The organism is Janibacter hoylei PVAS-1, assembly GCF_004025845.1.
Classification (GTDB): Bacteria; Actinomycetota; Actinomycetes; order Actinomycetales; family Dermatophilaceae; genus Janibacter; species Janibacter hoylei.
This window is the reverse complement of record NZ_PIPF01000004.1, coordinates 1-57,671: the sequence shown is the minus strand read 5'-3', so window position 1 is coordinate 57,671 and position 57,671 is coordinate 1. Positions and strand designations below refer to the sequence as shown.

At 67.7% G+C, this 57,671-nt stretch carries 49 protein-coding genes and 1 tRNA gene (1 of these 50 running past the window's edge); 28 read left to right on the top strand and 22 right to left on the bottom strand.

Features of this window, described 5'->3' with window-relative positions:
- The 6 genes from rho to argS all read right to left on the bottom strand — a co-directional run.
- Nucleotides 1-446: the beginning of a transcription termination factor Rho gene (gene rho, locus CWN80_RS04995; protein ID WP_007927785.1), read on the bottom strand. It extends 1,531 nt beyond the left edge of the window; the window shows 446 of its 1,977 coding nt (coding positions 1-446); the start codon lies at nt 444-446; its stop codon lies beyond the left edge, outside the window.
- 425 nt (nt 447-871) lie between these two features.
- On the bottom strand, nt 872-1,801 hold the full coding sequence (thrB, locus tag CWN80_RS04985; RefSeq protein ID WP_007927787.1) for a homoserine kinase: 930 nt from the start codon (nt 1,799-1,801) through the stop codon (nt 872-874).
- Between the two features lie 2 nt (nt 1,802-1,803).
- Nucleotides 1,804-2,904 carry a threonine synthase gene (gene thrC / locus CWN80_RS04980; protein WP_007927789.1) on the bottom strand — a complete coding sequence of 367 codons (1,101 nt, stop codon included), beginning with the start codon at nt 2,902-2,904 and terminating at the stop codon, nt 1,804-1,806.
- Between the two features lies 1 nt (nt 2,905).
- Nucleotides 2,906-4,231: a homoserine dehydrogenase gene (locus tag CWN80_RS04975; protein ID WP_128276976.1), complete on the bottom strand. Its 1,326-nt coding sequence runs from the start codon at nt 4,229-4,231 to the stop codon at nt 2,906-2,908.
- Nucleotides 4,228-5,691, bottom strand: coding sequence for a diaminopimelate decarboxylase (gene lysA, locus CWN80_RS04970; protein ID WP_128276975.1), 1,464 nt, complete (start codon nt 5,689-5,691; stop codon nt 4,228-4,230). Before lysA ends, CWN80_RS04975 begins: the two co-directional genes overlap by 4 nt.
- 19 nt (nt 5,692-5,710) lie before the next feature.
- Nucleotides 5,711-7,354: an arginine--tRNA ligase gene (argS, locus tag CWN80_RS04965; RefSeq protein WP_007927794.1), complete on the bottom strand. Its 1,644-nt coding sequence runs from the start codon at nt 7,352-7,354 to the stop codon at nt 5,711-5,713.
- A 95-nt stretch (nt 7,355-7,449) separates the two neighbouring features.
- Between argS and CWN80_RS04960 the strand changes: the two genes are divergently transcribed.
- Nucleotides 7,450-7,522, top strand: a tRNA-Arg gene (locus tag CWN80_RS04960).
- Nucleotides 7,523-7,664: 142 nt separating this feature from the next.
- Here the strand turns inward: CWN80_RS04960 and CWN80_RS04955 are convergent.
- From CWN80_RS04955 to CWN80_RS04945, 3 genes are all read right to left on the bottom strand, one after another.
- Nucleotides 7,665-7,808: a methionine/alanine import family NSS transporter small subunit gene (locus CWN80_RS04955; protein WP_083853725.1), complete on the bottom strand. Its 144-nt coding sequence runs from the start codon at nt 7,806-7,808 to the stop codon at nt 7,665-7,667.
- On the bottom strand, nt 7,805-9,388 hold the full coding sequence (locus CWN80_RS04950) for a sodium-dependent transporter (RefSeq protein ID WP_007927796.1): 1,584 nt from the start codon (nt 9,386-9,388) through the stop codon (nt 7,805-7,807). Before CWN80_RS04950 ends, CWN80_RS04955 begins: the two co-directional genes overlap by 4 nt.
- 496 nt (nt 9,389-9,884) lie before the next feature.
- Nucleotides 9,885-11,027, bottom strand: coding sequence for a helix-turn-helix domain-containing protein (locus CWN80_RS04945; protein ID WP_007927800.1), 1,143 nt, complete (start codon nt 11,025-11,027; stop codon nt 9,885-9,887).
- 196 nt (nt 11,028-11,223) lie between these two features.
- On the opposite strand from CWN80_RS04945, the gene CWN80_RS04940 reads away from it, so the two are divergent.
- The 3 genes from CWN80_RS04940 to CWN80_RS04930 are packed head-to-tail and all read left to right on the top strand — an operon-like array spanning nt 11,224 to nt 13,983.
- Nucleotides 11,224-11,826, top strand: coding sequence for a hypothetical protein (locus CWN80_RS04940; RefSeq protein WP_007927815.1), 603 nt, complete (start codon nt 11,224-11,226; stop codon nt 11,824-11,826).
- Between the two features lies 1 nt (nt 11,827).
- Nucleotides 11,828-13,399: a GMC oxidoreductase gene (locus CWN80_RS04935; RefSeq protein ID WP_007927826.1), complete on the top strand. Its 1,572-nt coding sequence runs from the start codon at nt 11,828-11,830 to the stop codon at nt 13,397-13,399.
- On the top strand, nt 13,399-13,983 hold the full coding sequence (locus CWN80_RS04930) for a hypothetical protein (RefSeq protein WP_007927827.1): 585 nt from the start codon (nt 13,399-13,401) through the stop codon (nt 13,981-13,983). The genes CWN80_RS04935 and CWN80_RS04930 overlap by 1 nt, the downstream gene beginning before the upstream one ends.
- 65 nt (nt 13,984-14,048) lie before the next feature.
- On the opposite strand, the gene CWN80_RS04925 is transcribed toward CWN80_RS04930, so the two are convergent.
- The 3 genes from CWN80_RS04925 to CWN80_RS04915 all read right to left on the bottom strand — a co-directional run bounded on the left by CWN80_RS04925 (nt 14,049) and on the right by CWN80_RS04915 (nt 17,023).
- Nucleotides 14,049-15,080 carry a hemolysin family protein gene (locus CWN80_RS04925; RefSeq protein ID WP_007927828.1) on the bottom strand — a complete coding sequence of 344 codons (1,032 nt, stop codon included), beginning with the start codon at nt 15,078-15,080 and terminating at the stop codon, nt 14,049-14,051.
- Nucleotides 15,077-16,420, bottom strand: a complete 1,344-nt coding sequence (locus tag CWN80_RS04920) for a hemolysin family protein (protein ID WP_007927829.1) — start codon at nt 16,418-16,420, stop codon at nt 15,077-15,079. The genes CWN80_RS04925 and CWN80_RS04920 overlap by 4 nt, the downstream gene beginning before the upstream one ends.
- Nucleotides 16,421-16,744: 324 nt before the next feature.
- Nucleotides 16,745-17,023: a GIY-YIG nuclease family protein gene (locus tag CWN80_RS04915; RefSeq protein ID WP_007925692.1), complete on the bottom strand. Its 279-nt coding sequence runs from the start codon at nt 17,021-17,023 to the stop codon at nt 16,745-16,747.
- Nucleotides 17,024-17,590: 567 nt separating this feature from the next.
- Here CWN80_RS04915 and CWN80_RS04910 point away from each other — a divergent pair.
- The 5 genes from CWN80_RS04910 (at nt 17,591) to CWN80_RS04890 (ending at nt 24,960) form a co-directional block, all read left to right on the top strand.
- A complete protein-coding gene (locus CWN80_RS04910; protein ID WP_007925691.1) occupies nt 17,591-18,565 on the top strand; it encodes an ABC transporter ATP-binding protein in 975 nt (324 codons plus the stop codon).
- Nucleotides 18,565-19,395 (top strand): ABC-2 transporter permease, encoded by an 831-nt coding sequence (locus CWN80_RS04905; RefSeq protein ID WP_007925690.1) that lies wholly within the window; start codon nt 18,565-18,567, stop codon nt 19,393-19,395. Before CWN80_RS04910 ends, CWN80_RS04905 begins: the two co-directional genes overlap by 1 nt.
- A gap of 884 nt (nt 19,396-20,279) precedes the next feature.
- On the top strand, nt 20,280-24,071 hold the full coding sequence (locus CWN80_RS04900) for a multifunctional oxoglutarate decarboxylase/oxoglutarate dehydrogenase thiamine pyrophosphate-binding subunit/dihydrolipoyllysine-residue succinyltransferase subunit (protein ID WP_238148077.1): 3,792 nt from the start codon (nt 20,280-20,282) through the stop codon (nt 24,069-24,071).
- On the top strand, nt 24,071-24,256 hold the full coding sequence (locus CWN80_RS04895; RefSeq protein ID WP_007925689.1) for a DUF6104 family protein: 186 nt from the start codon (nt 24,071-24,073) through the stop codon (nt 24,254-24,256). Before CWN80_RS04900 ends, CWN80_RS04895 begins: the two co-directional genes overlap by 1 nt.
- A 59-nt stretch (nt 24,257-24,315) precedes the next feature.
- A complete protein-coding gene (locus CWN80_RS04890; RefSeq protein ID WP_040880819.1) occupies nt 24,316-24,960 on the top strand; it encodes a GDSL-type esterase/lipase family protein in 645 nt (214 codons plus the stop codon).
- Nucleotides 24,961-25,020: 60 nt separating this feature from the next.
- Here CWN80_RS04890 and CWN80_RS04885 read toward each other — a convergent pair whose 3' ends face one another.
- The 4 genes from CWN80_RS04885 to CWN80_RS04870 form a co-directional block, all read right to left on the bottom strand.
- A complete protein-coding gene (locus CWN80_RS04885) occupies nt 25,021-25,878 on the bottom strand; it encodes a hypothetical protein (RefSeq protein ID WP_007925686.1) in 858 nt (285 codons plus the stop codon).
- A complete protein-coding gene (locus CWN80_RS04880; RefSeq protein ID WP_007925684.1) occupies nt 25,878-27,200 on the bottom strand; it encodes a lipopolysaccharide biosynthesis protein in 1,323 nt (440 codons plus the stop codon). The genes CWN80_RS04885 and CWN80_RS04880 overlap by 1 nt, the downstream gene beginning before the upstream one ends.
- A gap of 17 nt (nt 27,201-27,217) precedes the next feature.
- Nucleotides 27,218-28,741: a tyrosine-protein kinase domain-containing protein gene (locus tag CWN80_RS04875; protein ID WP_007925675.1), complete on the bottom strand. Its 1,524-nt coding sequence runs from the start codon at nt 28,739-28,741 to the stop codon at nt 27,218-27,220.
- 64 nt (nt 28,742-28,805) lie between these two features.
- Nucleotides 28,806-29,114, bottom strand: coding sequence for a hypothetical protein (locus CWN80_RS04870; protein ID WP_007925673.1), 309 nt, complete (start codon nt 29,112-29,114; stop codon nt 28,806-28,808).
- 77 nt (nt 29,115-29,191) lie between these two features.
- On the opposite strand from CWN80_RS04870, the gene CWN80_RS04865 reads away from it, so the two are divergent.
- Complete coding sequence (locus CWN80_RS04865) at nt 29,192-29,902, top strand: SGNH/GDSL hydrolase family protein (protein WP_083853637.1); 711 nt, start codon at nt 29,192-29,194, stop codon at nt 29,900-29,902.
- Here the strand turns inward: CWN80_RS04865 and CWN80_RS04860 are convergent.
- From CWN80_RS04860 to CWN80_RS04840, 5 genes are read right to left on the bottom strand one after another with little or no spacing between them, the layout of a single operon-like run.
- Nucleotides 29,865-31,190: a hypothetical protein gene (locus CWN80_RS04860; protein ID WP_007925665.1), complete on the bottom strand. Its 1,326-nt coding sequence runs from the start codon at nt 31,188-31,190 to the stop codon at nt 29,865-29,867. The genes CWN80_RS04865 and CWN80_RS04860 overlap by 38 nt on opposite strands.
- A complete protein-coding gene (locus tag CWN80_RS04855) occupies nt 31,187-32,305 on the bottom strand; it encodes a glycosyltransferase (protein ID WP_007925663.1) in 1,119 nt (372 codons plus the stop codon). Before CWN80_RS04855 ends, CWN80_RS04860 begins: the two co-directional genes overlap by 4 nt.
- Nucleotides 32,305-32,850 (bottom strand): DapH/DapD/GlmU-related protein, encoded by a 546-nt coding sequence (locus tag CWN80_RS04850; protein WP_040880808.1) that lies wholly within the window; start codon nt 32,848-32,850, stop codon nt 32,305-32,307. Before CWN80_RS04850 ends, CWN80_RS04855 begins: the two co-directional genes overlap by 1 nt.
- Nucleotides 32,851-32,867: 17 nt before the next feature.
- The gene (locus CWN80_RS04845) at nt 32,868-33,788 is read right to left on the bottom strand and encodes a nucleotidyltransferase family protein (protein ID WP_007925659.1); all 921 of its coding nucleotides are present in this window, start codon (nt 33,786-33,788) and stop codon (nt 32,868-32,870) included.
- The gene (locus CWN80_RS04840; protein WP_051987871.1) at nt 33,785-34,972 is read right to left on the bottom strand and encodes a glycosyltransferase family 4 protein; all 1,188 of its coding nucleotides are present in this window, start codon (nt 34,970-34,972) and stop codon (nt 33,785-33,787) included. The genes CWN80_RS04845 and CWN80_RS04840 overlap by 4 nt, the downstream gene beginning before the upstream one ends.
- A gap of 99 nt (nt 34,973-35,071) precedes the next feature.
- On the opposite strand from CWN80_RS04840, the gene CWN80_RS04835 reads away from it, so the two are divergent.
- Genes CWN80_RS04835 through CWN80_RS04820 form a run of 4 tightly spaced genes read left to right on the top strand, consistent with a single transcriptional unit; the run spans nt 35,072 to nt 39,978 of the window.
- A complete protein-coding gene (locus tag CWN80_RS04835) occupies nt 35,072-36,190 on the top strand; it encodes a glycosyltransferase family 4 protein (RefSeq protein ID WP_007925654.1) in 1,119 nt (372 codons plus the stop codon).
- Nucleotides 36,191-36,200: 10 nt separating this feature from the next.
- Nucleotides 36,201-37,454, top strand: a complete 1,254-nt coding sequence (locus tag CWN80_RS04830) for a glycosyltransferase family 4 protein (protein ID WP_128276972.1) — start codon at nt 36,201-36,203, stop codon at nt 37,452-37,454.
- On the top strand, nt 37,451-38,347 hold the full coding sequence (locus CWN80_RS04825; RefSeq protein WP_007926909.1) for an aldo/keto reductase: 897 nt from the start codon (nt 37,451-37,453) through the stop codon (nt 38,345-38,347). The genes CWN80_RS04830 and CWN80_RS04825 overlap by 4 nt, the downstream gene beginning before the upstream one ends.
- The gene (locus CWN80_RS04820; RefSeq protein ID WP_007926921.1) at nt 38,344-39,978 is read left to right on the top strand and encodes a GMC family oxidoreductase; all 1,635 of its coding nucleotides are present in this window, start codon (nt 38,344-38,346) and stop codon (nt 39,976-39,978) included. Before CWN80_RS04825 ends, CWN80_RS04820 begins: the two co-directional genes overlap by 4 nt.
- Nucleotides 39,979-39,981: 3 nt before the next feature.
- Here CWN80_RS04820 and CWN80_RS04815 read toward each other — a convergent pair whose 3' ends face one another.
- A complete protein-coding gene (locus CWN80_RS04815) occupies nt 39,982-40,569 on the bottom strand; it encodes an arsenate reductase/protein-tyrosine-phosphatase family protein (protein WP_007926922.1) in 588 nt (195 codons plus the stop codon).
- 139 nt (nt 40,570-40,708) lie between these two features.
- Between CWN80_RS04815 and CWN80_RS04810 the strand changes: the two genes are divergently transcribed.
- From CWN80_RS04810 to CWN80_RS04745, 14 genes are all read left to right on the top strand, one after another.
- Nucleotides 40,709-42,130 (top strand): tyrosine-protein kinase domain-containing protein, encoded by a 1,422-nt coding sequence (locus CWN80_RS04810; protein WP_007926923.1) that lies wholly within the window; start codon nt 40,709-40,711, stop codon nt 42,128-42,130.
- The gene (locus tag CWN80_RS04805) at nt 42,127-43,947 is read left to right on the top strand and encodes a polysaccharide biosynthesis protein (protein ID WP_007926924.1); all 1,821 of its coding nucleotides are present in this window, start codon (nt 42,127-42,129) and stop codon (nt 43,945-43,947) included. Before CWN80_RS04810 ends, CWN80_RS04805 begins: the two co-directional genes overlap by 4 nt.
- On the top strand, nt 43,944-45,119 hold the full coding sequence (locus CWN80_RS04800) for a DegT/DnrJ/EryC1/StrS family aminotransferase (protein ID WP_007926925.1): 1,176 nt from the start codon (nt 43,944-43,946) through the stop codon (nt 45,117-45,119). The genes CWN80_RS04805 and CWN80_RS04800 overlap by 4 nt, the downstream gene beginning before the upstream one ends.
- Nucleotides 45,116-46,132: a lipid II:glycine glycyltransferase FemX gene (locus CWN80_RS04795; RefSeq protein WP_083853688.1), complete on the top strand. Its 1,017-nt coding sequence runs from the start codon at nt 45,116-45,118 to the stop codon at nt 46,130-46,132. Before CWN80_RS04800 ends, CWN80_RS04795 begins: the two co-directional genes overlap by 4 nt.
- 5 nt (nt 46,133-46,137) lie before the next feature.
- Complete coding sequence (locus tag CWN80_RS16080; protein WP_007926926.1) at nt 46,138-46,776, top strand: sugar transferase; 639 nt, start codon at nt 46,138-46,140, stop codon at nt 46,774-46,776.
- Between the two features lie 191 nt (nt 46,777-46,967).
- Entirely contained in the window at nt 46,968-47,816 is an 849-nt protein-coding gene (locus CWN80_RS04785) for a hypothetical protein (RefSeq protein WP_169330595.1), read from the top strand.
- Nucleotides 47,813-48,391, top strand: a complete 579-nt coding sequence (locus tag CWN80_RS04780; RefSeq protein WP_007926927.1) for a GNAT family N-acetyltransferase — start codon at nt 47,813-47,815, stop codon at nt 48,389-48,391. Before CWN80_RS04785 ends, CWN80_RS04780 begins: the two co-directional genes overlap by 4 nt.
- Nucleotides 48,388-49,656 (top strand): glycosyltransferase family 4 protein, encoded by a 1,269-nt coding sequence (locus CWN80_RS04775; RefSeq protein WP_007926928.1) that lies wholly within the window; start codon nt 48,388-48,390, stop codon nt 49,654-49,656. The genes CWN80_RS04780 and CWN80_RS04775 overlap by 4 nt, the downstream gene beginning before the upstream one ends.
- A complete protein-coding gene (locus CWN80_RS04770; RefSeq protein ID WP_007926929.1) occupies nt 49,649-50,680 on the top strand; it encodes an SDR family NAD(P)-dependent oxidoreductase in 1,032 nt (343 codons plus the stop codon). Before CWN80_RS04775 ends, CWN80_RS04770 begins: the two co-directional genes overlap by 8 nt.
- Nucleotides 50,677-51,780, top strand: coding sequence for a polysaccharide biosynthesis C-terminal domain-containing protein (locus CWN80_RS04765; protein WP_007926931.1), 1,104 nt, complete (start codon nt 50,677-50,679; stop codon nt 51,778-51,780). Before CWN80_RS04770 ends, CWN80_RS04765 begins: the two co-directional genes overlap by 4 nt.
- Nucleotides 51,781-51,787: 7 nt before the next feature.
- Complete coding sequence (gene wecB, locus CWN80_RS04760) at nt 51,788-52,921, top strand: non-hydrolyzing UDP-N-acetylglucosamine 2-epimerase (protein ID WP_007926932.1); 1,134 nt, start codon at nt 51,788-51,790, stop codon at nt 52,919-52,921.
- Entirely contained in the window at nt 52,921-54,054 is a 1,134-nt protein-coding gene (locus CWN80_RS04755) for a glycosyltransferase family 4 protein (protein ID WP_128276969.1), read from the top strand. The genes wecB and CWN80_RS04755 overlap by 1 nt, the downstream gene beginning before the upstream one ends.
- 1,171 nt (nt 54,055-55,225) lie before the next feature.
- Nucleotides 55,226-56,380 carry a glycosyltransferase family 4 protein gene (locus CWN80_RS16075; protein WP_083853691.1) on the top strand — a complete coding sequence of 385 codons (1,155 nt, stop codon included), beginning with the start codon at nt 55,226-55,228 and terminating at the stop codon, nt 56,378-56,380.
- A gap of 203 nt (nt 56,381-56,583) precedes the next feature.
- Entirely contained in the window at nt 56,584-57,561 is a 978-nt protein-coding gene (locus CWN80_RS04745; protein ID WP_128276968.1) for a hypothetical protein, read from the top strand.
- The last annotated feature ends 110 nt before the right edge of the window (nt 57,562-57,671 follow it).

The window sequence follows — 57,671 nt, the reverse complement described above, 5'->3', positions numbered from 1 at the left end:
CGGTTGCCCCCCTGGTTGCGGTCGTTGCCGCGGCCCCGCCCCTGCTCACGCTGACCCTGCTCACGACCGGAGTCGGTGCGCTCGGCGCTCGGGGCCTCGGCCTGGGCCGCGGCGCCCTTGTCGGCACCCGTGTCCGAGCCCTTGTCGGTGCTCTCGGCGCTCTGGGCGGCCGGCGCCACGTCGGCGGCGGGGGCCTGCTCCGGCGCGGACGCCGCGCGGGAGGCGCGACGGGGAGCCTTGGCGGGCTGCTCGGCGGAGGAGCCGGACTGCTGGGCGCGGATGGCGGCGACGAGGTCGCTCTTGCGCATCTTGGCGGTGCCCGTGATCCCCATGCTCGAGGCGAGCTGCTGCAGCTGGGCCAGGCGCATCGCGCTGAGCGCGCCGGATCGGCGAGGCTGCTCCGCGGTCGCGGGAGCGGTGGTGTCGCCAGTGCTGGTGTCGGTCACGAAGGACCCTTTCCCTCGTAGGGCCCGCCGCGCAGGGCAGGCCTGATGAGTCCCGTCAAGAGCGGGAATGTTGGTGAGATCCCCACGGCTGCGCGCCTGACCCGGAGGCCGATGGCACTCACGTGGGGGAAGCTCCGGGACCTCATGTGCCCCCGACTGGGATGTCAGGGCACCGGACCTCGAAGGAGCACGGCCAATGTATCACTGCACCCGCTGTCACCCGCACACCCGGCCCACGTCACCCCCTGCGCGCACGTGCCCGGGATGGCGCCGACCACCGCCCGCCTCCACCCCTGCGTATTTCCCTAGGCAAATACGGACCTCCCTGCGCATTTCCCTAGGCAAATGCGGGCCTCCCTGCGCATTTCCCTAGGGAAATGCCGGCTTCCGTGGTGATTTCCCTAGGGAGATGCGGAAGGGGGGGGTCAGACGAGGTGGACGCCGTGGGTGGGGACGCCGGGGGTGAGCACCCGCCAGCCGGCGGGCACGAGCGGGGCCACCTCGGCGACCCGGTCGGCGGACGTCAGCACGAGCACGGACGGGCCGGCGCCGGAGATCGTCGCGGCGAGACCGGCCCCCCGCAGTGTGTCGACGAGCGCCATGCTCTGCGGGTAGCTCGGGCGGCGGGGCTCCTGGTGCAGCAGGTCGTGGGTCGCCTCGACGAGCAGCTCCGGCGCCGCGGTGAGGGCGTGCACGAGCAGCCCCGTGCGGGCCGAGTTGGCCGCGGCGGTGGCCAGCGGCACGACCTCGGGCAGCACCGTCCGGGCGGTGTGCGTGCTCAGCGTCGTCTCCGGCACGAGGACGACGGCCTCGATCTGCGGGTGCAGACGAAGGGGGACGCTCCGGGTCCGCGGCAGCGGTTCGCCGGGGTCGGTGACGGAGAGCGTCGCCCCGCCGTAGACGCTCGCCGACGCGTTGTCCGGGTGCCCTTCGAGGGCACTGGCGATGCCGTTGACGACGTCGAGGTCGAGCTCGGTCCCGGCGAGGGCACCACCGCGGACGGCGAGCGCGTGGGCCGCGGCGACACCGCCGACGATGGCCGTCGCCGACGAACCCATCCCCCGGCCGTGGGGCACCGCATTGGTCGCGCGCAGGCGCAGCCCGGCCGGCGGGGGCACGTCGAGGTGCTGCCAGGCGGTGATCATCGTGCGCACGACGAGGTGGCTCTCGTCGCGGGGCACGCTGTCGGCCCCGGACCCCTCGACCTCGATGACCAGACCGGGCTCGGCCGTGACCGTGACGGTGCACTCGTCCCAGACGCCGAGCGCCAGCCCGACGCAGTCGAAACCGGGCCCGAGGTTGGCACTGGACGCGGGCACCCGCAGGGTGACCGACGTCCCGGCGGGGATCGTCACGCTCAGTCCTGCAGGCCGAGCTCGCGGGCGATCGCGTAGGCCTCGGCCGGCACGCTCACCGGGGCGATGTCGCTGCCGTCGGCATTCTTCAGCGCCCACTGCGGGTCCTTGAGCCCGTGACCGGTCACGGTGCAGACGATCGTCGCGCCGGCGGGGACCTGCCCGGCCGCGGAGGCCTTGAGCAGGCCGGCGACGGAGGCCGCCGAGGCGGGCTCGACGAAGATGCCCTCGCGCGAGGACAGCAGCCGGTGCGCCTGGAGGATCTCCTCGTCCGTGACGGCCTCGATGCGACCGCCGGAGTCGTCGCGCGCGGCCTCGGCCTGCTGCCACGACGCGGGGTTGCCGATGCGGATCGCCGTGGCGATCGTGTCGGGCTCGTCGACCGGGTGCCCGAGGACGATGGGCGCCGAGCCGGCGGCCTGGAAGCCCCACATCTGCGGCGTGCGGGTGGCCACCGGCGCGAGGGTGCCGGAGACCCCTTCGGTCTCGGTGGCGTACTCGCGGTAGCCGCGCCAGTAGGCGGTGATGTTGCCGGCGTTGCCGACCGGCAGGCAGTGGATGTCGGGGGCGTCGCCGAGCGCGTCGACGATCTCGAAGGAGGCCGTCTTCTGCCCCTCGATGCGGGCCGGGTTGACCGAGTTGACCAGCTCGACCGGGTACGACTCGGCGAGCTTGCGGGCGACGTCGAGGCAGTGGTCGAAGTTGCCGTCGACCTGCAGCAGGGTCGCGCCGTGGGCGATGGCCTGCGACAGCTTGCCCATCGCGATCTTGCCCTCGGGGACGAGGACGGCACAGGTCATGCCGGCCTTCGTCGCGTAGGCGGCCGCGGAGGCCGAGGTGTTGCCGGTGGACGCGCAGATGACGGCCTTGGCCCCCTTCGCCGCCGCCATCGACATCGCGGCGGTCATGCCGCGGTCCTTGAAGGAGCCGGTGGGGTTGAGGCCCTCGTACTTGACGTGCACCTGCGCGCCGACGAGCTCGCTGAGGTGCTCGGCGGGGATGAGGGGGGTCCCCCCTTCGCGCAGGGTGACGGTCGGGGCGCCGGCCAGCATGGGCAGCCGGTCGGCGTACTCGGTGATGACGCCGCGCCACTGGTGGGCCATGTCAGTTCCCTTCAACACGCATGACGGAGGTGACCTCGTTGACCGTGTCGAGCCCGTCGAGCTCGTTGACGGTCGCGGAGAGCGCGGCATCGGTCGCCGCGTGGGTGACGATGACGAGGATCGCCCGCGCCGAGCCGTCGTCGTCGGTGACGACCTGCTGGCGCACGGTCTCGATGGAGACGTCGTGCTCGGCGAAGACCGAGGCGACGCTCGCGAGCACGCCCGAGCGGTCGGCGACGTCGAGGCTGACGTGGTAGCGGGTGATCGCCTCGCCCATCGGCAGGACGGGCAGGTCCGCGTAGGCGCTCTCTCCCGGACCGCGGCCGCCGGTGACGCGCGCGCGGGCCACCGCGACGAGGTCGCCGAGCACGGCGCTGGCCGTCGGGTCGCCGCCGGCACCCTGTCCGTAGAACATCAGCTCGCCGGCGCCCTCGGCCTCGACGAAGACCGCGTTGTACGCCTCGCGCACGGAGGCCAGGGGGTGGCTGAGCGGGATGAGCGCCGGGTGGACGCGCGCGGAGATGCCCTCGCGCCCGTCCTGGCCCGTCACCCGCTCGCAGATCGCGAGCAGCTTGACGGTGCAGCCCATCTCCTGCGCGGCGGCGATGTCGCGCGCGCTCACCTCGGTAATGCCCTCACGGTGGACGTCGGCGCTCGCGACCCGCGAGTGGAAGGCCAGCGAGGAGAGGATCGCGGCCTTGGCCGCGGCGTCGAAGCCCTCGACGTCGGCGGTCGGGTCGGCCTCGGCGTAGCCGAGTGCCTGGGCCCGCTCGACGGTCTCGGCGAAGCCGGCACCCGTGGAGTCCATGGCGTCGAGCACGAAGTTGGTCGTGCCGTTGACGATCCCGATGACGCGGCGGATCGAGTCGCCGGCGAGCGAGTCGCGGATCGGCCGCAGGATCGGGATGGCTCCGGCGACAGCGGCCTCGTAGTAGAGGTCGACGCCGTGCTGCTTGGCCGCCGCGTACAGCGTCGGGCCGTCCTCGGCGAGCAGCGCCTTGTTGGCCGTGACGACCGAGGCCCCGTGCTCCATCGCCGAGAGGATCAGGCTGCGGGCGGGCTCGATGCCGCCGATCACCTCGACGACGATGTCGGCACGCGTGACGAGCTCGGCCGCGTCGGTCGTGAAGAGCGCCGGGTCGACCCCGAGGTCGGAGCGGTCACGGCCGGCCCGCCGCACGGCGATGCCGACGATCTCGAGCGGTCGACCGATCCGCTGCGCCAGGTCGTCGGCCTGCGCGGTGAGCAGCCGGGCGACGCTGCCGCCGACGACACCACCGCCGAGCAGGGCGACGCGAAGGGGGGTCTGGTCGGGGGCGGTGGTCATCGGACCTCCTGGAGCGGGCTGGGCTCGTCCACGTCGAGGGCGAGCAGGTCGTCGATCGTCTCGCGTCGCACGATGACCCGTGCAACGCCGTCTCGCACCGCGATCACGGGCGGCCGCGGCGTGTGGTTGTACTGGTTGGACAGGCTGCGGCAGTAGGCGCCGGTCCCGGGGACGGCGATGAGGTCACCGGGCGTGATGTCGTCGGGCAGGTACTCGTCCATGACGACGATGTCGCCGCTCTCGCAGTGCCGCCCGACGACCCGCACGAGTCGAGCGGGTGCGGTGGAGCGGCGCCCCGCAAGGGTGCACGAGTAGTCGGCGCCGTAGAGCGCGGTGCGCACGTTGTCGCTCATGCCACCGTCGACGGAGACGTAGGAGCGGCTGACGCCGTGGCTCACCTCGACGTCCTTGACCGTGCCGATCTCGTAGAGGGTGAAGGCGCTCGGCCCGGCGATGGCGCGGCCCGGCTCGATGGAGATGCGCGGCAGCGGCGCCTCGGGGTGGCCGTCGCGGAAGCCCTTGAGCTCGCGGTCGACGAGCTCGGCCATCTGGGTGCCGAGCTGGGCGGGGGTGAGCGGCTCGTGCTCGGAGGTGTAGGCGATGCCGTAGCCACCACCGAGGTCCATCTCGGGCATGGCGATCCCGTGCTCGTCGGCGACCTCGGTGTGCAGCCCGATGAGCCGGCGGGCGGCGATCTCGAAGCCGGAGGTGTCGAAGATCTGGCTGCCGATGTGGCTGTGCAGGCCGAGGAGGCGCAGGTGCTCCCCCTTCGCCACGATGGCGTCGATCGCGGCGCGGGCCTGCCCACCGGCGAGGGAGAAGCCGAACTTCTGGTCCTCGTGCGCGGTGGCGATGAACTCGTGGGTGTGCGCCTCGACGCCGACGGTGACGCGGACCATGACCGGGGCGGTGACGCCGAGATCGGCGGCGACGGAGGCGACCCGCTCGATCTCGTCGAAGGAGTCGACGACGATGCGCCCGACGCCGTAGGCGAGGGCCTGGCGCAGCTCCGCGACCGACTTGTTGTTGCCGTGCAACGCGATCCGCTCACCGGGGAAGCCGACGCGCTGCGCGACGGCCAGCTCGCCGCCGCTGCACGTGTCGAGGCCCAGCCCCTCCTCCATGATCCACCGGGCGACGGCGGAGCAGAGGAAGGCCTTGCCGGCGTAGTAGACGTCGGCACCGGCCACCGCGGCGAAGGGAGCGGTGAAATCGTCGCGGAAGGCCCGTGCGCGCGAGCGGAAGTCGTCCTCGTCGAGGACGTAGGCGGCGGTGCCGAAGTCACGGGCGATGTCGGTCACCCGCAGACCGCCGACGGCGAGGACGCCGCTGTCGTCACGGGTGACGTTGCTCGGCCACAGCTGCGGCAGCAGCTCCATGACGTCGCTCGGGTAGGGCAGCCACTGGGGCGCCGCGCCGTAGCCGTCGGCGTGGAGGATGCCGGCCTCGTGGGCCCTCATGTTGGTCGCCACGGTCGCCTCACATGCGCTCGGGCGCCGAGACGCCGAGCAGGTCGAGGCCGTTGGCGAGCACCTGGCGGGTGGCGTCGTTGAGCCACAGGCGCGTGCGGTGCGTGTCGGTGAGCTCCTCGTCGGAGCGCGGGCGCACGCGGCAGGTGTCGTACCACTTGTGGAAGTGCCCGGCCAGGGTCTCGAGGTAGCGGGCGACGCGGTGCGGCTCACGCAGCTCGGCAGCGTGGGCGACGACCCGCGGGAAGTCGCCGAGCGTGGCGAGCAGGGTCGCCTCGGTCGGGTCCGAGAGCAGCCCCGGCTCGAAGGCGTCGGCGCGGTCGATGCCGTCCTCGGCGGCCAGGCGCGCGACGTTGGAGGTGCGCGCGTGTGCGTACTGCACGTAGAAGACGGGGTTGTCGTTGGTCTGCTTGCGCAGCTCCTCGCCGTCGAGGCTGAGCGGGCTGTCCGCGGGGTAGCGGGCCAGCGAGTAGCGCACGGCGTCGGAGCCGATCCACGAGATGAGGTCGCGCAGCTCGATGATGTTGCCGGCGCGCTTCGACAGCTTGGCGCCGTTGAGGTTGACGAGCTGACCGATGCGGATCTCGATGTTGGTGTCCGGGTCGTCACCTGCGCAGGCGGCGATGGCCTTGAGCCGGGAGACGTAGCCGTGGTGGTCGGCGCCGAGGAGGTAGATCTTCTCGGGGAAGCCGCGGTCCTTCTTGCTCAGGTAGTACGCGGCGTCGGCGGCGAAGTACGTGGGCACGCCGTCGGCGCGGACCAGGACGCGGTCCTTGTCGTCGCCGAAGTCGGTGGTGCGCAGCCAGACAGCCCCGTCGCGGTCGTCGACGTGGCCCTGCTCGCGCAGGCGGGCGATGGCGGCCTGGACCGCTCCCCCGTCGTGCAGGGTCTTTTCGGAGAACCACACGTCGAAGTGCACGCCGAAGTCGTCGAGGGTCGACCGGATGTCGGCGAGCTGGGCCTCGTAGCCGAGCTGGCGGGCGACGGCCAGGGCCTCGTCCTGCGGCAGCTCGAGCAGGTCGGGGCGGGCGCGAAGGGCGGTCTCCGCCAGGTCGTCGACGTAGGCACCGGGGTACCCGCCCTCGGGTGTGGGTTCCCCCTTCGCCCGGGCCAGGACGGAGGCGGCGAAGTTGTCCATCTGGGCGCCGGCGTCGTTGATGTAGTACTCGGAGGTGACGGCCGCTCCGGAGGCCGCGAGCAGGCGGCGGATCGAGTCGCCGAGCGCTGCCCAGCGGGTGTGGCCGATGTGCAGCGGACCGGTGGGGTTGGCGGAGATGAACTCGAGGTTGACCGTGTGGCCGGCCATCGCCTCGTTGCGGCCGTAGGCGGCACCGGCCTCGACGATCGAGCGCGCGAGCTCACCGGCCGAGGCGGCGTCGAGGGTGATGTTGAGGAAGCCCGGGCCGGCGATCTCGATGTCGGCGATGCCTGCGGTGGCGCCGAGACGCGCGGCGACGACCGCGGCGACGTCCCGGGGCTTCATGCCGGCCGGCTTGGCCAGCTGCATCGAGATGTTGCTCGTCCAGTCACCGTGGCCCTTTTGCTTCGGTCGCTCCACGCGGATCTCGGCGGGCACCTCGACGGTCATCTCGCCGGCCTCGACGGCGGCGGTCAGGGCGGCACGGATCGCTGCAACAAGCTCTTCGGGGGTCACGGTCGGCCAGTCTAGGTGCGCGGCGGTCGTGCCCGTCGCGGCGGTCGATTCTCGGGACGGGCGAGCCCGGTGCTAACCTCACCGGGCACCACCCCGCCTCCGTAGCTCAGGGGATAGAGCACTGGTTTCCGGTACCAGGGGCCGCAGGTTCGAATCCTGCCGGGGGCGCGTTTTTCCACGAAGGGCCGTCAGCACTCGCTGGCGGCCCTTCGGCGTGGCCGCACGAATCGAAGGCCCCCGCTCAGCCGAGCGGGGGCCTTCGTCGTACTCGCGTGCGGGGGCTCCCCTTCGCACGTCGTGGCCAGGCCTCCTACAGGTCCCGGTGCATCCCGGGGTCGCCCGGCTCGTCGGCCGCGGAGTCGCCGCGGACGCTGAGGTTGAGGATCGCTGCGGCGAGCCCACCCCAGATGGTGAGCATCGCGACGATCATCATGACGATCGCTGTCGTGGTCATGCCGTGTCACCTCCGTCGACGATCAGGGCGTCCTCGGCGCGCTCGGCGGCCTCGATCTCGTCCGGGTCGGCGCTGAGCAGCACGCCGCGACGCCACGGCACGAGGGAGAGCACGATGGCGATGATCGGCAGCGCCGCGGCCATGCCCCAGCCGAAGACGTTGAGCAGCTGCGCCGGGTAGTCCTCGTAGGGGGCGACGATCTTGGCCTCGAGCTCACGCACGAGCATCACGACGAGGACGATCGGCAGCAGCGCGCCGACGATCCAGCGCCACCAGCCGCGCAGCCTGATCGAGCTGACCCGGTCCATGTGACCCTCGAGCTCTGGCAGCTTGGCCAGGACGCCGGAGACGACGAGCATCATGACCGTGGCGACCGCGAGGATGCCGAAGGAGTTGACGAAGGCGTCGAGGGTGTCGAGCAGGTAGATCCCACCCGTGGTCGAAAACATCGCGATGCTGGCCACGGCCATGGGGACCCCGACGACGAAGGTCGCCGTCCGGCGGGAGATGCCGACCTTGTCGCGGATGGCGCCGATGACGACCTCGAGGATCGAGATGAGCGAGGTGATGCCGGCGAGGACGAGCGAGCCGAAGAAGAGCACGCCCAGGACAGCCCCGGCCGGCGCCTCGTTGATGATCGCGGGGAAGGCGACGAAGGCCAAGCCGATGCCGCTGGCGACGACTTCGCTGATGTCCTGGCCGGAGGCCTGGGCCATGAAGCCGAGCGCGGCGAAGACCCCGATACCGGCGAGCAGCTCGAAGCCGGAGTTGGCGAAGGCCACGACAGACCCCGACCCCGTCATGTCGGTCTTGCGGCCGACGTAGCTGGCGTAGGTGATCATGATGCCGAAGCCCACCGACAGGCTGAAGAAGATCTGGCCGACGGCGGAGATCCACACGCTGGTGTCCTTCAGCGCGGCCCAGTCGGGGGTGAAGAAGGCGTTGAGACCGCTGCCGGCGCCGTCGAGGGTGAGGGAGATGACCACCAGCGCGATGAAGGCGACGACCAGCGCCGGGATGAAGATGACGGCGGTGCGCCCGATGCCGGCCTGGACGCCCATCGCGAGCACGCCGATCGTCACGACCCAGAAGAGGACCATCGTCAGCGTGATCTCGGGGACGAAGTCGAAGGTCGGCCCGGGCGTCTCCGCGGCGCTGAGGTAGTCGCCGAAGAAGTAGCTGTTGGGGTCCTCGCCCCAGCCCTTCGTGAACGACAGCACCGTGTACTTGCCGGCCCAGGCGAGGATCGCGGCGTAGTAGACCGCGATGACGATGCAGATGAGCACCTGCCACCACCCCAGCCACTCCGCGCCGCGACCTAGCCGTCGCAACGACAAAGGGGCCGACCCGCGGAAGCGGTGGCCGATCGAGTAGTCGAGGTAAAGCAGCGGGATGCCGGCGAGGAGCAGCGCGACGAGGTAGGGAATGAGGAAGGCGCCGCCGCCCCCTTCGTAGGCGACGTAGGGGAAGCGCCAGATGTTGCCCAGCCCGACGGCTGATCCGATCGCGGCGAAGATGAAGACCTTGCGCGAGGAAAAGCCCTCCCTGGGCTTGACCTCGGTGGCCGGTGCGCGGGACATGCTCACTCTCCTGATGTCAGATGAACTCCAACATGTTCCAGTATCCGCTCCCGATGTGGCCCACGCCACGCCGATCGGCGGGCGGTCGGGGCCCGCAGGCCGACAGAGAATCCGCATTTCCCTAGGCAAATGACCGGTCTGGTGGTGATTTGCCTAGGGAAATACGGTCTGGGGTGCGCATTTCCCTATGGAAATGTGGCCGAGCTCCGCCAGCGCGGAGTTCTACGGCACGCCCAATGCCGCGACCGCTCCGACGTCGTGGAGCTGGCAGTTCACGATGACCAACCCGGTCGACAACCCGCACGACGGGTCCGACGTCGTCAGCTTCGACATCGACGACCCGGCGCGGCTCAACATCGCCCCGCCCGCCCGCGCCGACCACAGATCAGCACCGGGGGCGTCTTCGTCAGGGAACTCGTGGCGCTCCCGGTGGTGTACCACCTCTCCCGCAGACAGAGACCGGCCTCCGCAGGAGGTCGCCCGGAGGGGTCGCCGATCAGGCGGCCCCTTCGGCCGTGAGGAGTACGAGCAGCTCGGCGCGGACGTGCTCGTCGTCGAGGTCTTCGCCGAGCAGGTCCCGCAGCCGGTGCAGTCGCCCACTGACGGTCTGCGGGTGCACGACGAGGTGGGCGGCGATGCTGGGGCGGTGACCCCACTGGAGCAGCCACTGGTGGAGGGTCTCGACGAGCACGGCCCGCTGGTCCTCGGGCAGCCGGTCGAGCTCACCGAAGTACTTGCGCCGCAGCGCCCGCACCACCATCGGGTCCGCCAGGCAGGCGAGCTGCAGCAGGGCGTCGTCGACGAAGGTGGGTCCGCTCGAGACCGCACCGCGCAGCGACAGCAGCCGCTGGCTCATGGCGAGCGAGTCGGGAAAGTCGGCGAGCGGCACGGCCGGCCCGACCACGCAGTCGACGTCGCCGAGGACGGGCCGAAGGGAGGTCGACAGCTGGTCGGCGCCCACCGGCAGACCGATGACGACGTCGCGGGTGCGGGCAAACCAGGCCGGCCGGGTGGCCGCCGCCCGCACCACCTGCGCCCCGTCGGCGGGTGAGGTGATGACGGCGCACACGAGCGCGTCCGGGTCCCAGCCGATGCGGACGGCCAGGTCGGCCACGCCCCCTCCCCTGCCGACCATCTCGCTGGCGAGCTGACGCCCCAGCTCCTCCTCGTCGGCGCTGGCCAGACCGGCCATGTCGTAGCCGCGACGAGCCGCCGTGATGACGACCTCCGCGAGCGTGAGCACCCGGCTGAGCAGGTCGAGGACCAGGTCGGGCTCGAGCTCCGTGGTATCCCTCAGCACGGCCCGGTGCGTCTCGCGCTGCACGAGCCGCGCCGCCATCCGGATGGAGTCGACGAGCAGCTCTTGGTCGACGCCGCCACGGGCGGACTCGACACCGAGGCGCTCGAAGATGCTGTCGTGCGCCCCCAGCCGGGCTGCGTCGTTGGTCGCCACGCACACGAGGAACTCCCGGACCGCGCCGATGATGTCGGCCGGCCACTTGTGGTCCAGCGGGAGCGTCGGCATACCGAATTCGCCGGCGACCCGGTCCATGAGGAGCGGCGCGAGGGCGCCGAGCTGGCTCTCGTTGGCCTCGAGCAGGTACCGCGCGATCTGGTTGGTCGATCTCTCCAGGGCCATGCAGCTCATTCTCCACGGCTGGCCAGCGGATCCGCGCGCCCACATGTCCCGTCGTGCACATGTCACGTCGTGCTAGGCCGCGAGCGGAAGTCTGTCACGAGAGGTGATGGCGGTCGAGCCGGTACGACGGTCATCATGACGGAGGCCACTCGTGTCGGCCGCCACCTTCCTTCGCCCCTCAGGAGCAACCCCCGCCATGAGTGACATCTCTCGCCGCACCCTCGCCAAGGGCGCCGCGTGGACCGTGCCCGCCGTGACCGTCGCCGCTGCCGCGCCGAGCCTCTCCGCATCGACCAACCCCGACGCGTGCCCGGCGGCCGCCGGTTGGCGCGCGGGAGCGGGGTCGCTCCCGACGTGGAATCTCTTCGTCGCCCCCAACGCCACCGGCGGGTCCCGCGTCCAGCTCAATCTGGGCCTGATCTGCCCTGACCTCAATCCCCCGATCGGGGCCCAGGGCTTCCGGTTCCAGCCGACCGCGGTCACGGCCACCGACAACTCGGGCGGCAGGCACGTCGGCCGCGTCGCGAGCGACACCAACACGCGCTACCGCGTGGAGGTCCCGGTGGCGATGGGCTTCGCCGGCATCTTCGACGACTTCGCGTACAACCCGCCCGGTGCGGGCGTCGACTGGAACGCCAGTCACCACCTGAAGTCGTACGACATCACCTACACCCTCGAGTGGTGGAGCACCCCCATCGTCGGCGGCTCGATCATCCAGGCGTGCACCTACACGTCGACGGTCGAGGCGACGACCTTCCAGTCCACGTACCTCGGCGGACGCCTGAGCACCCTCGTCTGACATGAGCACCTCCTCCAGCCGGCGCGCCGCCCTCCGCGGCGCGCCGGTCGTCGCATCCGCCGGCCCGCGCATCGCCGTCATCGGGTCCGGCTACGGCGGCGCCGTCGCCGCCCTCGCGCTCGCCCGCGCCGGCCGCCAGGTCGACCTCATCGAGATGGGCGCCGACTGGTCGACCATGCCGCCCAAGGCCGACGGGACGGTCTTCGACCGCATGGACGCGGCCACCGGCCGGTCCACGTGGTTCGGCACCCGCACCGATGCCCCCTTCGCGCGGTTCTTCGGCATGGACGTGGTCAACAAGGACATCGACTCCCGCGCCGGCGTCCTCGACACGGTCCGCTTCGACGACTTCAAGGTCTACCGCGGCGTCGGTGTCGGCGGTGGCTCGATCGTCAACGGCGGCATGGCCGTCACGCCGCGCCGCAGCTTCCTCGGCCAGGTCATGCCGAGCCTCGAGCTCGGCGAGATGTACGGCACGTACTTCCCGCGGGCGACGGAGGCCCTCGGGGTCACCGCTCCCCCGGTCGACGTCATCGGCACCTCGCCCTGGTACCAGTACACGCGCCGCTCGGCCGCCGACGTGCGCAAGGCCGGCTACAGCCAGGTCATGGTCCCCAACGTCTACGACTGGGACCACCTGCGCCGCGAGACCGTCGAGCGGGCCCCGCGCTCCGCCACGGCCGCCGAGGTCATCTACGGCAACAACCACGGCAAGCGGTCGCTCGACAAGACGATCCTCGCCGAGGCCCTCGCGACCGGCCGGGTCCGCCTCGTACCGCTCACGCAGGTCACCTCGCTGACGCAGACCTCCGCCGGCGCCTTCGACCTCGGGCTGCGGACCATCACCTTCGAGGGCGCGGTCACCTCGACCCGGACCGCGACCTACGACCGGGTGGTCCTCGCGGCCGGCTCGGTCGGCACGCTCGAGCTGCTCCTGCGGGCCAAGGCGAAGGGGACGGTCCCCGGGCTACCCGCGACGACCGGCAGGTCCTGGGGCCCCAACGGCAATGTCATGCTCGCGCGCCTCGCGACCAACCTCCTCGGCAGCAACGCCAAGAGCGGGGCGCACCAGTCCGGCATCCCGGCACAGGGCGTCATGGCGTGGGACGACTCGGCGAGCTCGGTCTTCGCCGAGGTGGCTCCCCTGCCGGTCGGCTTCGAGACCTACTCCAACCTGTACCTCGCGATCACCAACAACCCCAACCTCGGCTCCTTCACCTGGGACACCGCTCGTGATCGGCTCGCCCTGGACTGGGACGCCGCCAAGCACGCCCCGAGCGTCGCCGCGACCAAGCGGGTCTTCGACAGGATCAACTCGGCCGCGGGCAGCTACTACCGGACCGACCTCTTCGAGGGCAGCAAGCGGCTCACCGACTACTTCACCTACCACCCGCTCGGCGGGATGGTGCTCGGCGAGTCCACGGACTCCCGAGGAGAGGTCAAGGGTGTGCCCGGGCTCTTCGTCATGGACGGCTCGCTCATCCCTGGCAAGGTGGGGGTCAACCCCTTCGTCACCATCACGGCGCTGGCCATGCGCAACATGGACCGGCTCATCGCAGGAGGTCGCTTCTGATGGGCATGCCCTCCCGCCGCGCCGTCGTCACCGCAGGCGTGTGGACCGCCCCGGCGGTCACCGTCGCCTCGGCCGCGCCCCAGCTCACCGCCTCGACCGTCGGCCCGTCGCGGCTGTCGATCGAGCTCGTCGACCCGCCGATCGGCGCCGACTGGCAGCCGCAGTACAGCACGCCGATCCGCAGCACGACGGGCGCGACGATGGGCTCGGCATCGCTCCCGCCGCGGGTGCGCATCACCAACCTCGGGGGCTCGCCGGCCGCCCAGGTCACCGGGACGCTCGCGCTCACCGTGGGCTCCTACGCCAAGGGCGGCACTCGGATCAGCGGTGGTGACCAGCTGCGGCTGGCGAGCACCGCCGGGTGGACGGTCACGCGGGTCTCGGCCACCACGGGCTCCCGCTTCACCTACGTGCTGACCCAGCCGGTCCCGGCCGGCGGCTCGGTCGAGCTCGACCTGCGCTACATCGGGGCCTTCGCCGTGCGCGAGCAGTACACCGTCCACGTCGAGGCGACCGTGGCCTCCGCGGCCTCGGCGCAGGACGGCGCCGACGACAAGGTCGGGCTCGGCAGCCGGTTTGGCTGACCGGTCCTGACGACGACGGGCGGTGACCCCCCGATCAAGGGAGGTCGCCGCCCGGTCGAAGGGGGTCAGCCCCGCTGCGTGGAGTCCGTCACCTCGCCGACGAGCTCCTCGATGACGTCCTCGAGGAAGACGACGCCCCGGACCGAACCATCGGTGTCGACGACCCGCGCCAGGTGGGTGCCGGTGCGCTGCATGGTGGCGAGCACGTCCTCGACCTCGTCGTCCGGCTGGACGGTCGCCATGCGGCGCAGGCGCTTGCGCGGGACCGGCTCGCTGCGCTCGGTGTCGTCGGCGTAGAGCACGTCCTTGAGGTGGAGGTAGCCGGTGAGCTCGCCAGCGTCGTCCACCATCGGGTAGCGCGAGTAGCCGTGCTTGGCGACGAGGCGCTCGATGTCGTCGGGGGTCGCGTCACGCGGCACGGTGACGAGCTCGGCGACCGGGACACCCACGTCGGCGGCGTCCTTGTCGGAGAACTCGAGGGCCGCCCCGACGAGGCCGTACTTCTCCGACTCGACGAGGCCCTCACGGTGCGACTCGTGGACGATCTGTTGGACCTCCTCGGCGGTGAAGGCCGAGCCCACCTCGTCCTTGGGGTCGATGCCCATCGCCCGGACGAAGGCCTTGGAGACCCAGTCCATGACGACGATGACCGGCTTGGCGATCTTCATGACCCACATGAGCGGCGGGACGAGCAGCATCGCGGAGCGCTCGGGGCCGGCGATCGCCAGGTTTTTGGGCACCATCTCGCCGACGACGACGTGCAGGTAGACGACGATGAGGATCGCGAGCACGAGCGAGGTCGCGTCGGTGAAAGCATCGGGCACGCCGATGCGCTCCATGACCGGGTGCAGCGCGTGGTGCAGCGCCGCCTCGGAGATGGCACCGAGGAGCACCGAGCAGATGGTGATGCCGAGCTGACAGGTCGCCAGCAGGACCCCCGTGTGCTGCAAGGCCTCCACGGCGATCGCGGCCCGCTTGTCGCCCGCGTCCGCAAGCGGCTCGAGCTGTGAGCGCCGCGCGGACATGGCCGCGAACTCGGCGCCGACGAAGAAGGCATTGGCGAGCAGCAGCGCCACGGTGATCAGGATCGTCGTCATGCCGGCTCACCCCCCTTCGTCGTGTCGTCGGAGTCGGTGGCGTCGTCGCCGACCTGCTCGACGAAACGCAGCCGGTCGACACGGCGGGTGTCCATGTCGGCCACGGTGATCTGCCAGCCCTCGATCTCGATGACGTCGCCCACCTCGGGGACGCGGCCGAGCTCGGCCATGACCCAGCCGCCGACGGTCTCGTAGGCCGGACCCTCGGGCACGGGGGCGCCGACGCGGTCGCGAACCTCGTCGGGGCGCCACAGGCCCGGCACGGTCCACACCCCGTCGCCGAGGTCGCGTCCGGTGGTCTGGGCGAGGTCGTGCTCGTCGTTGACCTCGCCGACGATCTCCTCGACGAGGTCCTCGAGGGTGACGACACCTGCGGTGCCGCCGTACTCGTCGACGACGACACCCATCTGCAGGCCGGAGTCACGCAGCTGGATGAGCAGCGGGTCCAGGCGCAGGGTCTCGGGGACGACGACGGGGTCGATCATCAGGGCCGAGACCGGCACGCCGGCGCGGCGCTCGTGGGGCACGGCGATCGCCTTCTTGACGTGGACGACGCCGTCGACGTCGTCCCAGTCCTCCCCGGTGACGGGGAAGCGGGAGTGGCCGGTACGACGCGCGAGGGCGACGAGGTCCTCGGCGGAGGCGGTGCGGTCGATGGAGCTGGCGCGGTTGCGCGGGGTCATGACGTCGGCGGCCGTCTGCTCGCCGAAGCCGAGGGAGCGGGCGACGAGCCGGCCGGTGCCGGAGTCGAGGGTGCCCGCCTCGACAGAGGTGCGCACGAGTGAGGCCAGCTCCGCGGGACTGCGGGCGGCGGAGAGCTCCTCCTGCGGCTCGACGCCCATGCGGTGCAGCACCCAGTTGGCGCTGCCGTTGAGGACGAAGATCAGCGGCTTGAAGAGCACGCCGACGATCCGCATGGGGCGGGCGACGACCTTCGCCGTGCCGAGCGGCTCGGAGACGGCGAGGGTCTTGGGGACCATCTCGCCGAGGATCATCGAAAAGACCGTGGCGATGACGAGCGCGAGCCCGCTCGCCGTGGACGACGCCGCCCGCTCCGGCAGGCCGAGGGCCTCGAGCCCCGGCTGGATGAGCGCACCGACCGCCGGGCTGGCGATGAAACCGAGGGCCAGGGTCGTGACCGTGATGCCGATCTGGCAGGCCGACAGCAGTGTGGAGAGCGTTCGAAGGGAGGTGAGCACCGGCTTCGCGCCGTGGTCGCCGGAGTCGACGGCCCGCTGGACCGTGGGCCGGTCGAGGGCGACGAGCGAAAACTCTGCCGCGACGAAGAGGGCGGTACCGAGGGTGAGGAGGAGGGCAAGGACTAAGAGACCTATGGTCATGGTGGGCGAGATTCTACGGGGAACCCGCTGGGAGACGGCTGCGAGCACGCTCCCTGACGAGGGCTCGAAGGGAGACCCAGCCCCCCTGCTCCCTGAGGAGGTCGCTCTGCGACCGTCTCGAAGGGAGACCCCACCCCCGCTCCCTGAGGAGGTCGCCCCGCGACCGTCTCGAAGGGAGGTCCGGCCACCGCTTCCTGAGGAGGTCGCTCTGCGACCGTCTCGAAGGGAGACCCAGCCCCGTGCTCCCTGCCCCTCGAGACGGCGCTGGCGCGCCTCCTCGGGACCCAGAGGTCGCCCTGCGACCGTCTCGAAGGGAGAGCACCGTCAGGTCCGCCGACGGGCCAACATCTGGATCGCGTCGAAGTCGCCGCGGATCAGCGCCTCCTTCTTGGCGCGTGACCAACCGTGGATCTGGCGCTCGATGGCATATGCCTGCGTCACTCGAGGAGTCTCGGCTGCCCACACGAGCTCGACGGGCATCCGACTCTTGGTGTACGCCGATCCGCCACCTTCACCGTGCTGCCGCATCCGCGACTCGAGATTGCGTGCGCTGCCGACGTAGTAGGAACCATCAGCGCACCGAAGGATGTAGACGTGGGCCATGGGTTCGATCCCAGCAGGTCCGGGGGTGGGCGAAGGGAGGTTTTCCACAGTGGTCCGGGGTCTCCCTTCGAGACGGTCGCAGAGCGACCTCCTCAGGGAGCATCAACCGGTCCCTGAGGAGCGAGGCCGTCCACGGCCGAGCGTCTCGAAGGGACGTCACCCACCTCCCTTCGAGACGGTCGCAGAGCGACCTCCTCAGGGAGCGGTGGGCTGGGTCGCCCTTCGAGTCCTCCCCGAGGAGCGGGTGGGTCTCCCTTCGAGACGGTCGCAGAGCGACCTCCTCAGGGAGCAGTGGGCTGGGTCGCCCTTCGAGTCCTCCCCAAGGAGCGGGTGGGTCTCCCTTCGAGACGGTCGCAGAGCGACCTCCTCAGGGAGCGGGGGCGAGTCGCAGAGCGACCTCCTCAGGGAGCGGTGGCGAGTCGCAGAGCGACCTCCTCAGGGAGCGGTGGGCGGTGGTGGTGCGGGCCTCCACCCGTGGGGGGAGGCGCGATTCATCCGATGGGTGGATGTCCCCCTTCGCCCGGGATGGTTGCATGGGACCCGACATCAACCGATGAAGGGGACTTCATGACCACCACGGGAGCGCGCGTCGAAGTACGCAACCTCACCAAGAGGTTTGGCAGTTTTACCGCTGTCGATGATCTCAGCTTCAACGTCGAGCCGGGCCGGATCACCGGCTTCCTCGGCCCCAACGGCGCCGGCAAGACGACGAGCCTGCGGATGCTGCTCGGCCTCGTCAAGCAGACCCAGGGCACGGCGACGATCGACGGCAAGCCCTACCGTGAGCTCGACCAGCCGCTGCGCGTGGTCGGGTCGGCGCTCGAGGCGACCAACTTCCACCCGGGGCGCTCCGGTCGCGACCACCTGCGGGTGCTCGCCGCGACCTCCGGCATCCCCGACAAGCGTGTCGACGAGCTGCTCGAGCTCACCGGCATCCCGGCCGCGGCCCGCAAGAAGGCCGGCGGCTACAGCATGGGCATGCGCCAGCGGCTCGGCCTCGCGGCTGCGCTCCTCGGCGACCCGCGCCTGCTCGTCCTCGACGAGCCGGCCAACGGGCTCGACCCGGAGGGCATCCGCTGGCTGCGCGGCTTCCTGCGCCACCTCGCGAGCGAAGGGCGCACGATCCTCGTCTCCAGCCACCTGCTGCAGGAGATCGAGCAGACCGTCGACGACGTCGTCATCCTCGCCAACGGCAAGCTCGTCAAGGAGGGCACCGTCGGTGACCTGCGCGGCGCCGCGACCTCGCTCGTGCGCACGACCGACGCCGACACGCTCATCGGTGCGCTGCGCGTCGCCGACGTGCCGGCGAAGCTGCAGGACGACGGCGGCGTCGTCGCCGAGACCGAGGACCTGCGTCTGGTGGGCGATGTCGCCCTTCGCGCCGGTGTCCCGGTCCACGAGCTGCGTCCGCTCGCCGCGGACCTCGAGCAGCTCTTCTTCTCCCTCACCGAGGGCACGAACCGCAACCTCGGTGACACCGGGGGCTCGGCGGCGCCGGCGATGACCGACGCCATCGAGGGCCAGGAAGGGGCGAACGGCTGATGCTGGGTGCGATCAAGTCCGAGATCCGCAAGATCTTCACGACCAAGCTGTGGTGGGGCATGGGCATCGGGATGGCGGCCTTCGCCTTCCTCCTGTCGATGGCCGCCGCCTCGCTCATCGGTCTGACCAACCCCGACGGCTCGAGCGCAGGCTTCGACTCGATGACGGGCGCGACCGGCCAGATGGTCTACAGCGCCGGTCTGCTTGGTGAGTTCGGCAGCATGTCGGCGCTCTTCCCGCTGGCGCTCGGCGTCCTGCTCATCACGACCGAGTACCGGCACAAGACGGCGACGGCCACCTACCTGGCGACGCCACGACGGTGGATCGTCGCGGTCGCCAAGACCCTCGCGGTCATCGTCGTCGGGGCTGTCCTCGGTGTCGTGCACGTCATCGCGTCGGTCGGTGGCGGTGCGCTGATCCTCACGGTCTTCAAGGACCAGCCGCTGCTGCTCGGCAACAGCGACGTCGTCGCGACCTACGGCACCTCGATCGTCGCGACGGTCGTGTGGACGCTCATCGGCTTCGGCTTCGGCATGCTCGTGCGCAACCAGATCGCGGCGGTGCTCATCGCGGTGGCCTTCGGCTTCCTCGGTCAGCTCATCCTCAACATCGCCTTCGCGATCCTCGGGTGGACGACGGCCGCGAAGTTCATCCCCGGCAACCTCACGACCGGCATGCTCGTCACCGCCGACCCGAGCGGCGGTGCCGTGGAGAGCGGCGGCGACAGCTACTACTTCGCGTGGTGGCTGAGCGCGCTCATCCTCATCGGCTACGCCGCGATCCTCACCCTGCTCGGGTCGATCCTGTCCAACCGCAAGGACATCACCTGACGTAGCGCACCGCGCCTCACCCGCGGGACCGTCCTCCTGACGAAGGGGGGCGGTCCCGCGGTCTGTGCCCCCACCTCCCTTCGAGACGGTCGCAGAGCGACCTCCTCAGGGAGCGGAAATCTCCCCCCGGTCCCTGCCCTTCGAGACGGCGCTGGCGCGCCTCCTCAGGGAGCGGAAATCTCCCCCCGGTCCCTGAGGAGCGAGGCCGTCCACGGCCGAGCGTCTCGAAGGGCCGTCACCAACCTCCCTTCGAGACGGTCGCAGAGCGACCTCCTCAGGGAGCGGTGGTCGTGGGTCGCAGAGCGACCTCCTCAGGGAGGAAACAAGGGTCCCTGAGGAGCGAGGCCGCCTGCGGCCGAGCGTCTCGAAGGGACGTCACCGATCTCCCTTCGAGACGGTCGCAGAGCGACCTCCTCAGGGAGCGGTGGTCGTGGGTCGCAGAGCGCCTCAGGGAGCGGAAACCTCTCCCCGGTCCCTGCCCTTCGAGACGGTCGCAGAGCGACCTCCTCAGGACCCGGAGCGAGGCCGTCCACGGCCGAGCGTCTCGAAGGGACGTCACCGATCTCCCTTCGAGACGGTCGCGGGGCGACCTCCTCAGGGAGCGGGGGTGGGGGTCTCCCTTCGAGACGGTCGCAGAGCGACCTCCTCAGGGAGCGGTGGTCGTGGGTCGCAGAGCGACCTCCTCAGGGAGCGGTGGTCGTGGGTCGCAGAGCGACCTCCTCAGGGAGCGGAGGTGGGACGGGGAAGGGAGCGGGGAGGCGGGGGTGGCGCATGGCGTCCATCACGTTAGGCTGACCCGGTGGGGTCCGCGCTGCCTTCGGGCCCCGATTCGCGACTGTGACGAAAGAGGCGTATGCGCCGTGCCTGACCCCCAGGATGGCTCCGTGTCCCTGAACGACTTCGGCCCCAACGAGTGGCTGGTCGACGAGTTGTACGAGCAGTACACGAAGGACCGCAACAGCGTCGACAAGGCCTGGTGGGAGTTCTTCGAGAACTACACGCCGGGTCAGGGCGGCGGCGACAACGGGACCAGCGCGAAGGGGGCCGCCCCCGCCCCGCAGCAGGCCGCCCCCGAGGCGAAGGCCGAGCCCAAGGCAGCGGCCAAGGCCGAGCCCGCCAAGGCCGAACCGAAGAAGGCAGAGGCCAAGGCCGAGCCCAAGAAGGCTGAGCCCAAGAAGGACGAGGCGGCCAAGCAGGCCGAGCCGACCCCGCGCGAGGAGCAGAAGCCCGCCAAGGCCGAGGCGCCGGTCCAGGAGGACGTGCTCACCCCCCTTCGCGGCGCTGCCGCCCGGGTCGTGACCAACATGGAGGCCTCGCTCGAGGTCCCGACGGCGACGAGCGTGCGCGCTGTCCCCGCGAAGCTGCTCATCGACAACCGCATCGTCATCAACAACCACCTCAAGCGCAGCCGCGGTGGCAAGGTCTCCTTCACCCACATCATCGGGTACGCCCTCATCAAGGCGCTGCGGATGATGCCGGAGATGAATGTCGGCTACACGACGAACGACAAGGGCAAGCCCGTCGTCGTCCAGCCCGCGCACATCGGCCTGGGCATCGCCATCGACCTGCAGAAGGACGACGGCTCCCGCCAGCTCTTGGTCCCGGCGATCAAGCCGGCCGAGACGATGGACTTCAAGGCCTTCTGGCAGGCCTACGAGGTCGTCGTCACGAAGGCCCGCGACGGCAAGCTGACCGTCGAGGACTTCCAGGGCACGACGATGTCGCTGACCAACCCCGGCGGCATCGGCACGGTCCACTCGATCCCGCGCCTGATGAAGGGCCAGGGCGCCATCATCGGCGTCGGGGCTCTCGACTACCCCGCCGAGTGGCAGGGCGCGAGCACCGAGACGCTCAACCGCAACGCCGTCTCCAAGATCCTCACGCTGACCTCGACCTACGACCACCGCATCATCCAGGGTGCGCAGTCGGGCGAGTTCCTGCGCGTCGTCCACCAGCTGCTCCTCGGTGCCGAGGGCTTCTACGACGAGATCTTCGAGAGCCTGCGCATCCCCTACGAGCCGGTGCGCTGGGTGCAGGACATCTCCACCACGCACGACGACGACATCAACAAGGTCGCACGTGTCCAGGAGCTCATCCACGCCTACCGCGTGCGCGGTCACCTCATGGCCGACATCGACCCGCTGGAGTACAAGCAGCGTCGCCACGAGGACCTCGACATCACGAGCCACGACCTGACGCTGTGGGACCTCGACCGGCACTTCGCCACGGGCGGCTTCGGCGGCGAGCCCTTCCTCAAGCTGCGCAAGATCCTCGGCATCCTGCGCGACTCGTACTGCCGCACCACCGGCATCGAGTACATGCACATCCAGGACCCGGCGCAGCGCCGCTGGATGCAGGAGCGCGTCGAGGTCGGCTACGCCAAGACGACGAGCGACGAGCAGCTGCGCATCCTGCGGCGGCTCAACGCGGCGGAGGCCTTCGAGACCTTCCTGCAGACCAAGTTCGTCGGGCAGAAGCGCTTTTCCCTCGAGGGCGGCGAGTCGGTCATCGCCGTGCTCGACCGGATCCTCACCCGCGCGGCCAGCGAGGGCATGGACGAGGTCTGCATCGGCATGCCGCACCGTGGCCGGCTCAACGTCCTGGCCAACATCGCCGGCAAGTCCTACGGGCAGATCTTCCGCGAGTTCGAGGGCCAGCTCGACCCGAAGTCCGTCCAGGGCTCCGGCGACGTCAAGTACCACCTCGGCACCGAGGGCGAGTTCACCGGTGAGGACGGCGAGACGACGAAGGTCTACCTCGCGGCCAACCCGAGCCACCTCGAGGCGGTCAACCCGGTGCTCGAGGGCATCGTGCGCGCCAAGCAGGACCGGCTCAACCATGGCGGCGAGGACTTCCCCGTCCTGCCGATCCTCATGCACGGTGACGCGGCCTTCGCCGGTCAGGGTGTCGTCGCCGAGACCCTGCAGCAGAGCCAGCTGCGCGGTTACCGCACCGGCGGCACGATCCACGTCGTCGTCAACAACCAGGTCGGCTTCACGACCTCGCCGTCGGCGAGCCGCTCGTCGGTCTACTCGACCGACGTCGCGCGGATGATCCAGGCGCCGATCTTCCACGTCAACGGTGACGACCCGGAGGCCTGCGTGCGGGTCGCCGAGCTCGCCTTCGAGTTCCGGCAGAAGTTCCACAAGGACGTCGTCATCGATGTCGTCTGCTACCGCCGTCGTGGTCACAACGAGGGTGACGACCCGTCGATGACGCAGCCCCTGATGTACAAGCTCATCGAGTCCAAGCGCTCGGTCCGCAAGCTGTACACGGAGAGCCTCATCGGCCGCAAGGACATCACCCCGGAGGAGGCCGACGCCGCGCTGCGTGACTACCAGGCGCAGCTCGAGCGGGTCTTCGTCGAGACCAAGGAGGCCCTCAAGGCTCCCGCCTCGCCGGCGGACGCGACGAGCGACTCGGGCGACAGCGGTTCCGACGCCCCGGACAACGCCGGCCTCGAGCGGCCCGCCGCGCAGACGAGCGACCAGACGACGCGCTCGGCGACCGAGACGGCGATCTCCGAGACCGACCTCAAGCACATCGGCGACGTCTTCGACTCCCCGCCGGCCGACTTCACGATCCACCCCAAGCTGCAGCAGGCGATGCAAAAGCGCGCGGCCTCCGTGCACGAGGGCGGCATCGACTGGGGCACCGGCGAGATGCTCGCCGTCGGCTCGCTGCTCATGGACGGCACCCCGGTGCGTCTGGCCGGTCAGGACTCGCGTCGCGGCACCTTCGTGCAGCGTCACGCGGTCCTCATCGACAAGAACACCGGCGAGGAGTGGACGCCGCTCAACTACCTCGGTGGTGGCCAGGCCCGCTTCTGGGTCTACGACTCGCTGCTGTCGGAGTTCGCCGCGCTCGGCTTCGAGTACGGCTACTCGGTGGAGCGTCCCGACGCGCTCGTCATGTGGGAAGCGCAGTTCGGTGACTTCGTCAACGGCGCCGCGTCGATCATCGACGAGTTCATCTCCTCGTCGGAGCAGAAGTGGGGTCAGAACTCCTCGGTCGTCCTCCTCCTGCCGCACGGCTACGAGGGCCAGGGGCCGGACCACTCCTCCGCGCGCATCGAGCGTTTCCTCGCGCTGTGCGCGCAAAACAACATGACGGTCGCCTTCCCGTCGACGCCGGCGAGCTACTTCCACCTGCTGCGTCGTCAGGCCTACCACCGGCCGCGTCGCCCGCTCATCGTCTTCACCCCGAAGTCGATGCTGCGGCTCAAGGCGGCGAGCAGCCAGCCGGAGGACTTCACCGAGGGCACCTTCCGCGCGGTCCTGCCGGACATGGTCGGGCCGAAGGGAGAGGACGTCACCCGCGTCATCGTCGCGGCGGGCAAGGTCACGTGGGACCTCGAGGCCGAGCGCAAGAAGCGCGGCGACGAGCAGACCGCGATCCTCCACCTCGAGCGGTACTACCCGCTGCCGGGTGAGGAGCTGGCCGCCGAGCTGGCGAAGTACCCCAACGCGGAGATCGTCCTCGTGCAGGAGGAGCCGGAAAACCAGGGTGCGTGGCCCTTCCTGGCCATGAACCTGCCGGCGGACCTGGCCGAGCACGGCGAGACCCGCGCGCTGCGTGCGGTGACCCGCCCGCCGTCGGCCTCCCCGGCGGCCGGCACGGCCAAGAAGCACGCGCAGGAGCAGGCTGACCTGATCAGCCGCGCCTTCGACCGCTGATGTACTTCACCGACCGCGGCATCGAAGAGCTCGCGGATCGGCGTGGTGAGGAGCTGGTCACTCTCGAGTGGGTGAGTGACCAGCTCCGCACCTTCGTCGACCTCAACCCGGAGTTCGAGACGCCGATCGAGCGACTCGCGTCGTGGCTGGCACGCCTCGACGATGACGAGCTCGACGACGAGTAACGTCGGGCAGCAGTACCCAGCAACCCCCGATCTTCAGGAGTACCCGAGTGAGCGGCCAGATGACCGACGCTGCCGGCAACCAGTTCACCCCGAGCGCGTCCTTTGCCGTCGACGAAGGGCGGAGGGAGATCGCGCTCGTCTTCATCGGGGACAGCTTCGTCGCGGGTGTCGGTGACGAAAAGGCGCTCGGCTGGACCGGTCGGGTCATGGCCCGCACCGAGGTGCCGGGCGCGGTCGTCGCCCACTACAACCTCGGGGTGCGGGGTGAGACCTCCGGCGGCGTCGCCGAGCGCTGGCAGGTCGAGGGGGCGCGCCGCTTCGCCGACGTCAGCGAGCGTCGTCTCGTCGTGCAGTTCGGTCACGCCGACGTGCAGGCCGGCACCTCCATCGCCCGGCTGCGGCTGAACCTCGCCAACATCCTCGACGAGGCGAGCAGCCAGGGCGTCGCGGCCTTCGTCGTCGGCCCTCCCCCGGCCGCCGACCCCCAGACCAACGACGCGCTGCGCCAGCTCGTCGAGGCGCAGCGTGACGTGTGCGACCGCCGGGGCGTCACCTTCGTCGACACCTTCACCCCCCTCGCCGGCCACGACCAGTGGGAGTCGGACATCGCCGCCTCCGTCGACGGTGTCCACCCCGGTCAGGCGGGCTACGGCCTCATCGCCTGGCTCGTCCTGCACCACGGGTGGGGCGAGTGGATGGGTTGAGCGAAGGACGCTGGACAAGGGGAAGCAGGTAGGCCGAAAGGATCGGTCCTCCGCTAGAGGTCAGGACCTTGCGTCGTCCTGCACGGCTGCGAGCGCTCGGCCAACGTAGGCTCGAGCGACCTGGGGATCGTTGCCCCCTCCCGTAGCGTTTTCGTGGTGCAGTGCGTTGTCCTGTGATCTGGGGAAGCTCCACGCGGTGAGCCGGTCCCCCGTCCACCGGGTCCGGATCCCGTGACGTGCGGCAATCGAGTTGATCCAGACATCGTCGGCACGTGGCGCGATCTCCAAGAATTCCTCGCCGTGACTGCGCAGATGACCGATCAAGGCTGGGGGATAGACGACACCGCCGACGCCGGTGACGAAGGTGCGGTGGTCGGGCTGGGTGGTGGTAGCCCGGCCCCACGTGGCATATGGCTGGATGACGTCGGCCTCGACGTTGATCGAGATGGCTCTGTGCCCCAGCAGCAGGTCGGGTGTCGCTAGGTGGGCCGACCACAAAGTCGCTAACCAGTCCCGCGGGTAAAAGACGTCATCGTCCGCCGTGACGAGCGGTCCGTCGCCCTCTCGGGGGTCAGCGCAGTAGGGGTAGTACTTCTTGTGGGGACCGTAGTCCGTGCATCTCTTGATCTCCAAGCCTCTGGCGACGAGCCTCTCGAGCATCGGGTAGTCACTCGTCTCGAAGGCCGGGTCGTCGACCCAGAGGATCATGCGGCGTGGTCTCACGGATCCCGCGGCCAACGACTCGATGACGTAGGCGACAATGCCGAGCCGGTCTCCGTAGGAGGTCACTGACACGTCCATCGGGCAGTCACCGAGCACCCGTCGCCGGCTCATGAGGTTGACCAGGCGGTAGCGCGCGATGAGCGCCGCCTTCATGATGGCCTTGGCGCGCCCGGCCCGGGACGGGTCGATGTGCATCAGGTTGCCTCCTGCTTCGTGGACCGCTTGGTGATCTTGCGCCCTGCCGACCGCATGGCGACGACGTCGCGGCGACGTAGACCGTAGAACTGGCGCCAGTCGTACCCAAACCTGCGGTGCAGCCAGACGACGTTGAGGCTACCGGCAATGGTGTTGCCTGCGAGCATGGCCCATCCGCCCCCGGCGGCCCCCACCCAAGGCACCATGACGATCAGGACGGTCAGGTTGGCCAAGGCACCCCACATCATCGACCAACTCCGCAAACCCGGGCGTCCGCGTGCCCCGAGGCCGGCCCCGGCGACCGAGCCTGTGGACCCGAGGACCGTAGCCGCGATGACCAGGTACGCCACCACCACCGAGGGCGTGAACTCCGTGCCGAAGGCCCACGGGACCACAAAGGGCAACGTCAGCCCGATGCCCGCGCCCGCCAGGAAGGTCACAAAGGTCGTAATCCGCGCCACCTGCTCGAGATTTGAGCTGTCGAGGTCAGCAGCATCGGCCGCGAAGATCACGTCACGGACGGCGCTGCTGACAAGCAGCGGGAGCTCGCCGATCGTCACGGCGATGGCGAAGATGCCGGCGTGGACCTCGTCAGACAGGGGCACCATCAGCACCTGCGACATCCGGGTGAGCACGATGCCGGACAGCGCGCCGAGCCAGACCCGCAGCCCGTAACCGGCGACGTCCCTCCACTCCGGCTGCACCGACGCCTCCGTGCGGGTCCCGTCCGCGTCCCGCAGCACCGCACGACTCTTGGGGATGTAGAGGAGGAGCGCCACGAGCGGGGTGAGGACCACGCTGAGGGTCGCCGTCAGCGGCGTGAGCGTGTCGGTCGCAAAGAGGAGGACGACGGAGGCGAGGCGGACGACAGACACGACCAGCTGTCCCGTGGCGAGGACGCGCCACAGCTGGTAACCGGTGAGGACGGCCTGGGGGACGCGCAGGAGCAGCAGGGGCACGCACGCCCAGGCCGAGATCTGGATGAGGCTCTCGAGTCGCTCGTTGCCGGACGAGAGCGGCCCAGCAAGCACGTGGACGGCAGCAGCCGCGGCGACCGCGGTGACGGCGACGAGCAGCAGTCCGTGCTGGTGGATCCGTCGCGCAGCGTGCGGATGTCGTGCCGCGAAGTAGGTCACGGCCTCGGGCAGACCGAAGGCCCCCACAGCGGTCGCAAACATCCACGGCGCGGTCGAGGCCGCGACCTCACCGCGGCCGACGACCCCCAGACCGCGCGCCAGCAGAGGGGCGGTGGCCAAGGAGGCCAGTGGTGGGACGAAGGTCGCGACGAAGGACCAGAAGAACTTCTGCAGGGATCCGCCCACGGCTGTCTCGGCCGAGCTCAGCGCAGGACGCGTGAGCTGGCGTCGCGAGTGCTCTTCTTCTTGCGCTGCTGCTGGCGTGCTCGCCGGGTCGGTGCGCCTTCGCCTGACTCATCGGGCTCGGTCGTCTGGTACTCGTAGCCGTAGCGCGACCCGTAGTAGCTGTAGGCGCCGCCCTCGAGCTTGCCCGTGGGTACCCGGTTGAGCACGGCACCGAGCATGTGCGCGTTGACGCGCTCGAGCGAGTCACGGGTCTTGGCGAGCTCGTCGATGGTCGTCGAGCCGGCATTGACGACGACGAGCACGCCGTCAAAGCGAGCGCCGAGGATGGCGGCATCGGTGACCGGCAGCAGCGGAGGTGCATCGATGATGACCATCGAGTCCTTGGCCAGCGTCTCGATCGCGTGGGCGAGCCGGTCCGAGGCCAAGATCTCACTCGGGTTGGGTGGGATGGTCCCGGCAGCCAGGACGGCCAGATCGGGGTTGCGCGGGTCGTGCTGCAGTGCGTCGTCCATCGCCAACCGGTCGACGACGACGTCCGTCAGGCCGACGGACCCGACGAGCCCGAAGGACTGGGCGACAGTCGGCCGCCTCAGGTCTCCGTCGACCAGGGTCACGGGTCGACCGGACTCGGCCAGGGAGATCGCCAGATTGGCGGCCACCGTCGACTTGCCCTCCGCGGGCAGCGCGCTCGTCACGACGACGACGCGCGGCGGGTGGTCCGGGTTCATGAACTGCAGGTTGGTCCGCAGCTCCTTGAAGGCCTCCTTGACGATCGTCGTCGAGTGGGAAGCCTTGTCGGTCTTGGGGATCGTGCCGACTGCGCTCAATCCCATCTCCTCGAGCGCCTTGACGGAGCGGATCCGTCGGTCGAAGGCGCTGCGCACCGCGGCGTATGCGAGCCCGACGAGGAGGCCGATCAGCGCCCCAGTGGCAAGAGCCAGTTTGGTCGGCGGGTACGACGGACCGCTCGGCACCCGCGCTTCGACGAAGGGCAACAGCTGGATGATGGAAGTCTGAGACGTGCTCGACCCTTGGTCCTCGCCGCTGGCCGGGGCGCCTGCGGTCTCGATCTCCTCGACGCTCTCCCCCAACGCCTTGACGTACGCGTCCGCCAGATCGCGTGCATCCTCCGGGGTTGAGGCCGTGACCGACAGGGTGATCTGCGGGGTGTCCACCGGGACGGCGACGCTCAACCCCTGCAGCACCGGCTCCGGGCGACCGGACTGCTGAGCCGTCTCGCTCGCGAGCTCCACCGCCCGCTCCTCGACGGCGCGCGACTTCGCCAGCTCCTGGTACTGCGTCGCCTTGGCACGCGCCAAATTGTCCGCAGAGACGGCGATCCCGAGGTTGTCGACGCTCCCGGTGCTCACGATCGCGATGGCATCGGCCGTGTACTTCCGCGGCTGGAAAAAGCTCCAGATCGCGGCCAACAGCAGGCCGACGAGCAGACCAGCCACGATCGCCCGCCAGTGGCCAAAGACCAAGCGCCGCAGGCGGGTCAGGTCGATCGTCGCCCGTGAAGTCGAGTCCGTAGTCGTCACAGTGTTCCCTCGAGATGTGGACGCGCCTGAGTTCCCCCACACGCCCAGCAGTCAGCAGTCCGGGTCATCCTAGAGGCTCAGCAGGATCTCCATACTCCCCGCCCGGAAGGACGAGGCAGGCGTCGAGAGATGCAAGCGTGTCGAGCAGAGAGCGCAGGTCGGGTAGCAGCTCGTCGGCCTCCCCGTCCGAGCTCAGCGTGGCGGCCAGGTCGGGCAGAGACCGAGGCTGGGCCAAGGCCTCCCAGAGCATCAGGCCGGGCGCCCCCACATGGATGGGCAGCTCGGCGTCGTCGGCGAGGATCAGCAGACTGCCATCGGCACCTGCCATCCAGATGACATCCGCTTCACGACCCCACATCTCCTGCCCGTCCACGGTGGCACACTAGCGCTCCCGCTACCGCCACCTGGCACCTACACTCACGGTGGTCTGACAAGTCTGGGGGGATAGCGATGCGATCTCGATCGTCCGTGGCGTTGCTGGTTCTGGCCGTGGTGGCCGTCGCTGTCGCAGCCTTGGCCGCCACGCGCGATGGTGGCTCACAGGCCGCCGGATCCGGAAGCAGCCCCATCCAACACGTCCCCGAGCAGGACGGGCGGCTACGTCTGGTGGCGCACGGGGACTCAATCACGCAGGGCGACTCACCGAGCATCTCCACCGGAGATCTGGGACCCAGATCGTGGGTGAAACACATCGACAACAGCTCGTTTCGCTTTGTCGGAGGTTCGGCCCGAGGCGGCCTGACGTCCGCGCGCGCCCTTGACGACATCCGCAGCGACTTTCGCGGAGACATCGTCGTGTACGCCCTCGGAACCAACGACCTCAGGACGGCCGAGAGCACCCCTGCGCAGTTCGTGCGCAACATCGTCAAGCATCACCGGCATTCCACTGGGTCGAGGGATGCCACCGTCGTGATCGTCGCAGTTGGGCCCATGAGGGATCGCAGCGCCAAGGAGATCAGCGCCTGGAACGCCGCCGTCAAACGCGGCGCACGCGCACACGGATTTCACTTCATCGACCCGTGGACGTCGATACGAACCGTCGACTACACCTGGCGCGACCCGGATGACACCTTCGACGGCCTCCACCCCACGGCCTCGGGTGCGCGCAAGCTGGGCCGGGCGATCAGCCGGCAGCTGACAGACCTGGAGTCGTCCCAGTAGACACGGAGCTGTCGGCGCCGGCATCTGTCTGCCCCTGATCGAGCGTCGCCTCGCTCGTTGTGAGCGGGAACGCCGCCGCCCACGCCATCGCCGCGATCAGCCAGAAGGATCGGCCGTCGACGGCGTATCCCATAAAGGAGCTCGACGCGAAGAAACCGACCCACACGGTGAACGTCGCGACCGTCTCGGGCGTAGCTGCTCGGGTGGCGACAATCGGACGGAGCATCGTGTACAGGTGAAGCAAGAGCAGGCCCAAGGAGAAGGTCAGGCCAAAGGCCAGCCCCGCGATGAGGTATCCGTTCTCCAAGCTGGAGCGGAGGATCCCGGTGCCCCTTAGGTCATGACCTCCCGGGTAACCAAACCACAGGTACTCGTCAAGGTGTTCGATGGCCCACTGCAGCGCCTGCGCTCGTAGCCGAGCAGACCCTTGATCGTCCTGGACCTTGTCGCGGAGGGCGGCGGCTCCCTCACTGCGCCAGAACTCGAACCCGAGTGCACCGGCCAAGGCGGCCGCCGCTCCGGCTGCGAGCCAGCGTCGACCGTGCCACACGATCACGAAGACGACCCCCAGTGCCGCTAGTGCTGTGGACGCGCGTCCCGTGCTGAGTGCGCAGGCGTAAAGCAGCACACCCGAGATGATCACGGCGGTGATCGGCGACTTCAGCCGCGCGAGGAGCGGGATACACATGGCGAGGAAGGCGGCCAGCTGCAGGGGGTGCCCCATTGTGCCGAGCGGGATGGGGAAGGTGTCCGTCCACCAGTACGAGAGTTCGTAGTAACTGCGCCAGAAGACCCATTGCTCCATGTCGGAGGTGTACTGAACATAAGCAATGACGACCTGGACCAGCGCCATGATCAGCAGGAGCCGTCTCAGGGTCTTTTGGGACGCAGGTCGGCGCCTCAGCTCGATGAGAGTCAACGGGAAGAGCAAGAACGGGACGACGAAGATGCGCAGATCGGTGCTGACCACCCATTGCGGATCAGACTGCCACGGGTTGAGCAAGTCCAACATGCTGAGCGACATGACCAAGACAAGACCGATGATGACCGGGACGCCCGGACGGACCAACAGCCTCAGCTCGGATCTGTCACGGGTGACCAGGTGCTGACCCACTAACGCAAGCGTCAAGTACGACGCGGGGTGGAGGAAGGGAACGATGAGTCCGTCCGCCTGCGATGGGATCGCCACGTACAGCGCCATGATCAGGCCGAGGACCCAGACGGTCCGATTGCGCAGCAACCACACGACGAGCAGGCAGGCAACCGTCGTCAGTGCAGCCGGGATCATCGCGACGCCGCACGGTACGCGTCGAGAAGCCGCTCGACGACCGACTCCATGGTCACGTGCTCACGCACCCAGGCGACCCCGGCCGCGCCCGCCGTCGCCCGACGCTGCGGGTCGGCGAGCAGCCGAGACATCGCATCGGCGAGCGGCTGCGCCTCGAGCCCGGTCACGACCTCTCCCCCGGTCTCGGCGACGGCACCTGCGAGACCGCAGTCGCTCATGACGACCGTGGGCAGCCCGACGCTCATGGCCTCGACGACGGTCATGCCGTAGGGCTCCTCGACGGCCGGGAGCACGTAGGCGGCCGCGCGGGTCATCCGCTCGAGGGTCGCCTCGGGCGCGACGGCGCCCTCGTAGGTGATGCGGCCGTCGGCGTCGTCGGTCGCGAGCGCCGCGCGCAGGGCGTCGCCCTCCCCTTCGTCCGGCCCGCAGACCGTGAAGGTGACGTCCGGATGCTCTCGTGCCGCGATCTGGGCGGCGGCGACGAAGACGGCCGGCCGCTTGCGCGGGGCGACCCGGGCGAGGAAGAGGACCTCACGTGCCCCGACCGGGTCGGCACGCAGCGAGGTCTCGGGGACCCCGTTGTGCAGCACCGTGATGCCGCCCAGCCCGGGGACGACCTCCTCGAGGTCGGACCGCTCGAGCTCCGTGAGGGCGAAAACCGCCCGCGCCCCGCGCAGGACCGGACGGGTGAGGCCGGCGTCGAGCGGCGGTACGAGGGGCGAGTCGGAGGCGTCGATCATCCCGTGCGTCTGGGCGACGTAGGGCAGGCCGAGCGCCTTGAGCAGACGTCCGGCGGGCAGGGTGACGAGGTCGCGGGCGAGGTGCAGGTGCACGACATCGGCCGTCGGCGCCCACCGTCGCAGCCAGGCGAGCAGCCCGGGTGAGACGAGTCCGGCGAAGCCGGTGCCGGGCAGCGCCTGGTGGGCGGGGAAGAGCGTGACGGGGTCGTCGCCGAAGTGCGTGGGCAGTTCGCCCTCCCACCCCCGCGCCCCGGCGGCGACGACGACGTCATGACCGGCGGCCCGCAGGGCGTTGGCCTGGTTCATGGCCACGCGCAGGGGGCCGCCGAAGGCCCCGTCGGGGTCGACGAGGGAGACGACGTGCAGGATCCGCATCAGTCTCGGGCGCTCCTCACCGAGGTGGCCTCGCCGATGGGCGCGAGGACCTTGCTGCCGGCCGGCACATCGGCGACGACGAGGGCGCCGGCACCGACGACGGAGTCGTCACCGATGGTGACGCCGCGCAGGACGGTGGAGCGGGCGGCCAGCCAGCACCGCTCGCCGATGGTGATGGGCGCGTTGTCGAACTCGAAGTGGTCGTCGTGGAACTGGTGGCTGCCGGTGCACACGAAGACGTCCTGGGAGATGCACGTGTTGGAGCCGACGGTGATCGGCTCCAGGTTGAGCATCCAAGCCTGCTCCCCGATCCACACGTTGTCGCCGAGCGTGAGCTTCCACGGCCAGTGGATGCGCACCCGGTGCCGCACCAGGCAGCCCTCGCCGATCGTCGCACCGAAGCGTCGCAGCACGGCGATCCGCACCCCCGCCGGGCACCACCAGTGCTGCAGCAGCAGTCCCTGGACCGCCAGCCAGGCCGCCTGCCACATCCGCGACCGCCCCTTGTCGTACCCCACCCCGGTGAACCCGGACAGATCCCTCATGGCGCCAAGGGTAAGGCTCAGGCCGAAGGGCGGGTGCGGCGATAGTCGCGCACCTCACCCGCGATGGTCGGCAGCGAGCGAAGGGCGGTCACCAGACGTTGGTACCGGCGGCGCCAGACCTGTCGGCGGGAGACCTCGAGGATGTGCAGGTCCTTGTTGGCCATCGCCTCCCGGGTGGGGACGAGGGCGCGGTAGAGCATGACCGGCCGCTGGCGCCAAGGAGCCTCGAGGATGGTGACCAGCCGGATGGACGCGGACGAGCGTGCGGTGGTGCGCAGGACCCATTCGCGGGAGGGCTCGGGCACGTGGCCGAGCTCGATGCCCGGGTAGGTGTCACGCAGGAAGTCGGCGAGCGCTGCGACCGACCCGGTCGCCCTGGCCATGGCGAGGACCTCGTCCGCCGGAGCCAGCTCGGCAGCCCGCTGCATCAGCTCGTCGACGAGCCTGCGTCCCACGCCGGCGTCGTCGCTGCGCAGCACGCTCGTGGCGAGCACCACGACGTGACCGGCGGCGTCGGGCACCGGGACGACCTCGCTGGCCATCGGGGCGGTGGCGCCGGAGGCCGTCAACGCCTCGACGACCTGGTCGGTGGGGCGGTCGCAGCCGGGCAGGTAGTCGTGCACGTCGATGTCGCACGGCCAGCCGGGGTGGAAGTAGCTGATCCCGTGGATCGGGAATCCGTTGTCGTGGGAGTCGACCGGTCGGGTGCGCCAGCCGAGCCCCTCGAGGAAGCGCCCCACGGCTTCGCGGTGCTCCGGGGCGGGCAGGATGTCGACGTCCGAGCAGGAGGCCTTGGACCGCAGCCCGCTGTCGGTGGCCGGGCGGCCCTTGACGATGACGTAGCGCCAGCCGCGCCGGCGCCCCTCGCGCGCGAGCATGGCGTTGGCGAGGGTCACGGCATCAGCCATCGTCAGGACGTGACCGGCAGGAGCCGTCATGGGACCACCACGTCGCTGCACCCGGCAGCCCTGCGGATGCCCGCGCGGAAGGACTCCCACGAGACGCGGGCGGCGTACTCGAGGGCGAGCTCGTGGTACGGCCGCTCCGCCTGTGCGGTGGAGCGTGCAGCCTGCAGCGCCTCAACGATGGGCTGGACACGACCCGGCTCGATGACGGTCGCCAACTCGTCAGGCAGGTCGAGGTCGACGAGCCCGGTGTGGCTCGTGGCGATGATGCGGCAGCCGTGCGCGAGCGCCTCCCCGAGCACGAGGCCGAAGCCCTCGAGCAGGCTCGGGAGGACGAAGGTGTCGGCGGCGACGAACTCGCGCGCCAGGTCCTCGCGGGAGAGCTTGCTGAGGATCGCCACCCCGGGGGCGGACTTGGCGATGCGCTCGATCTCGGGGTCGGTGAAGTTGGCGACGAGCACGAGGTCGGCGTCGTCGAGCGAGGCCTGCTGCCAGGCCTCGAGGAGCAGGTGGACACCCTTGCGCTGGCTGCCCTTGCCGACGAAGAGGAACCTCACGCGGTCCCCCGGCGCGGGCTTGGGCAGGGTCGTGGGCGGCGGGCAGCCGTACGGCACGACGGAGACGAGGGCCGGGTCGGCGCCGTTGTGGATCAGGCCGCGGGCGGTGAGCGTCGACGCACACAGGTAGCTGTCGGCCGCCTCGACCTCGCCGCGGTGCCGGACCTCCATGCGCGGGTCGACGACCTCGGACTGCGGCGCCCAGTCACCGGCGTGCTCGAGCTCGTCGAGCCCGTCCATGATGCCCTCGAGGTAGGCCGGCCCCGGGTGGTACTGGAAGAGGATCCGCTGCCCCGTGCTCGGGCCGCGGAATGCCTCGAGCGCACTCCCGCTGTAGAGCAGCAGCGAGGACTCGCGGCTGCGACGGGCAACTCTGGCGGTGGCGGCGCCGAGCGCCTTCTCGACGCGGTAGGTGGGGAACTCCGCGGGGCCGCGTCGGTTGGCCACCTCGTAGGGCAGCTGGTGGAGCACCGTCGTCATCGACGAGGTGACGAGCGCCGGCGGGATCGCCGGGTCGTGTCGGTGCCCGAGCGTCGGCAGGCGCAGGCCGGAGCCCTCGTAGTAGTCGGTGACGAACTGGTCGAGCTGCCCGACCTCGGCGAGCGCCACGGGGACCTGGTACGAGTCCCGGTCCCGGTTGAGCGCAACCACAAACCCCATTGATCTCCCCATCGTGCGGCGGGTGCGTCGGCGACGGTGCACATCCCCGCGGCGAGGATACTCTGTGGGCCATCACCGTCAGGGGCAGGAGGGGCACCCATGCGCGTGGCCATCATGGTGCACCGGTTTCACCCCGACCTGGGCGGCGTGGAGATGACCGCGCAGGTCATCGCTCGCGGCCTCGCCGAGCGACACGGCGACGAGATCGTCGTGGTGACCCACACCGAGGACGACCACGACGACGCAGCTTTCCCTTTCCGCGTCGTCCGGGAACCCGCGCCTGGTGAGCTGCTCGGCGTCGTGCGAGGCGCGGAAGTGGTGCTCCACAACAATCCCTGCCTGCAGTTCTGGTGGCCCCAGGCGGTGACGCGCACGCCGATCGTCATGGCGATCCGCCAGCACGTCAGCCTGCCGGGGCAGGCCATGTCGCGGGTGACCCGGGCGAAGTACCACGCCAAGTACGCACTCATCGAGGGCGCGGACGAGCTCACGGCGACGAGTCACCACATGGCCACCCACCTCCCCCAGATCACGACGGTCATCCCCAACGGCTATCGCGACGACGTCTTCAGCACGATCGTGCCGCCGACCTCCCGGGACGCGACCTCGCTCGCCTATCTCGGACGACTCACCGAGGACAAGGGCGTAGACCTGCTCGTCCACGCCGTCGCCCTCCTCGCTGGCCGAGGCACAGACGTGCGACTGACCGTCATGGGTGACGGGCCCGAGCGACCCGCCCTCGAGTCGCTCGCCGACTCCCTGGGCGTCGGCGAGCGCATCGCCTGGGTCGGGGCCGTCGACGGGCCGCGGGCCAACACCCTGCTCAACGAGCACGCGATCGCCGTGGTCCCGTCGCGGGTGCCCGAGGCCTTTGGCACCGTCGCGCTCGAGGCGGCCGCTGCCGGGTGCGTCGTCGTCGGCGCCGACCTCGGCGGCCTGCCCGAGGCGATCGGCCCCTGTGGTCCGCTCTTCGTCCCCGATGACGCGGCGTCCCTCGCCGACAGGGTGGAGCAGCTGGTGCGCAACCCGCAGTCCTTGGCGGGTTACCGCGCCCGGCTCGCCGCACACACCGCGGCCCACACCCAGGCGGCCATGGTCGACGGCTACCGCGAGGTGCTGGTCCGTGCGGCGGCCGGCCGGGGACGCAACCGCGCAGCCTCCAAGTCGCTCCGCGGCCGGGTCCGACGAGCCATCAACCCCTGGCCGCCCTCCGTCTAGAGTGCCCATCGTGAGCAACGACCACTCACGGGGGGCACTCTTGGTCGCCGCCCGTAATCCCACCGCGCCGCGCACCGGCCGCATCGCCGTCCTCGAGACCGCCGTGCGGTCGCTGCAGAGCGCTGGCCGGACGGTGACCGTCGCGGCCCTGACCGACGAAGCCGGTCCCGACGAGTGGTGCGGTGCCCGCGTGGTCCGCATCCCAACGATGTCGCTGCCGCGGACCGTCGTGGCCGCCGGGCGCGCGCTGGCGACGCGGCGCTGCCTCAACGAGGCGGTCTTCGACTCCCGCGAGATCCGCGAGCGCGTGGCCGCGGTCGCGCGCGAGTGCGGCGCCGGGTTCGTCGTCGCCGACACGATGCGCACGGTCGCCGCGGCCGAGGCGACCGGGCTGCCGGTCGTCGCCCACCTCGACGACCTGCTCTCGCTGCGCTACGCCTCCAAGGAGTTCGCCGAGGGCAATGACTCGGTCCTCGGCTACATGGCGGGGAGGTTCCCCCCTTCGCTCCTGCCGCCGCTGGAGTGGGCCACGCGCCGCGCGCTCGGCCTCGAGGCACGAAGGGCGGTGGCCCGCGAGATCCACATCTCCCGGACCGTGGAGGTCACCGCGCTCACCGGCGCCGACGAGGCGCGGCACCTCGCCGACCGATCCGAGCGGCCCGTCGAGACGCTGCCGATGGCAGTCGCGCCGCGCCCGCCCGTCGACCCGCGGAGCGCCGAGGCGGCACGGGCCGTCTTCCTCGGGGTGCTGCACTACGGCCCCAACGTCGCCGCCCTGCGACACCTGCGCGATGAAGTCCTCCCCCTGCTGCGGGCAGACGGTCTCGACCTGCACGTCGACGTCATCGGCCACGCGCCGGAGGGGACGACTGAGGAGTTCGCGGGACAAGGCTTCACCTTCCTCGGCTACGTCGACGACCTGCGCGATGCGCTGGCGGGGCACCGGATGTTCCTCTCCCCCGTGCTCTCGGGCACGGGTGTGAAGACCAAGGTGCTCGACGGCATGAGCGTGGGCCTACCGGTCGTCGCGACCTCGCTGGGCGTCGCCGGGGTGCCGGTCACCGACGGGGTCGAGGCCCTCGTGGGCGACACCCCGCGGGCCTTCGCCGACCACGTGCGGGCCCTGCACGACGACCCCGACCTCGCCGAGCGGATCGGCACCGCCGGGCGCGTGCTGCTCGCCACCCGGATGCACCCCGACCTCGTCGCCGACGCGTGGGCCGCCGTGGCCCGCCGCGCCCTCGCCCCCAAGGACGCCCGATGACCGACCTGCTCACCCCGACCACCATGGCCGGGCGCACCGTGACCCCACTCGGTCTCGGGACCGCGCGGTTGGGCGCGGTCTGGCAGCGACGCGGGCTGCGCGCCGGCCTGGCCACGGTGCACACCGCCCTCGACCTCGGCGTCACGCTCGTCGACACAGCCGACTGCTATGCCCGCGGCATCTCCGAGCGGATCGTCGGGCGTGCGGTCGGCGCCCGCGACGACGTCGTCGTCATGACCAAGGTCGGCCTGCTCAAGACGCCGCTCGCCCTGCGTGACGCCGCGGCCGCCTCCGGGCGACGTGCGTCCTTCAGCGGTCTGCGACAGGGCCCGGAGAGCGACCGCAGCTACCACCCCGACTACCTCCGGTCGGCGGCGCGCGCCTGCCTGCGCCGGCAGGGCCGCGAGGCGCTCGACGTGCTGCTGCTCCACGAGCCGGGCGCGGGCGACCTCAACCCAGAGGTCGCCGCAGCGATGGACGGGCTCGTCACCGACGGCCTCGTGCGCCAGTGGGGCGCCTCCGTCCGCGACGTCGACGCAGCGCTCGCCGCCATCGCCCTGCCCGGGCTCTCGTGGCTGCAGGTGCCGGTCAACGCCGGTGACACCTCCGTGGCCGATGCCCTCGCCGACCACCCGCGCGAGCGCGACGTCGCCGTGATCGCCCTGGGCGCCCTCGGCGACGGCACCCTGCTGCCGCACGCGACCTCCGTGGCCACCCCGCCGCACGCCATCGCCACCCTCACCGAGGCCGCCGCGGCGCCCAGCCCCGTCGACGGCGTGCTGCTCGGCATGAGCACCCCCGAGCACGCGGTCGCCAACATCTCCGCCCTGCAGGCCGGCACCCCCGACGGCGTGGCGGACGCGATCACCCTCGCCGTCAAGGAGCCCGCATGAGCATCGCCGACGCCCGCGACCTGCCGGCCGGCGCGCACCTCACCGCGACCGTCGCCATCATCGGCAGCGGCCCGGCAGGCACGACGCTCGCCCTCGAGCTCGCCCGCTACGGCATCGACGTGCTCGTGCTCGACGGCGGCGGCCTCACGCCCGACAAGGCGACGCAGGACTCCCTTCGCGGGGACGCGGCGAGCCAGCAGGTGGAGTCGATCGACAAGGTGCGCGAAAAGCGCGTCGGCGGCACGAGCCACCGGTGGGGCGGGCGGACCTACCCCTTCGACACGACGGAGTTCGACGGGCTCGCGGGGTCGGCCTGGCCGATGACGCGCGACGAGCTGCTCCCCTACTACCGGCGGGCGGCGCACCTGCTCGAGCTCAACCGATTTGAATGGACCGCCGCCGAGGCGATCGACGGCGCGCCGCAGCACCTGCTCGGCGCCCGCTCCGACGTCGTCGACGACGAGGCGATCTGGCGGTGGAGCCCGCCGACGAAGTTTGGCGAGGTCTTCCGCGACCGGCTCGGCGACTCCCCCACCGTCCGCCTGCTCCACCACGCCAACGTCACCCGGCTCGTGCGGGACGAGAGCGGACGCATCGGTGAGATCGAGGTCTCCCCCGTGCCCGGCCGGCGGGTCACGGTGACCGCCGAGACCGTCGTCGTCGCCGCCGGTGGCCTCGAGACGGCCCGCCTGCTGCTGCACAGCGGCATCGGCACCGAGCACGACCAGGTGGGGCGGCACTACATGATCCACCCCATTGGTGAGGTCGGGCGGCTGACGCTCACCGACCCGGCGAGCGCGCCGACCGTGGCGACCTTCGCCAAGTCGCACGACGGGGTGTGGGTGCGACGCCTGCTGCAGCTGCGCGACGAGGTCCGCCGGGAGCACCGGCTGCTCAACATGGGCTTCGCCGTCTGGTACCTCGACCCCCGCGACCCGACCCACGGTGATGCGCTGCTGTCGGCCTTCGCCCTGGCGCGCAAGGCGCTCTTCCACACCGGGGGCTTCAAGGCGAGCGGCATGCACCGTCGCTACGCCGAGGGTGGCGACACCGCGGCCCACGTGCGCAACCTCGTCGGCGACCTGCCGGGTCTGGCCCGGTTCGCCGTGCGATTCACCCGCGACCGGTGGATCGACCCGCGGCAGCGTGCCTCCTTCACCCAGGTCTCGCGCACCGGCGAGTACCGCATCCGATTCGACGCAGAGCAGTCACCCGACCCGGACAACCGGGTCACCCTCTCCGACGAGAGGGACGCCTGGGGTGTGCCGCGGCTGCACGTCGAGCACCGCGTCAGCGCGGCGGACCGTACCAACATGCACCGGTCTCTCGAACTGCTCGCCGAGGGCATCAACGCGACCGGTTGGGCCCGCTACACCCCGCCCACGCTCGACGAGATGCTCGCGGCGCCGATGATCGACGGCACCCACCAGATGGGGCTCACACGGATGGGCACCTCGCCGGCCGACAGCGTCGTCGACACCGACCTGCGGGCCTGGGGGGTCGACAACCTGCACCTGGCGACGAGCGGGGTCTTCCCTACATCGGGCATGGCCGGCCCGACCCTGACGATCGTGGCTCTGTCCATGAGACTGGCCGACCACCTGTCGAGACGATCCACCCGTTGTCGCTGAACGTCAGGTGAACATCCGCTCGAAGTCGACGATGCCCTGCACCGCAGCGTCGACCTCGGCGGCCATCGCGTCGAACACCTCCTGCGGCTGCCGGTAAGGGTCCGGGATGTCGTCGACGCCCTCGTCGACCCGGCTCAGCCCCCGCTCACGAGCGAGGTGGCCGGGCAGGGCCGCCCAGCGCTCCTCGGGTGATGTGAGCCCCGCGAGGCGCTCGGTCCACGGCTGTCGGGCGTCGGCCGACGCGAGCAGCCGGGCCATCTCCTTGAGCGTGTAGGTCCGCTTGAGCAGGCGCGGCGCGTAGGAGAGGACGAGCTTGCGGTGGGCGATCTCCAGCGGCAGGACGAGGTCGATGTCCGCGAGATTGCGCTCGGAGATCTGCCGTGCGGCAAAGGGGGTGTGGTCGATCCCTCGCGCGTCGAGGATGCGGGCGGAGCCCGGGTCGACGGGGTGGTCGACGAGGGCGCCGGTCCCCGTACTGGAGACCTCGAAGGTGCCGGGCCGCACCTCGTCCAGGGCGCGTTGCAGGGTGAGCTGGGCGAAGGGAGACCGGCAGATGTTGCCGGTGCACACGGTCATGATGCGCACGGTCATGGGCACATCATGACCACCTCGGCACTGCGGCGGAAGACCCTCCCGATCTGTGTCACACTCACTCGGTGACAACGGCACGTGCTGGTTGTCACAAGGGACGAAAACGCCGCCAGATGTTGACCCCGGGAGACCAGGACACGTGGAACTGCAGGACTACCTGAAGATCCTGAGGAAGCGATGGTTGACCATCGCCATCACCACGCTGGTGGTCGTCGGGTTGGCGGCCCTGCTCACCACCCTGCAGACGAAGCAGTACTCGTCGAGCACGCAGTTCTTCGTCTCGGTCTCGGGTACCGGTGACACGGCTCAGCTCCAGCAGGGCAGCACCTTCACCCAGGAGCGGGTCAAGTCGTACGCCCAGCTGCTGACGACGCCGCGGGCCCTCAACCCGGTCATCGAAGAGCTGGGGGACGACACGACGGCCGGCGACCTCGCGCGCAAGGTGCAGGTCACCACCCCGCCCGACACCGTGCTGCTCGAGGTGTCGGTCACCGACACCGACCCTGCGCGCGCTCAGGAGATCGCCCGGGCGATCGGCGAGACCTTCCCCAAGGTCGTCAGCGACATCGAGCGACCCTCCGGCAGCAACCGGTCCCCGATCAAGATCTCGATGGTCAAGCCGGCGACGACGAGCAGCACCCCGGTCAGCCCGGTCCCCGTGCGCAACCTCGCGCTCGGCGTCGTGCTCGGCTTGCTCGTCGGGTTTGGCCTGGCGGTGCTGCGCCACCTCGTCGACACGACGGTGCGCACGGCCGACGACGTCGAGGACATCACGGAGGAGCCGATCATCGGCTCGGTGCACCACGATCCGCGCGCGGCCAAGGAGCCGCTCATCGTCGAGTCGGACCCGTCGTCGCCGCGGTCCGAGGCATTTCGCGCGCTCCGCACCAACCTCATGTTTGTCAACGCGGCGAGCCACCCCCGCACGATCCTGCTCACCTCGTCGATCCCCGGCGAGGGCAAGTCGACGACGATCGCCAACCTCACCCTCGCCCTCGTCGAGTCGGGGTCGCGTGTCTGCCTCGTCGAAGGCGACCTGCGCCGCCCGCGGCTGCTCGACTACCTTGGCCTCGAGGGCTCAGCCGGCCTGACCGACGTGCTCATCGAGCGCGCCACCCTCGACGACGTGCTGCAGCCCTATGGCATCCACGGACTCGAGGTCATCGGTGCCGGCGCGATCCCGCCCAACCCGAGCGAGCTGCTCGCGTCCGAGGCGATGAGCCGGGTACTCACCGTGCTCAGCGCCCGATTTGACTACGTGCTCATCGACACCCCGCCCGTGCTGCCCGTCACCGACGCGGTGGTGCTCAGCACCAAGGTCGACGGCGTCATCGTGCTCGTCGGATCCCAGGTCGTCCGCAGCGAGCAACTCGAGGCCAGCCTCGAGGCGCTCGGGGCCGTCGACAACCACCTGCTCGGGCTCGTGCTCAACCGCGTCAGCACCTCGGGCGGAGGTTATGGCGCGGGGTACTACGGCTACTACCACCCGGAGAGCCACCCGACCTCGCGCACGGCGCGCAAGCAGGGCGACCGCAAGCTCATCGGCAGGAGGCAGGGGTGACCGCAACGCCCGGGGGGGCTGCTCAGAGGTTCCACCTCAACCGCTGGTCGTGGGCCGGCGTCGACCTCGGCGTGCTCTTCGCTGCGGCCTTCTTCGCAGCGTGGTTGCGCTACGACTTCGATGTCGAGCTCGCCATCACCCTGCCCGTGCTCAAGCTGGCCCTCATCGCCGCCGTCGCGCACCTGATCATCGGTGGCTTGATCGGGCCCTACGCCGTCGGGCACCTGCGCGGCTCCTACGAGGAGATCATCGACATCGGCAAGACGGTGCTGCTGTGGATGGCACCGCTGCAGGTGCTGTCTCTGGTTGGGCCCCTCGACCTCGGCCCGCGTTCCCTCCCCTTCACCTCGAGCACCATCGCCGTCCTCGGCATGTTTGGCGCGCGCTTCGTGCTCCGGGCGAGCAGGAGCCGTAGCCGCAGAGATCGCCTCCCCGAGGTCCGTGTGCTCGTCTTCGGCGCGGGCGAAGGGGGCCGCCAGCTCGTCCGTGCGCTGGTGCGGGACAAGAGCGAGACGATGACCCCGGTCGGTCTGCTCGACGACGACCGACGCAAGCGCCGGATGCGCATCGACGGGGTCCGCGTGCTGGGCACCCGCGATGACCTCGCAGCCGTGGCTGCCGAGACCGAGGCGACCACTCTGGCCATCGCCGTCCCGAGCGCGAGCCCCGATCTCGTCAAGACGCTGCGCTCTTCAGCTCAGGATGCGGGTCTCGAGACGCTGATCCTCCCCCGGACGCACGAGATCCTGGGTCGCGTCGGTGGCGGTGACCTGCGCAGCCTCGACCTCGCCGACTTCCTCGGCCGGCGCCCCATCGAGCTCGACGCCTCCGCGATCGCCGACACGATCTCGGGCAAGGTCGTGCTCGTGACCGGCGCCGGCGGCTCGATCGGCTCGGAGCTGTGCCGGCAGATCGACAAGTTCGGTCCGAAGAAACTCGTCATGCTCGACCGTGACGAGTCCGCTCTCCATGCTGTCCAGCTCTCCGTGACCGGCCAAGGCCTCCTCGACACCGACGACGTCGTCCTGGGCAACATACGCGATGCGGCCCGCATGCTCGCGGTCTTCGAGCACCACCGACCCGACGTCGTCTTCCATGCCGCCGCCCTCAAGCACCTACCCCTGCTCGAGATGTACCCGCAGGAGGCCTGGCAGACAAACGTTCTCGGCACGCTCAACGTGCTGCGGGCCGCCCATGCCGTGGGTGTGAAGACCTTCGTCAACGTGTCGACGGACAAGGCGGCCAACCCGTGCTGTGTGCTCGGGTACAGCAAGCGCGTCACCGAGCGGCTGACCGCGGACTTCGCGGCCAAAGACGACAACACCTACGTCAGCGTCCGATTCGGCAATGTCCTCGGCTCACGGGGGTCGGTCATCACTGCCTTCACCAAGCAGATCGAGCAGGGCGGCCCGGTGACGGTGACCCACCCTGACGTCGAGCGCTACTTCATGCTCATCCCCGAGGCCTGCCAACTCGTGCTCCAGGCCGCCGCGATCGGTCGCGACGGGGAGGTCATGGTGCTCGACATGGGCGAGCCGGCGAAGATCCAAGACGTCGCGACAACCCTCATCGAGCTCTCGGGTCGCAACGACATCGAGATCGTCTACACGGGCCTGCGCCCCGGAGAGAAGATGTCCGAGGAGCTCTTCACACCGGGCGAGACGATCCAGTCGACCGACCACAGTTTGGTAAACAGCGTCGATGTCCCGCGCATCGACTCGGAGCAGGTCGGTCGGACGGTCCACGGCGACGCGGCTGCGTCCGCAGAGTGGATGCGCATGGCTGCCGCACCTAGCCCTGAAAGACTTGAAGCATGAGCGAGCGGATCCTCATGTCCCAGGCCCTCATCGGCGCGGCCGAGGAGCGTTACGTCCTGGACGCGCTCCGCTCCGGATGGGTCGCCCCTCTGGGGCCGCATGTTGACGCCTTCGAGCGAGAGATCGCCGAGCGTGTCGGTGTCGGGCATGCACTCGCGCTCAGCTCGGGCACGGCTGCGTTGCACCTCGCCCTGATCCATCTCGGCGCCCGACCTGGGACCAAGGTCGTGCTGTCGAGCATGACCTTCGCCGCCACGGCCAATGCCGTGGTCTACACCGGTGCGGAGCCCGTCTTCGTCGACTCACAGAGCAGCGACGGCAATGTCGATGCCGAGCTGATGTTGGACGCCGTACGGGCCCTCCAAGCTGAGGGCGAGACCGTGGTGGCGGCGATCCCCGTCGACCTCTTCGGCCGCCCCTGCGACTACGGGGTACTCGAGCAAAGCTTGGCAGACCTGGGTGTGCCCTTGCTCGAAGATGCCGCGGAGTCATTGGGCGCCTCACTGGACGCTCGCGCTGCCGGTTCCTTCGGCCGCGCTGCCGCGCTGTCCTTCAATGGCAACAAGATCATGACGACCTCGGGCGGAGGCATGCTCCTCAGCGACGACGCGGAGCTGATCGACCACGCCCGCAAGCTGTCGACGCAGTCCCGCGAGCCAGTGGCCTGGTACGAGCACACCGAGATCGGGTACAACTACCGACTGTCCAACGTGCTGGCAGCACTCGGACGAGGGCAGCTCGAGCGTCTGGACCAGATGATCGCCCGCCGTCGCGAGATCCGCGATCGGTACGCGACCGCCTTCGCCGACCTCCCACTGCGTTTCCTTGGCCGCGACGACGCCGGCCGAGACGACGCCGGCGACAACTACTGGCTGACCACCGTCGTGCTCGACTTCCCATTCCCTGAGGTGCGACGAAGGGGCCTCGAAGGAACCGGGGACGAGACACCTGCTGACAAGATCGTGTCAGCCATGTCCGACCAGCACATCGAAGTCCGTCACCTCTGGAAGCCGATGCACCTCCAGCCGGTCTTCTCCGACGCCCGCTCCTTCACCACCGGAGTCAGTGAGGACCTCTTCACCCGCGGGGTCACCTTGCCCAGTGGGCCAGCATTGTCCGACAGCGACATCGACCACGTCGCCGACTCACTCCACAGGAACCTCGCTCAATGATGCTCGGCATACGCTCGCTAGGCGCCCCCGTTCCACCAGCCCCCGACGTCTACTTCTCCTCCCTCTACGGGACCGCCTGCCAGATCGAGACCGGCGGGACATGGCACACCCTGACCGACGACAGCGGGGACTGGCAGCTCCCCTTCCTCGTGTCGTCAATTCCTGGCCAAACTGAGCTCTTCGATGCCTCGTCCCCCTACGGCTACGCTGGGATCGCGGTCAATCCGGACCTCCCGGCCAGCGACCAGCAGGCGATGTGGGAAAGCGCAAAGGGAATCCTCCGAGAGGCAGGCGTGGTCTCCCTCTTCTTGAGGCACTCTCCGCTGGTACACACCATGCCAGCTCAGCACCTAGGACAACATTTGACGGTAGTCCCAGACCACCCCACTGTCGCCGTGCCCATCTCAACCCCGGACGAAATGTGGAAAAGCCTTGAGGGCCGAAGCAGGACAGCTATCCGCAAAGCGCAGAAGTCTGGATTAACGAGCCTTGTAAGACCCGCCACGAAAGAGGACCTCCACCCACACGGCCCATTTCGTCGCCTATACGAGGCAACTATGCACCGCGTGCGAGCTAAAAAGGGGTACTTCTTCTCGGATATGTACTACGTTGCCCTTCTTGAGTCCCTAGGAAGCGACCTCCAACTTGTAGAAGTCCAGGATTCTCAAGGAAAGCCCGCTGCCGCCGCATTGCTCCTCCGGCACAACCAAACCCTGCACTACCACCTCTCCGGATCGGAGCCTTTACACGCACGTGTGGGAGCCAACAACCTACTGATCTGGCAGGCGATGCTCTGGTCGGCCCAGAACGGTCTTCGACGCCTTCACCTTGGGGGAGGCGTGGGGACCAATGATGCCCTCCTGCGCTTCAAAAAGTCGTTTGGAGGAGAACTGCTTTCCTTCGCTGCCACCGGACACATCATCGACCCAGCCAGGTATCAACGTCTTGTGAACCAGATGAGGAACACCCCGTTACCGACGTCCACATTCTTCCCAGCCTACCGATCGGGGTAACCACAGTGACGTGGTACGAGTCCAGAGGTAAACGCCTACTCGACATCGCAGTCGCTGGGGCGCTCGCCCTCGCTACCAGCCCAATTCATATCGTGTGCGCCGCCGCAGTCCGAATTACGTCGGGCTCACCCGTGTACTTTTGTCAGGAACGCCCGGGCTTGCACGGGCACCCATTCAAACTGATCAAGTTCCGCACGATGGAGGTTGGCACTCACGAACGCTCTGGTGGATACCCGCAACCTAATGCAATCACACCAGTCGGCAGTTGGCTGCGCAGGACTAGCCTGGACGAACTCCCGCAACTCCTGAATATTCTTCGAGGTGACATGAGCCTCGTGGGGCCAAGACCAGGCCTCCACTCACAGGCAATCCGCTATACGGACGAGCAGCGGAGACGCCTAAATGTGCGACCTGGACTCACCGGCTTGGCACAGATCGAGGGGCGAAATGCATCCCCGTGGTCTGCACGGATCGAGGCAGATCTTCGCTACCTAAGCAACGTCAGTCTCTGGAACGACCTGAAGATCTTGTTGCTGACCATACCCGCCGCTCTTCGAGGGGTAGACCAACACGTCGGTCAGACCCAGGCAGAGGTCGACGACCTGTCCCCAGTGCGGTTGGCCCCACCGGGGTGGCCCAAGTGAATCGGAGCATCGGAAGCTATTTTGAGGCACCAAGCAGCTCTTTCGTCGCCGACGTTCCCCAATATCAACATTGGCGCGACCAGCGTCATACCCTCGTCGCCCTTGGCAGGCAGGCACTCGAACTAGCAGCACAGAGGTTGCGCGCCTATGGCGTTTCAAAGGTGCACCTACCCGAATATTTGTGCTCGAGCATGTTACAGCCGTTCGAGAATCATCTACCTTGGTCGCTCAGTAAGCTAGATGAAGACCTTATGCCGTCTGTTGAGTCGCTAGTTTTAGCACATCCGCGAGAAGCAGTATTGATATGCAACTTTTTCGGCAGAGAGTTTCCCTCCGCGGTAGTCTCAGCAATCAACGATGCTCAGGAACGAGGGGTCATAATCGTCTCCGACATCACCCACGCCCCCTTCTCCCCTCCCGCATGGAGCGACGATTTAACCGTCATCAGCCTCCGCAAGACCCTGCCCATCGGAGATGGGGCGGTCATATACGGAGATCTAAGCCGTCCAACGGAGATCGCTGACGAGCTGGACCCACAGTTGGTGACTACGCGCCGCCGCGCCGCCGAGGCGAAGTCCCAAACAATTAGGACCGGCGGGGCGGCCCAAGAATCCCAGGCAACGATGAGAGGATTTGAGGAATACCTAAACTCCATTCAGGGAATCACCAAAATTTCCCGAGCAAGCGAGCAAGACCTCCAGTTTTTGCGCACGGAGGAAATCGCGCGAATCCGAACCGAAAACTCGACACACCTCCTCAACCTCCTTGGAGAGGTCCCGGGCGTTTCTCCCCTTTCGGGCTACACCAAGCATTTAGCGCCGGCGTTCGTCACCTGCAGGGTTAAACAACCTGAAACTCTTCAGCGGAAACTTGCACACGAGGAAATCTACTGCCCTATTCATTGGCCACAGCCGGCAAGACTAAAGAGAGCCAAGTGGCGAAATGACTTGATTTCTTTTCCGATCGATCAACGCTACGGACTGTACGATATGGAACGAATTGTTGACGCTGTCAGTAGACACCGGCAGGAGAACACATGATCTACGGGAAGCGAACTGCCCTGCGCCCCATCGAGACGTCCGATCAAGGTTTCGTCCATGACCTCAACGCGGACCCGGCAGTCCGCGGCAAAGTAGTCGGGTGGGACTGGCCATCGTCGCTAACAGCGCAGGAGCGCTGGTTCTCTCAGCAGAATGCTGGCACTACCCATCGTTGGCTGGTGACAACTCACGAAAATGAGCCCCTAGGACTCACCGGGATTTGGGACGTTGATTGGCACAACAGCCACGCCCTCACCGCGCTCAAACTTGGTGGGACGGCACCAATGCGCGGTCGGGGCTATGGCACCGATGCCATCATGGCAGTAATGGCTTTTGCGTTCTACGATGTCGGATTGACGCGACTCCACGGCGCAATCCTCGCAGATAATGAAGCGTCGAGACGCGCTTACGTCGATAAGTGCGGATGGTCCGTGGAGGGGGTGGCTCGCAAGCACATCTGGCGTCACGGATCCTTCGTCGATCTCCTTTACGTTGGCGTACTGAAGTCTGATTTCGACAACTTGGCCGATTCTGCCGACTACCGCCGCCTGATTGTCGAAGGCCACATTGGATGAAGCCGCAACGGGACCACGGTCGAGTCTTGTACCTCACCCAATGGTTCACACCCGAGCCCGTAGCTATCCCCAGGTGGATAGCCGACGCCCTCCGGCGACGTCATTGGGACGTGGAAGTCATCACGGCGCACCCAAATTACCCAACTGGCAGAGTTCAGGATGGGTACGACCCGCGCACCTATATGCGCGAGTTAATTAGCGGCTATCAGATCTCACGCGCGCCTGTTTATCCTAGCCGCGACCAATCCCCCGCACGCAGAATGCTCACGTATATTTCTTGGGCCATTTCATGCATACCCGTCACTCTATGGCGCTGCGCTCGCGCAGACGTGGTCCTTGTCTACTCATCGCCCGCGACTGCGGCTCTGCCGGCCATGGTGGCGCGGGTGATATTGCGCAAGCGATATGTTTTGTTTGTGCAGGACATTTGGCCAGACTCCGTGACTTCCTCGGGATTCATAGGCTCCCCGCTCTTGGCAAAGTGGGTGGCGAATGCCCTCTCGCGGTTCGTCGGCCTTTCGTACCGACTAAGTGACGCAGTGGCCGTCATTTCTCCGAGCGCGGTACTGGAACTGGAAATGCGGGGCGTTCCAGCAGGCAAGCTCGTATATGTCCCCAACTGGGCGGACGAGACTGTCATGCGCCCTCGAGCGAAGAAGGGCACGCTGGTCCAGGAGCTGGGCCTATCGGACAAAGATTTCCTACTCACGTACGCTGGAACTCTAGGCCCTTCTCAAAATTTGGCGACGGCCATCTCGGCCGTGTCTCTCGCACCCGGCAACGTTCATCTGGCCCTGATTGGGGACGGTGTTGCGCGCACAGCCCTACGGGCGCAGGCAGAAGATCTTGCGAAGGACAGGATTCATTTCATTGATCCCGTCTCACTTCACGAGGCCAGTGAACTAATGGCCGAGGCAGACGCGCAGCTGATCTCCTTGGCTGATGATCCGCTCTTCCACATGACGATGCCCAGCAAGGTCCAAAGTGTCTTGGCGTCCGGTAGCGTAGTAGTCGCTGCGGTGTCTGGTGACGCCGCAGAGGTTCTAGCGGACGCTGGCGCATGGCTGGCAGCGCCGGGAGATGTGCAGCAACTGAGCGACGCCATATCCGAGGTCGCTGCCCTGCGGGACTCGGACCTGGCTGCCGCCCGCGCACGTTCGCGCGCCTATTACGAAGAGAATCTCTCTGAGGTGGTCGGCGCAGCTCGACTCTCAGCCGTACTGGAATCCGTTGCAACGAATCGAGAGATTGAATATTGTGGTTAATCATTCATTAAGTGGCGCGACTCTCGTCATCACAGGTGGCACTGGGTCCTTTGGGAAGACGATGGTTCGACACCTTCTTACCGAAGGTGTTGGCAACATTCACGTCTTGAGCCGCGACGAGGCCAAACAGGACGAGATGCGTCAGTCACTTGCAGACCAGCGCGTCAAGTTCTTCATTGGCGACGTGCGCGACCGTCACAGCGTCGACGCGGCAATGGCAGACGCGGATTTTGTATTCCATGCTGCTGCGCTGAAGCAAGTTCCGAGTTGCGAGTTCTTCCCGGATCAGGCCGTGAAGACCAACGTTGTTGGCAGCCAGAACGTCATTGAGTCCGCACACGCCCACCGCGTGAAGTCCGTCGTGTGTTTGAGCACCGACAAAGCCGTCTATCCCGTAAACGCGATGGGGATGAGCAAGGCGCTCATGGAAAAGTCCGCCCAAGCCTTCGCGAGAAACACCCCAAACGCCTCCACGACGGTCTCGGTCACGCGGTACGGCAACGTGATGTACTCGCGCGGCTCCGTCATTCCGCTCTTCGTCCGTCAGATCCGTGAGGGCAAGCCCCTAACAGTCACCGAACCGCGCATGACACGGTTCCTCATGTCGCTCGAGGAATCAGTGGACCTCGTTAAGCACGCCTTCTTCCACGCCCAGCCCGGCGATCTCTTCGTAAAGAAGGCGCCTGCGTGCACTGTTGACACCCTTGCCAGGGCCGTCGCCTCACTCATGGGGGTCGAGTCCCCCGACATCCGCAGGATCGGGATGCGGCACGGCGAGAAGATGTACGAAACGCTCCTCTCGCCGGAGGAGATGACCAAGGCCACAGACCAGGGCGACTACTTCCGTGTGCCGCTCGACGCCCGGAGCCTGGACTACTCAAAGTATGTCGAGGACGGCGAGGACGACGTGGCTGCCGCTATCGACTTCGACTCGAACAACACGGAGCAGATGAATGTCGAGCAGGCCAAGACGCTCATCGCAGCTCTGCCCGAGATGCAAGCCGTCCTGGAGGGATTGGCATGAAGGTCGTCCTGACCGGTGCGGGGGGCTTCCTCGGCTGGCACACCCGGCTTCGGCTGCACGCACTCACCAACCATGAGGTGGTTCCAGTCGGGCGCACTGAATGGCAGGGCCTGACGTCGATCGTGGGGGGTGCGGACGCCATCATCCACATCGCCGGGGTCAACCGTGCCGACTCCGACAACGAGGTCCGGGAGGGCAACCTCTCTCTGGCCGCAGAACTGGCAGAGGCCATCACACGGGCAGGCCGCCCACTACGCGTCGTTTTCGCGAACTCGACGCAGGCCGGGAACGGCACGCCGTACGGGACCGGCAAGGAGGACTCGGCGCGCATCTTGCGTGAGGCGACGGAGGCAAACGGAGGCTGGTTCGTCGACGTCCTCCTCCCCAACATCTTCGGGGAGCATGGGCGGCCGCGGTACAATTCCTTCGTAGCCACCTTCGTCCATGCAACCGTCACCGGGGAGAACGTGACGATCAACGACAATCAGGTCGGTCTGCTCCACGTCCAGGATGCTGCTCAGGCCCTGCTCGACGGCCTGACCGAGGACGTCGCACAGCTGCGTCCCGCGCCCGAAACGCACGGAGTCCAAGAGGTCTGGGACCTCCTGCAGGAGTTCCACGCGACGTACGTGCCACAGGGCGAGATCCCGGATTTGTCGAGCAAGTTCCGGATCGATCTCTTCAACACGTACCGGTCCGCCCTCTTCCCGGAGCACTACCCGATCCAGCTGGTGCCGCACTCCGATCCACGCGGCGCCTTCGTCGAGACCGTGCGCTGCCGTGGCGGGGAGGGACAGACCTCCTTCTCCACGACCGTCCCGGGCATCACGCGCGGTGAGCACTACCATCTGTCGAAGATCGAGCGCTTCGCGATCATCCGGGGCAAGGGCACGATGGAGCTTCGCAAGATGTTCACCGACGAGGTGCTCACCTTCGAGGCCGACGGAGAGTCACCCGTCGCGATAGACATGCCCGTCGGTTGGGTTCACAACATCACCAATACGGGTGACGAGGTGCTCTTCACCCAATTCTGGAGCCACGAGCTCTTCCGCTCAGAGGCCCCTGACACATTCCCCGAGCCCGTTCGCCCGCAGGAGTAGCAGCCATATGAAGGTCATGACCGTCGTCGGCACCCGACCCGAGCTCATCCGCCTCTCGCGGGTGCTCCTAAGGCTCGACAGGACAGCGGGTGTCGAGCACGTCTTGGTCCATACGGGGCAGAACTACGACTACGAACTCAACCAGGTCTTCTTCGAGGACCTCGGCATCCGCAAGCCCGACCACATGCTTGGGGTGGACACCTCGTCCCTGGGTGCGGTCCTCGGGGGGACGCTCGTCGCCGTCGAGGCCGTCATCCGGCACGAGCAGCCCGACGCGCTCCTCGTGCTGGGCGACACCAACTCGTGCATCGCCGCGCTCATGGCCCGGCGGATGAAGGTGCCCGTGTACCACATGGAGGCCGGCAACCGCTGCTTCGACCTCAACGTCCCCGAGGAGACCAACAGACGGCTCGTCGACCACGTCGCCGACTTCAACCTTGTCTACACCGAGCACGCACGACGCAACCTTCTGGCCGAGGGCTTGCACCCCCGTCGGATCCTCAAGACGGGTTCGCCGATGCGTGAGGTGCTCGATGCCTACCGCGCCGAGATCGACGCGTCAACGGTGCTTGCGGACAAAAAGCTGTCCCAGGGCGGCTACTTCCTCGTCAGCGCACACCGCGAGGAGAACGTCGACTCACCCGAACGACTCCGGATGCTCCTCGCGTGCCTCACGGCCGTGCACGACTCCTTCAGGCTCCCGGTCTTCGTCTCCACACACCCACGGACGCGCAAACGCCTCGAAGAACTCCCTGGCTGGTCGGAGCCTCAGGGCATTGTGTTTAGCGACCCCCTCGGGTTCCATGACTACAACAAACTCCAGCTCTCTGCCGCCTGCTGCCTTAGCGACTCGGGTACGATTGCTGAGGAGTCATCAATTTTAGGGTTTCCAGCCGTTACACTTCGCGACTCTATCGAAAGACCAGAGGCGCTCGACACAGGTGGCATCATGATGACTGGCCTCAAGTCCAGCGACGTCGTCCGCGCGGTTCGCGTTGCAATGGATTCGCCTTCAAACAGGCAGGGGGTTAGTCAAATCACTCCCGACGATTACCTCGTCACCAATACTAGCGAACGCACAGTAAACTTCATCCTGTCCACTGCGGGCCGCCATCACGCTTGGGCAGGAATTCGACAATAATGCAACGCATTACCATAACTTCCCACTTCTTTTGGCCGGCGCACGCAGCTGGCGGTCCGATCCGCAGTGTCAAAGCACTGATAGACAACTTCGACCGCCCAGAGGACCTTGAGGTCATCACGTCCGACCGCGATTTGGACGGCCCCTTACCGGGAACAATCCCGACCCAGGTGTGGGCACGACTCGGAGTCGTTCCGGTACTGCGAACTAGGCAGTTGCATCAACTCACCCGAGAATTCACATTGCGGGCGCGTCGTGGCGATCTGCTCTATGCAAATTCCTTGTTCGACCTTCGCTACTCCATCCTCCCGTCCATCCTCTGGGTCATCTGGGGAAAAGGCAGCAATATAGCGCTAGCTCCGCGCGGTGAACTGCACCCGGGGGCATTGGCCATCAAGGCCCGCAAAAAGCGCCTTTTCATCTCATTGCTGCGCACGCTGGGCGTTCTGCGCCAGGTAACATGGCATGCCACGAACCAAGACGAATTGAATCACATACTCAAAGTCTTCCCTGGTGCGTCCACCCTTGTTTCAGAGAACCAAACGTTACTCGGCACGACGGCAACCCTTGGGCGCCCACCAAATAATCCTCGGCAACTCATCTATGCGGGACGCATCACCCCCAAAAAGGGTCTTGATATCTTAATCATATCCCTCGCATCGGTCGACACGCCAGCGGTACTAAATGTTTGCGGCGGCTTCCGTCAGGACGAGCGCGCGTATGCCGAAGATTGCATCAAACAGGCGAACCAACTACCCAGCCATATCGTAGTGAACTTCTTGGGCCCCATACCCCACGACACCCTTTTGGGCATGTACGCACAACACGATCTGGCAGTCACCCCGACCGCGGGCGAGAATTTTGGGCACGCCTTCGCCGAGGCGCTCGCCCATTCGTGCCCAATAATGGTTCCACCAACAACCCCATGGACTGCAACAGCGGAACGGTTAGGCACTCTGGTCCCTGATCTGGATCCAGAGAATTGGGCCCACGCAATCAGGCGCTACCTCAATTCCACCGATGCAGAAATCCTCTCCGCCAAGAAGGCCGCCGGGGCCGAATATGAGAGCTGGCACTCGATGGGCAGTTCTTCAAGTCATCTATTCGCTAGGCTGACCGCCGCAACCACGTGAAGCTCTCAGCCTCTCCCCAAATTAGAGCCCTTATCAGCCCTTTCGGATCCGCTAGTTCCGCCGCACTCTCTGCCTTGGCACTCATAGTCGCAGCCAATGGGGGGCAACTACAAGAAATTGCGGGGTACGCTTTTGGTCTGAGTGTGGCCGCAATAGCAGGAGCACTGCTCGGGGGCGGAACCACGCTAAATTTCGCGACCGGGTCGAATTCCACCCGACAGGCGGTGAGAAGGGTTCGTGCCCAAATTGTTGGCCCTACTACGCTAATTCTCTCATCCCTCGCGTCTATTGTCTTTGGCCATCTTTCGGGCATTGACACCTCTGCGGCATTAGGAGGATCGCTCGCTGGCACAGCCAATAATCTTAGCGAAATTGAAGTCGCATACCTGAGAGGGCTCCTTCGAACCCCTAGCCTCATTGCGGTTGACACGTTGACAAAGTCAGGCGCAGTCGTCCTGACGCTACTCAACACGTCCGTAGCGACAGCCATTGCCACAACGTCCGCGATCCGGTTCATCATTTTGCTGTACCTAGCATGGCACGACCCTTCACGGTCGGGACATCACCGCTTGGCCACCTGCATGCGCCTGGCCTATGACGGAGATTTGTTTGGAACTTCCCTGCTATACGCCCTGATCGACAGGTCTCCTTTCCTACTCATGCCCTTGACTGCACCCCCATATCTAGCAGGCGTCTACTCGACTGCAATGTCGATGCAACAAGCAGCGTCCGGCGCGCTCATATCCGCACCACAGACGTTACTTTCGGTACGAAGAGAGGCTGGCGCACAGCGTTGGATGCGGGGAGTTGAAGCGATTGCAATTGGGGCTGCGACGGCCGGCGCTCTCTCGGCAGTGGTCGCCGGAGATAAAATCCAATCTCTCATGAGTCTTTCTCTCGCGGCTAACGACGCGGCGATCTGGGTTTACGTCTGGGCGTCCCTGCCAATTGCACTTTTCAATCGGACCCAGCACTTCAGGCTGATTCACTCCGGACGCAGGCGACACGTCTCTGCACTTCTGATGATGACTGTAATATCCCTCCTTGGCTGTGCGGCATTCGGTTTAGCGCACGGTTCGGCTAACATCGTATCCGTTGCGCCCTTGGCTGGGGAGGCAGTCGGACTAATCGCTTTAGTCACTGTTGTTCGACCAATCACGAAGGAGCACGCATGACGGCCACCTTGGTATTTTGGTTTGATAGCCCACCCCATGTGGAGCTCGGGGCTCTGACATCTTTGGCTCGTATCTGGCCTGCGGATGTCAAAGTTCTCCATTTCGAGGAGACCAGGAGTGAACGTCGGTCCCTCGGATGGTCCAATTATTCCGACGAAGGGTGGCCATTGGACTGGCGCAGGGTCGCAAAAGTAGACGTTGACGCCATCTTGCGCGCTTTCCCTCCAGGAGATGCCAATCACCATGTTTTTAATGGCTTGACGGGGAACGTCGGCAACGCTCTTCTACAGGCCACTCGAGTGGCACCACTCGCTGGGTTCACTGTTATGAGCGAGCGGCCGGGATCCTACGGACCGTTGGCTCGACGAGTGGCACGACGCCTCGGGATCCGGGCGAAGCATAAATGGCTACGCAGAAAGTTCGAGCCATCAGTTTCGCTGCTACTTCCGCTCGGACGTTTGGGAGTGGAGACTTTCCAATCTTATGGATGGCCAACTCACAAGATGGCGCCGTTCATGTACTGTCCGCCCGAACAAGCAACTAATCCCACGTTTCCCTCCATCGAGGTGCCGGAAGATGTCGTGAGAGTGCTTTACGTAGGGCGACTGTGCTTTACAACGAAGGGCACAGACACGCTGCTCCGAGCTTGGGAACTCCGTACCGTAAAAGGGGCAACACTGGACATCGTCGGAGACTATGGGCCCGACGCCGAAGCAGTGCACCAATGGGCTCCCAGATCCGACCACGTGCGGATGAGGGGAACCGTGCCAACCCGAGATCTCCTCAACGTGATTCAAGATTTCGACCTGGTCGTCGTACCAAGTGCTTTCGACGGCTGGAATGTGACGGTGAACTTGGCGCTACGGGCCGGGGTGCCCGTGCTTGCTACGCCGGACTCGGTCAGCGCGGACCTAGTCCACTTCAGTGGTGCGGGAGAAATATTTCCGACGGGAGATAGCGACGCATTGGCATCTTCGCTCGATAAGGCCGTCTCTGATCCAGCCGTCCTTCAGGCGTGGACCAGACGTGCGGAGGCGTATCGCGATCGAGTGTCACCTCAGACTGTTGGCGCCTACCTTGCTGGTTGCCTGGAGTTCTCCTTGGGGGTCGCTAAGCGGCGCCCAACGCCGCCGTGGGAGGCACCGCAGTGAGCAGGATCGTAATAGCAATATGCACCGTTCTAATCGGACTTTCCGCGACGAGCATTCCCGCGCTCACCCCATACAGCTTGTACCTACGCCTCTCGGCGGCCCTGATTTTGGGTGGGAGTTTCGTTCTTTCGCCCGCTAAAGGCTCGAATGATCGCCGAGCGCGCGGAATCTACTGGATTGCAGGTTTGCACGCTGCATTGTTGGTGACCCTTTTCGCAGTTCATCCTGCTGACCCCTTCCCCTTGGCTCGCCTGCTGGGGGTCCTACTGCTTTTGGGCGTGTCGTGGCCGCTGCATCGGAGCTATGAGGCGAGAGAAGTCGCAGACGGCATGTGGTCCGGAATATGCGTGCTACTCGTTCTTGGGATTGCCTTTACAGGATCAACCTCTATCGCATTCGAGCAAGGACGATTCCGGGGGGTCTTCGAGAACGCCAATCTTTTGGGCTTTGTTTCAGGGCTGCTCCTCTTTCTCGCTACTGTCCGCCAAGGGGGATGGACCAAGTTCGTCATGGTGATTGTCGCCATAGCCTCCCTATTGGCTTCCGCGAGTCGTTCCTCAGCGTTGGTATTCTTTGGCTTGATTGTTCTGCTTGGATTTTTCGCCGATAATCGCTTCGCTGTGAGATTTTCACTTGGTTTCACTGTGACTGCCGCAGCGATCGCGGCGTTCTACCCATCTATTCTTTTTGGGCACGATCTGTTTCGAGCCGGTAATTCGCGGATGCCTTCGATGGAGATTGCTCAGCTGGTTCTATCTGACAGCCCTCTCTTCGGCTATGGTTTCACGCGCGGTGGCGAAGTTATACTTGGCAACGTGGTTGCAGGATCCGCCTTCTCTTTCGCCATTATCGGAGGGCTCCTTGGGCTAACCTTTTTGGCGGCGACGTTCTACACCATGCTCCTCTCAAGCTGGAGGCTTTCGACCACGACAGGGTGCTTTGCGATCGCCCTTATCGCGTACTCCTTCTCTGAGGCGTGGCTTCTCACGATGAGTGGCCCCACCACGCTTCTTGCGATGATGGCCTGGCTCGCAATCGAGACTGGGGAGAAGAGGACTCGTAGTCGGGCTAGACGAACTGAGCCCCAATTCAGGTCGGTTCAGCGACGTTTGAGGCATTCCGTTCGTCCAGAAATTCCCGGTGCTCGTTACGGCGACCGTCGTGGATCTGCGACGGTCTAATCACCCGCCAGGTGCCAGATCTCGTACGCTTCTACACAATTGATTGGGAATCACGTGACCAGCAAGATCACCGTCGTCGGCACGGGCTACGTCGGCCTGTCCATGGCCGT

Coding starts and splice junctions, on each gene's coding strand:
- CWN80_RS04945 (WP_007927800.1), bottom strand. CDS start 11,027: ATGGCCCTGGAGAGATCGACCAACCAGATCGCGCGGTACCTGCTCGAG.
- CWN80_RS04895 (WP_007925689.1), top strand. CDS start 24,071: ATGTACTTCACCGACCGCGGCATCGAAGAGCTCGCGGATCGGCGTGGT.
- CWN80_RS04925 (WP_007927828.1), bottom strand. CDS start 15,080: ATGACGACGATCCTGATCACCGTGGCGCTGCTGCTCGCCAATGCCTTC.
- CWN80_RS04815 (WP_007926922.1), bottom strand. CDS start 40,569: ATGACCGTGCGCATCATGACCGTGTGCACCGGCAACATCTGCCGGTCT.
- CWN80_RS04840 (WP_051987871.1), bottom strand. CDS start 34,972: ATGGGGTTTGTGGTTGCGCTCAACCGGGACCGGGACTCGTACCAGGTC.
- CWN80_RS04930 (WP_007927827.1), top strand. CDS start 13,399: ATGGGCATGCCCTCCCGCCGCGCCGTCGTCACCGCAGGCGTGTGGACC.
- CWN80_RS04795 (WP_083853688.1), top strand. CDS start 45,116: ATGATGCTCGGCATACGCTCGCTAGGCGCCCCCGTTCCACCAGCCCCC.
- CWN80_RS04910 (WP_007925691.1), top strand. CDS start 17,591: ATGACCACCACGGGAGCGCGCGTCGAAGTACGCAACCTCACCAAGAGG.
- wecB (WP_007926932.1), top strand. CDS start 51,788: ATGAAGGTCATGACCGTCGTCGGCACCCGACCCGAGCTCATCCGCCTC.
- CWN80_RS04940 (WP_007927815.1), top strand. CDS start 11,224: ATGAGTGACATCTCTCGCCGCACCCTCGCCAAGGGCGCCGCGTGGACC.
- CWN80_RS04785 (WP_169330595.1), top strand. CDS start 46,968: ATGTTACAGCCGTTCGAGAATCATCTACCTTGGTCGCTCAGTAAGCTA.
- CWN80_RS04865 (WP_083853637.1), top strand. CDS start 29,192: ATGCGATCTCGATCGTCCGTGGCGTTGCTGGTTCTGGCCGTGGTGGCC.
- CWN80_RS04905 (WP_007925690.1), top strand. CDS start 18,565: ATGCTGGGTGCGATCAAGTCCGAGATCCGCAAGATCTTCACGACCAAG.
- CWN80_RS04935 (WP_007927826.1), top strand. CDS start 11,828: ATGAGCACCTCCTCCAGCCGGCGCGCCGCCCTCCGCGGCGCGCCGGTC.
- CWN80_RS04950 (WP_007927796.1), bottom strand. CDS start 9,388: ATGTCCCGCGCACCGGCCACCGAGGTCAAGCCCAGGGAGGGCTTTTCC.
- CWN80_RS04920 (WP_007927829.1), bottom strand. CDS start 16,420: ATGACCATAGGTCTCTTAGTCCTTGCCCTCCTCCTCACCCTCGGTACC.
- CWN80_RS04765 (WP_007926931.1), top strand. CDS start 50,677: ATGAAGGTCGTCCTGACCGGTGCGGGGGGCTTCCTCGGCTGGCACACC.
- CWN80_RS04860 (WP_007925665.1), bottom strand. CDS start 31,190: ATGATCCCGGCTGCACTGACGACGGTTGCCTGCCTGCTCGTCGTGTGG.
- CWN80_RS04955 (WP_083853725.1), bottom strand. CDS start 7,808: ATGACCACGACAGCGATCGTCATGATGATCGTCGCGATGCTCACCATC.
- CWN80_RS16075 (WP_083853691.1), top strand. CDS start 55,226: ATGACGGCCACCTTGGTATTTTGGTTTGATAGCCCACCCCATGTGGAG.
- CWN80_RS04975 (WP_128276976.1), bottom strand. CDS start 4,231: ATGACCACCGCCCCCGACCAGACCCCCCTTCGCGTCGCCCTGCTCGGC.
- CWN80_RS04915 (WP_007925692.1), bottom strand. CDS start 17,023: ATGGCCCACGTCTACATCCTTCGGTGCGCTGATGGTTCCTACTACGTC.
- lysA (WP_128276975.1), bottom strand. CDS start 5,691: ATGAGGGCCCACGAGGCCGGCATCCTCCACGCCGACGGCTACGGCGCG.
- CWN80_RS04820 (WP_007926921.1), top strand. CDS start 38,344: ATGAGCATCGCCGACGCCCGCGACCTGCCGGCCGGCGCGCACCTCACC.
- CWN80_RS04855 (WP_007925663.1), bottom strand. CDS start 32,305: ATGCGGATCCTGCACGTCGTCTCCCTCGTCGACCCCGACGGGGCCTTC.
- CWN80_RS04845 (WP_007925659.1), bottom strand. CDS start 33,788: ATGACGGCTCCTGCCGGTCACGTCCTGACGATGGCTGATGCCGTGACC.
- CWN80_RS04825 (WP_007926909.1), top strand. CDS start 37,451: ATGACCGACCTGCTCACCCCGACCACCATGGCCGGGCGCACCGTGACC.
- CWN80_RS04835 (WP_007925654.1), top strand. CDS start 35,072: ATGCGCGTGGCCATCATGGTGCACCGGTTTCACCCCGACCTGGGCGGC.
- CWN80_RS04775 (WP_007926928.1), top strand. CDS start 48,388: ATGAAGCCGCAACGGGACCACGGTCGAGTCTTGTACCTCACCCAATGG.
- CWN80_RS04755 (WP_128276969.1), top strand. CDS start 52,921: ATGCAACGCATTACCATAACTTCCCACTTCTTTTGGCCGGCGCACGCA.
- CWN80_RS04890 (WP_040880819.1), top strand. CDS start 24,316: ATGACCGACGCTGCCGGCAACCAGTTCACCCCGAGCGCGTCCTTTGCC.
- CWN80_RS04850 (WP_040880808.1), bottom strand. CDS start 32,850: ATGAGGGATCTGTCCGGGTTCACCGGGGTGGGGTACGACAAGGGGCGG.
- thrC (WP_007927789.1), bottom strand. CDS start 2,904: ATGGCCCACCAGTGGCGCGGCGTCATCACCGAGTACGCCGACCGGCTG.
- CWN80_RS04800 (WP_007926925.1), top strand. CDS start 43,944: ATGAGCGAGCGGATCCTCATGTCCCAGGCCCTCATCGGCGCGGCCGAG.
- CWN80_RS04885 (WP_007925686.1), bottom strand. CDS start 25,878: ATGCACATCGACCCGTCCCGGGCCGGGCGCGCCAAGGCCATCATGAAG.
- CWN80_RS04780 (WP_007926927.1), top strand. CDS start 47,813: ATGATCTACGGGAAGCGAACTGCCCTGCGCCCCATCGAGACGTCCGAT.